The 43,456-nt window shown below is 73.9% G+C and carries 36 protein-coding genes, 1 tRNA gene and 1 pseudogene; 20 read left to right on the plus strand and 18 right to left on the minus strand.

The window, feature by feature from the left end; all coding sequences use genetic code 11:
* Positions 1–53 precede the first annotated feature (53 nt).
* A complete protein-coding gene (locus IE217_RS33415; RefSeq protein WP_229865834.1) occupies positions 54–1,718 on the minus strand; it encodes a hypothetical protein in 1,665 nt (554 codons plus the stop codon).
* 218 nt (positions 1,719–1,936) lie between these two features.
* Here IE217_RS33415 and IE217_RS33420 point away from each other — a divergent pair, with 218 nt between their 5' ends.
* Positions 1,937–2,416 (plus strand): MSMEG_6728 family protein, encoded by a 480-nt coding sequence (locus tag IE217_RS33420; RefSeq protein WP_190181711.1) that lies wholly within the window; start codon positions 1,937–1,939, stop codon positions 2,414–2,416.
* 121 nt (positions 2,417–2,537) lie between these two features.
* Here the strand turns inward: IE217_RS33420 and IE217_RS33425 are convergent, their stop codons facing one another.
* Positions 2,538–3,347, minus strand: coding sequence for an SDR family NAD(P)-dependent oxidoreductase (locus tag IE217_RS33425; protein ID WP_190181742.1), 810 nt, complete (start codon positions 3,345–3,347; stop codon positions 2,538–2,540).
* A gap of 214 nt (positions 3,348–3,561) precedes the next feature.
* Here IE217_RS33425 and IE217_RS33430 point away from each other — a divergent pair, with 214 nt between their 5' ends.
* From IE217_RS33430 to IE217_RS33440, 3 genes are all read left to right on the plus strand, one after another.
* Positions 3,562–4,542: a YihY/virulence factor BrkB family protein gene (locus tag IE217_RS33430; RefSeq protein ID WP_229865838.1), complete on the plus strand. Its 981-nt coding sequence runs from the start codon at positions 3,562–3,564 to the stop codon at positions 4,540–4,542.
* A gap of 94 nt (positions 4,543–4,636) precedes the next feature.
* Complete coding sequence (locus tag IE217_RS33435) at positions 4,637–6,328, plus strand: RecQ family ATP-dependent DNA helicase (protein ID WP_190181713.1); 1,692 nt, start codon at positions 4,637–4,639, stop codon at positions 6,326–6,328.
* A 245-nt stretch (positions 6,329–6,573) separates the two neighbouring features.
* Positions 6,574–6,855, plus strand: coding sequence for a hypothetical protein (locus tag IE217_RS33440; RefSeq protein ID WP_190181714.1), 282 nt, complete (start codon positions 6,574–6,576; stop codon positions 6,853–6,855).
* Positions 6,856–6,972: 117 nt separating this feature from the next.
* Here IE217_RS33440 and IE217_RS33445 read toward each other — a convergent pair whose 3' ends face one another.
* Entirely contained in the window at positions 6,973–8,187 is a 1,215-nt protein-coding gene (locus IE217_RS33445; RefSeq protein WP_190181715.1) for a chitinase, read from the minus strand.
* 190 nt (positions 8,188–8,377) lie between these two features.
* On the opposite strand from IE217_RS33445, the gene IE217_RS33450 reads away from it, so the two are divergent.
* Positions 8,378–9,397, plus strand: coding sequence for a sigma-70 family RNA polymerase sigma factor (locus tag IE217_RS33450; RefSeq protein ID WP_190181716.1), 1,020 nt, complete (start codon positions 8,378–8,380; stop codon positions 9,395–9,397).
* A 57-nt stretch (positions 9,398–9,454) separates the two neighbouring features.
* On the opposite strand, the gene IE217_RS33455 is transcribed toward IE217_RS33450, so the two are convergent.
* Complete coding sequence (locus IE217_RS33455) at positions 9,455–9,625, minus strand: DUF5670 family protein (RefSeq protein ID WP_055490792.1); 171 nt, start codon at positions 9,623–9,625, stop codon at positions 9,455–9,457.
* A 217-nt stretch (positions 9,626–9,842) separates the two neighbouring features.
* On the opposite strand from IE217_RS33455, the gene IE217_RS33460 reads away from it, so the two are divergent.
* From IE217_RS33460 to IE217_RS33475, 4 genes are all read left to right on the plus strand, one after another.
* Positions 9,843–10,916 carry an NAD(+)/NADH kinase gene (locus IE217_RS33460; RefSeq protein ID WP_190181717.1) on the plus strand — a complete coding sequence of 358 codons (1,074 nt, stop codon included), beginning with the start codon at positions 9,843–9,845 and terminating at the stop codon, positions 10,914–10,916.
* 257 nt (positions 10,917–11,173) lie between these two features.
* The gene (locus tag IE217_RS33465; RefSeq protein ID WP_190181718.1) at positions 11,174–11,704 is read left to right on the plus strand and encodes an SRPBCC family protein; all 531 of its coding nucleotides are present in this window, start codon (positions 11,174–11,176) and stop codon (positions 11,702–11,704) included.
* Positions 11,697–13,337 carry a phytoene desaturase family protein gene (locus tag IE217_RS33470; RefSeq protein ID WP_190181719.1) on the plus strand — a complete coding sequence of 547 codons (1,641 nt, stop codon included), beginning with the start codon at positions 11,697–11,699 and terminating at the stop codon, positions 13,335–13,337. Before IE217_RS33465 ends, IE217_RS33470 begins: the two co-directional genes overlap by 8 nt.
* A 1-nt stretch (position 13,338) precedes the next feature.
* Positions 13,339–14,229, plus strand: coding sequence for an SDR family oxidoreductase (locus IE217_RS33475; protein WP_190181720.1), 891 nt, complete (start codon positions 13,339–13,341; stop codon positions 14,227–14,229).
* Between the two features lie 73 nt (positions 14,230–14,302).
* Here IE217_RS33475 and IE217_RS33480 read toward each other — a convergent pair whose 3' ends face one another.
* The 6 genes from IE217_RS33480 to IE217_RS33505 all read right to left on the minus strand — a co-directional run bounded on the left by IE217_RS33480 (position 14,303) and on the right by IE217_RS33505 (position 21,635).
* Positions 14,303–15,472: a PP2C family protein-serine/threonine phosphatase gene (locus tag IE217_RS33480; RefSeq protein ID WP_229865839.1), complete on the minus strand. Its 1,170-nt coding sequence runs from the start codon at positions 15,470–15,472 to the stop codon at positions 14,303–14,305.
* Positions 15,473–15,704: 232 nt separating this feature from the next.
* A complete protein-coding gene (locus IE217_RS33485) occupies positions 15,705–16,601 on the minus strand; it encodes a LysR family transcriptional regulator (protein ID WP_190181721.1) in 897 nt (298 codons plus the stop codon).
* Between the two features lie 5 nt (positions 16,602–16,606).
* Positions 16,607–18,472, minus strand: coding sequence for an FUSC family protein (locus tag IE217_RS33490; protein ID WP_190181722.1), 1,866 nt, complete (start codon positions 18,470–18,472; stop codon positions 16,607–16,609).
* A gap of 131 nt (positions 18,473–18,603) precedes the next feature.
* Positions 18,604–19,428 carry a cytochrome c oxidase assembly protein gene (locus IE217_RS33495; RefSeq protein ID WP_190181723.1) on the minus strand — a complete coding sequence of 275 codons (825 nt, stop codon included), beginning with the start codon at positions 19,426–19,428 and terminating at the stop codon, positions 18,604–18,606.
* Positions 19,428–19,958: a DUF2243 domain-containing protein gene (locus IE217_RS33500; RefSeq protein ID WP_190181724.1), complete on the minus strand. Its 531-nt coding sequence runs from the start codon at positions 19,956–19,958 to the stop codon at positions 19,428–19,430. Before IE217_RS33500 ends, IE217_RS33495 begins: the two co-directional genes overlap by 1 nt.
* Positions 19,959–20,621: 663 nt before the next feature.
* Complete coding sequence (locus tag IE217_RS33505; protein WP_190181725.1) at positions 20,622–21,635, minus strand: zinc-binding dehydrogenase; 1,014 nt, start codon at positions 21,633–21,635, stop codon at positions 20,622–20,624.
* A gap of 210 nt (positions 21,636–21,845) precedes the next feature.
* Here IE217_RS33505 and IE217_RS33510 point away from each other — a divergent pair.
* Positions 21,846–21,916 (plus strand) — tRNA-Gly (locus tag IE217_RS33510).
* Between the two features lie 70 nt (positions 21,917–21,986).
* On the opposite strand, the gene mgrA is transcribed toward IE217_RS33510, so the two are convergent.
* On the minus strand, positions 21,987–23,027 hold the full coding sequence (mgrA, locus tag IE217_RS33515; RefSeq protein WP_190181726.1) for an L-glyceraldehyde 3-phosphate reductase: 1,041 nt from the start codon (positions 23,025–23,027) through the stop codon (positions 21,987–21,989).
* Positions 23,028–23,300: 273 nt separating this feature from the next.
* Between mgrA and IE217_RS33520 the strand changes: the two are divergent.
* From IE217_RS33520 to IE217_RS33535, 4 genes and pseudogenes are all read left to right on the plus strand, one after another.
* Positions 23,301–23,411 (plus strand): annotated as a pseudogene (locus IE217_RS33520) (beta-glucanase); the annotation flags it as partial.
* A 217-nt stretch (positions 23,412–23,628) separates the two neighbouring features.
* Positions 23,629–24,828 (plus strand): EfeM/EfeO family lipoprotein, encoded by a 1,200-nt coding sequence (locus tag IE217_RS33525; protein WP_190181727.1) that lies wholly within the window; start codon positions 23,629–23,631, stop codon positions 24,826–24,828.
* Positions 24,825–26,045: an iron uptake transporter deferrochelatase/peroxidase subunit gene (gene efeB / locus IE217_RS33530; protein WP_190181728.1), complete on the plus strand. Its 1,221-nt coding sequence runs from the start codon at positions 24,825–24,827 to the stop codon at positions 26,043–26,045. The genes IE217_RS33525 and efeB overlap by 4 nt, the downstream gene beginning before the upstream one ends.
* 246 nt (positions 26,046–26,291) lie before the next feature.
* On the plus strand, positions 26,292–28,145 hold the full coding sequence (locus tag IE217_RS33535; protein ID WP_190181729.1) for a phospholipase C: 1,854 nt from the start codon (positions 26,292–26,294) through the stop codon (positions 28,143–28,145).
* Positions 28,146–28,176: 31 nt separating this feature from the next.
* Here the strand turns inward: IE217_RS33535 and IE217_RS33540 are convergent, their stop codons facing one another.
* Complete coding sequence (locus IE217_RS33540; protein WP_190181730.1) at positions 28,177–29,511, minus strand: lipase family protein; 1,335 nt, start codon at positions 29,509–29,511, stop codon at positions 28,177–28,179.
* 268 nt (positions 29,512–29,779) lie between these two features.
* Complete coding sequence (locus IE217_RS33545) at positions 29,780–32,617, minus strand: SpoIIE family protein phosphatase (protein WP_190181731.1); 2,838 nt, start codon at positions 32,615–32,617, stop codon at positions 29,780–29,782.
* A gap of 176 nt (positions 32,618–32,793) precedes the next feature.
* On the opposite strand from IE217_RS33545, the gene rpmG reads away from it, so the two are divergent.
* Positions 32,794–32,958, plus strand: coding sequence for a 50S ribosomal protein L33 (gene rpmG / locus IE217_RS33550; RefSeq protein WP_190181732.1), 165 nt, complete (start codon positions 32,794–32,796; stop codon positions 32,956–32,958).
* Between the two features lie 31 nt (positions 32,959–32,989).
* Here rpmG and IE217_RS33555 read toward each other — a convergent pair whose 3' ends face one another.
* The 3 genes from IE217_RS33555 to IE217_RS33565 all read right to left on the minus strand — a co-directional run bounded on the left by IE217_RS33555 (position 32,990) and on the right by IE217_RS33565 (position 37,679).
* Positions 32,990–35,512, minus strand: coding sequence for an ATP-binding SpoIIE family protein phosphatase (locus IE217_RS33555; RefSeq protein WP_308432799.1), 2,523 nt, complete (start codon positions 35,510–35,512; stop codon positions 32,990–32,992).
* Positions 35,513–35,625: 113 nt separating this feature from the next.
* Complete coding sequence (locus IE217_RS33560; protein WP_190181733.1) at positions 35,626–36,114, minus strand: GNAT family N-acetyltransferase; 489 nt, start codon at positions 36,112–36,114, stop codon at positions 35,626–35,628.
* 119 nt (positions 36,115–36,233) lie between these two features.
* Positions 36,234–37,679, minus strand: coding sequence for a glyceraldehyde-3-phosphate dehydrogenase (locus IE217_RS33565; RefSeq protein WP_190181734.1), 1,446 nt, complete (start codon positions 37,677–37,679; stop codon positions 36,234–36,236).
* A 382-nt stretch (positions 37,680–38,061) separates the two neighbouring features.
* Between IE217_RS33565 and IE217_RS33570 the strand changes: the two genes are divergently transcribed.
* Complete coding sequence (locus tag IE217_RS33570; RefSeq protein WP_190181735.1) at positions 38,062–39,123, plus strand: PucR family transcriptional regulator; 1,062 nt, start codon at positions 38,062–38,064, stop codon at positions 39,121–39,123.
* 30 nt (positions 39,124–39,153) lie between these two features.
* Here the strand turns inward: IE217_RS33570 and IE217_RS33575 are convergent, their stop codons facing one another.
* Positions 39,154–39,399 carry a hypothetical protein gene (locus IE217_RS33575; RefSeq protein ID WP_190181736.1) on the minus strand — a complete coding sequence of 82 codons (246 nt, stop codon included), beginning with the start codon at positions 39,397–39,399 and terminating at the stop codon, positions 39,154–39,156.
* 75 nt (positions 39,400–39,474) lie between these two features.
* Here IE217_RS33575 and IE217_RS33580 point away from each other — a divergent pair, with 75 nt between their 5' ends.
* A complete protein-coding gene (locus IE217_RS33580) occupies positions 39,475–40,314 on the plus strand; it encodes a SigB/SigF/SigG family RNA polymerase sigma factor (RefSeq protein ID WP_229865842.1) in 840 nt (279 codons plus the stop codon).
* 64 nt (positions 40,315–40,378) lie between these two features.
* Here IE217_RS33580 and IE217_RS33585 read toward each other — a convergent pair whose 3' ends face one another.
* Positions 40,379–40,801 (minus strand): phage holin family protein, encoded by a 423-nt coding sequence (locus tag IE217_RS33585; protein WP_190181737.1) that lies wholly within the window; start codon positions 40,799–40,801, stop codon positions 40,379–40,381.
* Positions 40,802–40,998: 197 nt separating this feature from the next.
* Here IE217_RS33585 and IE217_RS33590 point away from each other — a divergent pair, with 197 nt between their 5' ends.
* The 3 genes from IE217_RS33590 to IE217_RS33600 all read left to right on the plus strand — a co-directional run bounded on the left by IE217_RS33590 (position 40,999) and on the right by IE217_RS33600 (position 43,377).
* Positions 40,999–41,559, plus strand: a complete 561-nt coding sequence (locus tag IE217_RS33590) for a hemerythrin domain-containing protein (protein WP_190181738.1) — start codon at positions 40,999–41,001, stop codon at positions 41,557–41,559.
* Positions 41,560–41,746: 187 nt separating this feature from the next.
* Positions 41,747–42,292 carry a hemerythrin domain-containing protein gene (locus IE217_RS33595; protein ID WP_190181739.1) on the plus strand — a complete coding sequence of 182 codons (546 nt, stop codon included), beginning with the start codon at positions 41,747–41,749 and terminating at the stop codon, positions 42,290–42,292.
* A complete protein-coding gene (locus IE217_RS33600) occupies positions 42,289–43,377 on the plus strand; it encodes an NADH-quinone oxidoreductase subunit B family protein (RefSeq protein WP_190181740.1) in 1,089 nt (362 codons plus the stop codon). Before IE217_RS33595 ends, IE217_RS33600 begins: the two co-directional genes overlap by 4 nt.
* Positions 43,378–43,456: the final 79 nt, after the last annotated feature.

Genomic DNA, 43,456 nt, shown 5'->3' on the forward strand with positions numbered 1-43,456 from the left:
CATGTCCACCAGTTGCGCGGGTCTGCGCCCCGCCGAACGGGACTCCGTAGCCGTCATGTCGGTTGCTGCCCCTCGCTGTGAGTGTCCGATGGTTCGGTGCGGGCCGGACCCGTGGAGTCCGGGAGTGGCTGGAGCTCGTCGGGCCGGAAGTAGTGGAAACGGCCGTACCAGAAGTGCAGTTCGGCGGCGGGGTCGTCCTCGAGGGTGACCGCGATGTGCACGCTGCCGTCGACGTCGTGGAAGACGCCGGCGACCTCGGCGGTCCGCCCTTCGAGGAACATGTCCTGGACGTCCGCGCCCCGGCCGCGCGGCCGCAGCCGGACCCGGCTGCCGCGGCCCACGCGCACGCCGTCGACGAGTACCGTGTCGGTCGACGGGGACAGCCCGTCGTCGGCGCCCTCCCGCCACCACGCGGGCCGCTCGGCGGCCTCCGCACCGCGATCGGCCCCCGGACCGCGATCGGCCTCCGGGATCGGAGCGGCGGCCCGCGAGTCCGCACCAGCGTCATGGTCTCCCCGGCCGGCCGGAGCGTCGTGGCCGTCCCGGCCGACCGGAGCGTCTTGCCCGCCACGGTCGGCGGGGGAGAGTGAGCGGATCGCGCCGTGCAGGCGTGCGAAGACCTCGTCCGGCATGTTGTCGACCCGGTCGAGGATCCGGGCCGCGCGCGGATCGGTGGCGCGCGCCTCGCGCTTCTCCTCGTCGGTCAGCAGCATCGTGCGCAGCGTCAGGATCTCGTCGATCTCCGCCGCGTCGTGCAGGTCGCCCGGGCTCTCGGGCGCGATCTGCGGATGGTCGGGAAGGATGATCGGCGAGGACAGCAGCACTTCACCGGTGGCTCCGTCGCCCTGCCGGGCTTCCCGCGCCCCGGGCGGATCGCCGCCGAGCACCGGGAAGGTGAACTCGTTGCGGCACGCGCGCACATGCTCCGCCAGTCCGGCGGGCGGGTCGATCGCCGAGGCGAACTCCAGTCCCTCACCGCCGATCAGCGTGTGCGTGGCGATGAGCGCCTCGCGCAGCGCCCGCTCGCGCGTGGCTGCCGCGTCCGCCGCACGCCCGGTGTTCTCGGTCCGCACCCGTAGCCGGACCAGGTCCGGTGCGAGCCGCTCAGCCGTCAGCGTGGTGACCGCGTGGACCTCCGCTCGCCGCCGCACCACGCGTCCGGTGCCCCCGGGCAGCGTCTCGGTCCGGTCGTCCGCCGCCGCGCCGACCGGGAAGGTGCGCTCGGCGCCGATCAACTCCCGCAGCGGTACGGTGACCTCGGTCTCGCAGGGCACCGCCTCGTCGAAGGTCAGATGCGTGGCGCCGTCCGCCGTACGCAGCGACTCGACGGCACGGTGCCGGCCGTCCGGGCCGGCCTCCTCGACCTGCTTGTGCTGCATCTGGAGGCCGCGCACCCTCACCCGCACGACGGCATCGGGCCCCGGCGTCCGCAGCACGCACTCGGTCCGCTGGTACCAGGAGTCGGCGGAGCCGGACACACCCGCCGGCACGGGCCCGTCGCGCTCCACCCAGTCGCGGGGCAGCAGGACCCCGAACTGCCACCTGACCCGGTTCTTCACCGACGAACGGCGGTACGGATACAGCAGATACCCCTCGTAGAGCACGGCGTCGGCCACCGCCCCCAGCCGCTCGAAGGCCCGCCCGGGACGCGCGGCGCGGTCGCCGCCGGCCGCCACGGCGGTGCTGGACGGGCCACGCTCGGCCACGGCATCGGGCATCGGGCCTCCTCGGAGTCGTGCGTGCGCCATCCCTTCCACCGCGCACCCGCCCCGCACGCCCCGCTCACGCCCCTGCGCTCCTAAGGCCCAGCGAGGTTCGTCCGTCCAGCGGAACGCGCGCGGCGCGGTGCGGACGAGCCGTACCGGGGCACGGGCCGCACACTCGGTGAAGGGCCGCCCGCATCGAGGGGCCGGCCGCCCGACCCTCGGACGGTGCCATGCAGACCTTCCTGCCGTACCCCGGCTTCACCGAGTCCGCCCTGACGCTCGACCGCCGCCGGCTCGGCAAACAGCGGGTCGAGGCGTTGCAGGTGCTGCGCGGCCTGACGGTCCCGGGCTACGGATGGCGCAGGCACCCGGCGGTGCGCATGTGGGCGGGGTACGAGGAGGCCCTGGTGCGCTACGGCCTGGACGTGTGCCGCGTCTGGCGGGACCACGGCCACCAGGACAGCTGTGCGGCCACCCTCGTCTCCGACCTGGCCGCCGTCCGGCCCGGCGCCCCCGTGCGCGAGCAGCCCGAACTGGCCGCCGCGGGTGAGCTGCCGCCCTGGCTCGGCGACGAGGCCCTGCACCGCAGCCACCGCTCGGCGCTGGTGCGCAAGGACCCGGAGCACTACGGCCCGCTGTTCCCCGGGGTGCCGGACGACCTGCCGTACGTCTGGCCCTCCTCGGACCGCGAGGCGGAGCCCTCCCCGTAGGCCCTGACCCGTCGCTACGACCGCCATGAGCTACGAGCTAGAGCCACGAGCGGCTATGAGCCACGAGCGGCTATGAGCCACGAGCGGCTATGAGCCACGAGCGGCCACGAGCCGCAAGGGGTTACGAGCCGCCGGTGGCGGTGTCCTCGTCCCCCGTGCCCGGCTCGGCCATCCTGCGGTGCGCGGCGGCTTTGGCACTGTCCGGCAGCACCTTGTTGGCGGCCCCCTGGAGCTTGGTCTTCAGCGAGCCCGTCACCACCTTCTTGCGCCCCTTCATCACCGCCTCGAAGGCCTGCTCGGCGACCTGCGCCGGGTCGTCCTTGTCGCCGGTGCCGATCTTGGTGTCGCCCATGTCGGCCCGCCGGAAGAAGTCCGTGTCGGTCGGCCCGGGCATGAACGCCGTGACCGAGACGCCGCTGTCCTTCACCTCGTCCTGGAGCGCCTGCGCGAAGGACTGCACGAAGGACTTCGAGGCGTTGTAGACCGACTGGAAGGGACCCGGCATGGTCGCCGCGATGGAGGAGGTGAACACCAGGCTGCCCTCGCCGCGCTCCGCCATGTCCCGCAGCAGCGGCTTGGCGAGCCGGACCGTGGAGACCACGTTCAGGTCGATCACCGACAGGTCGTCGGCGAGGTCGGTGTCCACGAAGGCGCCGCCCCGCCCCACGCCGGCGTTGAGCGCGGCCACGTCCACGCGCAGGCCCGTCGTGGCGGCGACCAGGTGGTCCACGCCCGAGGGGTCCCTGAGGTCGGCGCGCACGGCGCGCACCTCGGCGCCCGTCTCCCGCAGCCGCTGCGCCGCGTGGTCGAGCCGGTCGTCCTCGGCGTTGACGATCAGGTCGTAGCCGTGCTCCGCGAACTGCCGGGCGAGTTCGTATCCGATTCCGCTGGAAGCCCCGGTCACCAGTGCGAGGGGCTTTTCGTCGTCCATGTCGTCCATGGGGACGGAGTAACCGCGCGCGCCCCGGGCAACCCTCCGCCCCGGTCCCGGGGCGCCGCCCCGCGGCCCCGCCCCCGTGCATGAAACCGCCTGGCCAGGGCACCGGGAAGGGGTGGCGCCCGACACGAGCACACGCCCGCACGAGCGTGCGGGAAAGCGCGGAGTGCTGGCCCGGCTGGATGGTTACCAACGACGCCACCGCTGGGTGGGTCTGCCGCTTGCCGTGCTGTACAAGTTCTACGACGACCAGGCCGCCTACCTGGCCGCGCTGATCACGTACTACGGCTTCCTGGCGCTCTTCCCCCTGCTGCTCCTGCTCGTCGCCCTGCTCAGCTCCTTCCTCAGCGGCAGCCCCCGTCTTCAGCACCAGGTGCTGAACTCGGCACTGAGCGAGTTCCCGGTCATCGGCGACCAGATCGGCCAGAACATCCGCTCCTTCCACGGCAGCAGCGTCGCCGTCGCGATCGGCGTGGCCGGCAGCGTCTACGGGGCGCTCAACGTCGCCCAGGCCGTCCAGCACGCGTTGAACAAGATCTTCGCTGTGCCCCGGCACACCCGGCCCGACCCCTTCCGCTCCCGTCTGAAGGGGGTCAAGTTCCTGTTCCTGCTGGCGTTCGGGCTGTGCGTCACCACGCTGTTGTCCACCGCGACCGAGTGGGCCTCAGGACTGTTCGGCGCCCGGCTGGAGACCGGCGTCCGCGTCCTCGCCGACCTCCTGTCCGTCCTGCTGTACGCCGCCCTGGTGATGGGCAGCTTCCGCCTGCTGTCCAGACGGCAGCTGCCCCTGCGCCTGATGTACGGCCCGGCGCTGGGCGCGGGCTGCGCATGGCAGCTGCTGCTGTGGGGCGGCACCTACTACGTCGGGCACGTGCTGCGCGGGACCACGGCGACCTACGGCCTGTTCGGCATCGTGCTCGGCCTGTTCGCGTGGATCTACCTCGGCGCGCTGGTGTACGTCTTCACGGCGGAGATCTGCGCGGTGCGCTGCATGCGGCTGTGGCCCCGGAGCCTGCTGAGCCCCTTCACCGACCGCGTCCACCTCAGCGCGGGCGACCGCCGGGCCTACCGCTCCTACGCGGCCACGGAGTCCTTCAAGGGCTTCCAGAAGATCAGCGTCCACTTCGACCCGCCCCCGCACGCGGACGAGGACGGCGAACACGGGCCCGGCGGCGAACACGGTCCCTAGTGGCAGCCGGGTGGTGACTTGTGCGGTCGCCACGGGGGTACCCGGGGATGCCGCGCGGACCGCCCCGGATCCGCGCCGAGCGCGAGGAGCAGCAATGGGCAGCGGGCGAGCGGAACGGCACGACGACGGGGCCGCGCGCCTGCGCCGGGCCGCCGCCGACGTGTTCGGCTGGGAGACGCTGCGCCCTGAGCAGCTGACGGCGATGGAGTGGGTCCTCGAGGGCCGCGACACGCTGGTCGTCATGCCGACCGGCTCGGGCAAGTCCGCCGTCTACCAGGTGCCCGGGGTGCTCCTGGACGGCCCCGTCGTGGTGGTCTCCCCGCTGCTGGCCCTCCAGCGCGACCAGATCGCCGGGCTGCCCGGAGGGGAGGGGGCGCCGGGGGCCGTCGCACTGAACTCCGGGCTCACCGCGGCCGAGGAGAGGGACGCCTGGCGGGCCGTGGACGAGGGCGCCGCCCGCTTCGTCCACCTGGCACCGGAACAGCTCGCCAAGGACGAGGTCATCACCCGGCTGGCCGAGGCCCGCCCGGCGCTGGTCGTGGTGGACGAGGCGCAGTGCGTCTCCTCCTGGGGCCACGACTTCCGGCCCGACTACCTGCGCCTGGAGCAGGCCGTACGGCGGCTGGGCAGGCCCGCGGTGCTGGCGCTGACGGCCACCGCGGCCCCGCCCGTGCGCGAGGAGATCGCCGCGCGGCTCGGCATGGACCGGCCGCGAATCCTCGTGACCGGCTTCGACCGCCCCAACATCAGACTCGAGGTGCGCCGCTTCCCGGACGAGGACGCACGCCGCCTGGCCGTGACGGAGCGGGCCGCCGCCGAGCCGAAACCGGGCCTGGTCTACGCGGCGACCCGCAAGGAGACCGAGTACTACGCCGGGGAACTGGCCGCGCTGGGGCTGGCCGCCGAGGCCTACCACGCCGGTCTGCGGGCCGCCGAGCGCGACCGGATCCACGAGGCGTTCCGGTCGGGCACCGCCGATGTCGTCGTGGCGACCTCGGCCTTCGGGATGGGCATCGACAAGGAGGACGTGCGGTTCGTGCTGCACGCCGCGCTGCCCGGTTCGCTGGACGCCTACTACCAGGAGATCGGCCGCTGCGGCAGGGACGGTGAGCCGGCCCTGGCGGTGCTGCACTACCGGCCGGAGGACACCGGCATGCAGACGTACTTCGCCGTCCGCACGGCGGGCCGGGACGCGCTGGGCGAGGTCGCCGGCGCCGTGCACGATCACCGGCACGACCCCGCGGGCGTGGACGAACTGCGCCGGGAGACGGGCATGTCCCGCAACCGGGTGACGGCCGCGGTGAACCTCCTGGAGGAGGCCGGCACCGTCACCACCGGCGAGGAGGGCGAGGTGCGTCCCGTCTCCGGCACACCGCCCGCGAAGGCGGCGGACGAGGCCGCGCGCGCGGCCGACGCGCACCGGCGCACCGACCGGACCCGGGTGGAGATGGCACGGGCGTACGCCGAGACGACCGGCTGCCGGCGGCACTTCCTGCTCGGCTACTTCGGCCAGGCCTACGAGGCGCCCTGCGGCGCCTGCGACACGTGCGAGGCCGCCGAGGCGGGGGAGACGCCGGCCACGGCCCGACCCGCGCACCCCGACGCGGCCCGCTATCCCGTCGGCGCGCGCGTGCGGCACGGCCAGTGGGGCGAGGGCTCGGTGCTGAGCGAGGACGGCGACCGCATCACCGTCCTGTTCGACGAGGCCGGTTACCGCACCTTGGCCCTTCGGGCCCTGGCGGACCACGACGGCCTGCTGGCCGTGGTGAGCCGCCCGGGCGGGTGAGTGCGCCCGGTGCGCAGTCCTCCGGCCGTAGTGCGGAGTCTCCCGGCCGGGGGTGCCGAGTCCTCCGGCCGGGGTCCCGAGTCCTCCGGCCGCGGTGCGGGGCCGTTCGGCCCTGTGCGCGGCCGGACCGACGGGCCCACGATCGAAGCAGGGCCGGATGCGAGAGGCGCCGCCGCCCGGCCGCTCCCGTTCGCTCCGCGCAGTTCCGCGTCGACACCTGGAGGCAGGAAAGGAGGCTGGTGACCATGGTCTGGGCGTCATGGACGACGACAGGGGTCTTCACCGGACAGGGAGGCGCCCGTACCGAGGAGGCGGGGACCGTCTCGGGCGACCTGACCGTGCACACCACATGGGACGGGCAGCAGGCCGACGTGGCGGTGCAGTACAGCGGGACCTCGCAGTGGTTCACGCTGAGCGGCAGCCCGGTGCCCTGCCACACCGAGCGGGACAGCAGGCAGCTGCACCAGGTGGTGGTGGAGGCGGTGCGGGCCGGAGGGGCGACGGTTCCCCACGGCGCGCACCCGTGAACCGCCGTACACCGCGGGCGCGCCGGTGACGGACGTACACGGCGGGCGCGCCGGTGACGGCTGTGCGCGGCCCGCGAAGCGGCTTCGCGGACCGCGCACGTCATGGACGCCGGGCCGTCAGCAGGCGCCCTCGTCCTCCCACGGGCCCCACTGGGCCGCACCGGGGACCTCGTTCTGGGTCCACCACTTGGCCTTCCAGTTGTGCTTGCCGTACGAGACCTCGTTGCCCTGGGTGTAGACGGCGCTCGAGCTCCAGGCCGCCTTGCACCCGGTGCCCGGGGGCGTCGGGGTCGGGGTCGGCGTCGGGGTGGTGCTCGGCGGGGTCGCCCCGGCGAACTTCACCGAGTACTTGGCGAAGTCCCAGGAGTTCTGCGCCACGCTGGAGCAGGTGCCCGAGGTGCGGCCGCCGTTGTCGGGCGGGGAGCACTGGCGGTCGCGGTTGAGGGACCAGAAGGTGAAGCGGTCCATGTTGTGGCTGGTGGCGTAGTCCAGCACGGTCTGGAAGTCGGACTGGCTGAAGATCTCGCCGGTGTCGCTGCGGCCGTTCATGCCGGAGAAGCCCTCGTGGGCGTAGGCGGTCGCCTGGTCCCAGCCGAAGGTGGACTGGAGGATCTGGTTGAAGTTCGTCAGCGCGGAGGTCTGGGAGGCCGCGCCGTTGAAGCCGCCGTCGAACGGCATGATGGAGAAGTTGTTGGGGGTGAACCCCTGCGACTTGGCCTCCAGGAGCATCTGCTTGCCGAACCAGCCGGTGCCGTCCGCCGTGCCCGCGGTGGTCACGGAGACATAGAGGCCGGGGTTGTTCTGCTGGAGGATCTTCGCGGCGCCGATCTCGTTCTTGATCGCGGCCGTGTTCTCGTACTCCGGCTCCTCGAGGTCGAAGTCGATGGCGTGCAGGCCGTACTTGGTGATCACCTGCTGGTACGCCGCCGCCGTGGACGCCGCGTCCGAGCAGGTCTGGCCGAGCTTGGTGCCGCCGTAGCCGCCGATGGACACCGAGACGTCGCCGCCCTTGGCGCGGATGGTGCTGATCACCGACTGGACGGCGGTGTCGGAGGAGACCGGGGCCGTGCCGCCCCAGGTGGGGGAGCAGCCGCCGCCGTTGGGGGCGAGGACGAAGGCGAGCTGGAACGCCTTCAGGCCGGTGGCGTCCATGATGGCGCCCGCGTCCGGCGGGTCGTTGTCGAGCGGCATGAGGTAGGGAGCCGCGGCGTACCAGCGGTTGCTCAGCGCGGTCGTCGCGCCCGAGGCGCTGCCCGCGACCAGGGCGGTGGTGCCGGCGGCGGCGATGCCTACGGCGGCCGCCGCGCCCAGACATGCGCGAAGACGTCTCACTGCGTGCCTCCAGTGGGGTGGGGAGAGGCCCCAGCTTCCTGACGCTGTTGCGAGCACGTCAATAGATTGGTCTGGACCAGATAAGTCTTTGGACTAGACCATACGATCGCTTTACCTTCTGCCGCGATCCCCGCCCGACCCCCTCGGGTACCCGGCCGCTCCGGTACGCGAGGAGATGAGGAGCACCGCGATGGCTCCCGCGACACGGCGGACGCAGGCGTCCGCGCAGGACGGCCGCCGGACCCGGGTGAGCGCCGCCGGGCGCTACAACCCGGTCCCCGAGCGCGACGACGGACCGGACCTGCTCGGCCAGTACCTGAGGCAGATCGCCGCCACACCGCTGCTCGACGCGGAGGGGGAGGTGTGGCTCGCCCGGCGCATCGAGGCCGGGCTGCGCGCGAAGCGGGAACTGGGCGAGGCCGGCGAACGGCGCAGCGGGCTCGCGCCGGAGCGCGTGCGGGAACTCGAGGACGCCGTGCGCGACGGCCAGGAGGCCAAGGACCACATGGTGCGGGCCAACCTCCGCCTGGTGGTGTCCATGGCCAAGCGGCACGCGCATCGCGGGCTGCCGCTGCTGGACGTCATCCAGGAGGGCAACCTGGGTCTGATCAGGGCGGTGGAGAAGTTCGACCACACCAAGGGCTTCAAGTTCTCCACGTACGCCACGTGGTGGATCCGTCAGGCCATCGAACGGGGCCTGGCCACCCACGCCCGCGCGGTGCGCCTGCCCATGCACGTCGTCGAACAGCTGCACAAGATCGCCAAGGTCGAGCGCAAGCTCCAGCTGCGGCTCGGGCGCGAGCCGGACGCCGAGGAGGTCGCCCGGGAGGGCGGCCTCACCGAGGAGCGGGTGCTGTGGCTGCGGCGCGTGGGCCGGCAGGTGATCAGCCTCGACACGCCGGTGGACGACACCGGCGAGACGGTCGTCGGCGACCTCATCCCGGACAGCGAGGTGCTCCGGGCCCCCGAGGTCGCCGAGTACCAGGCCCTCGCGGAGGAGCTGCGCGAGGCCGTCGACACACTGGCCCCGCGCGAGGCGCTGATCCTCAGCCTGCGCTACGGCCTGCACGACGGGCATCCGCGCAGCCTCAAGGAGATCGCCGAGCGCGTCGGCCTGACCCGCGAGCGCGTGCGCCAGCTGGAGAAGCAGTCACTGGCGCTGCTGCGCGAACGGGAGCCGGGCGAACGGCTCATGGCGTGGGCGGGCTGACCCGGTCCGCACGCCAATGCGCCCGGCGCGAACGCCGGGCGCATCTGGACGGGCAGGTCACCAGCGGTACCAGCGGCCCCTGCGTCCGCCGCTGCCCGCGGGGCGGACGACGAAGCCGAGCAGCCACAGCACCAGGACGATGACCGCGATCCACCACAGGGCCTTGAGGGCGAACCCGGCGCCGAAGAGGATCAGGGCGAGCAGAAGAACCAGCAGCAAAGGAACCATAGTTATCAACCTCCGAACCACCGTCTGCCCGGCATTCGCAGGTTAACTCGTCGCAATTACCAAGGTTTCCACGGTGAAACCGCGGGAATATGGATTGCTTGCACCCTGCCCGGACAAGGCGGCGCCACCGGCGGGCCCCGGGCGGCGTGGCGGTGCCCTCCCGGTCCCCGTCCGCGGAGAAGATGGCCCGTGGCGTCGAGTTGACGGGGAGCCGGAAGTGACAGTGCGCCGTATCGGACTGGTCGTGCACGGAGGACGGGCCGAGGCCGCCCTGACCGCGGAGGCGGTGCGCTCCTGGTGCGGCGCGCGCGACGTGCAGTGCACGGACATCGACGTCTGGCACGACGGCGGACGCCGCAGCGCCCGCGAGGAGGTCGAGGCCGCGGGCGACCCCGACCTGATCGTCACCCTCGGCGGCGACGGCACCTTCCTGCGCGGCGCCCGGCTGGCCGCCGAGAACGACGCCCTGGTCCTTGGCGTCGACCTCGGCCGGGTCGGCTTCCTCACCGAGGTGCCCGCGCCCGCCGTGCGCGCCGCCCTGGACGCCGTGGCCGAAGGGCGCAGCACCGTCGAGAGCCGCATGCTCCTCACCATGCGCGCCTCCCGCCGCCTGGAAGTCCCCGCCGGCATCGAGGAACTCATGCGCTACGGCCGCGGCCCCCTGCTGCCCCCGCCGCGCGTGCGCACCGACTGCGAGGCCGGCGGCGACTGGGGCATCGCCCTCGACGTCACCGCGCTCAACGACGTGGTCCTGGAGAAGCTCGCCCGCGACCGCCAGGTCTCCGTCGGCGTCTACCTCGCCGGACGGCTCCTCGCCTCCTACTCCGCCGACGCGCTGCTCATCGCCACCCCCACCGGCTCCACCGCCTACAGCTTCGCCGCCGGCGGCCCGGTCGTCTCGCCCCGCGCGGACGCGCTCGTCTTCACCCCCGTCGCCCCGCACATGGCGTTCGACCGCTCGGTCGTGGCCGCGCCCGACGAACCCGTCGCGCTGCGCGTGCTCGAACGCTCCGGCCAGGCCGCCGTCAGCATCGACGGCCAGCTGCGCGGCGTACTCGACCCGGGCGACTGGATCGGCGTCTACGCGTCCCCCCGCCGCCTGCGGGCCGTACGCCTCGGCCCCATGGACTTCTACGGCCGGCTGCGCGACCGCATGAACCTCACCGACGCGCCCGCCGCGGTCGCCGACGGCACCCCGGCCCCGCTGTGGCCGGTGACGACCGCGCCGCCCGGGGACCTGGCGCACCTGGCCATGCCCCGCGCGCCGGGCGACTCCCCGGACCCCGTGTGAGCCACGCGCGACCGGCCCCGTGTGAGCGACGCGGGACCGGGCCCCATGTGAGCGACGCGCGACCGGACCCCGTGTGAGCGACGCCCGACCGGAGCCCATGGTGCGAGCGCCCGAATTGCGGCCGTACCGCCCGCCACCGAACCTGGTAACGCCCCGTCCGCACCCGCCGCCCCCGCGCCGCACTCGGCCGGTTGGCCCGGGAGGCTCGGGGCACCCGGCGGTGACAGACCCGCCGACCGCTACCTTCGGAGGCCCGCGTGGCAGTGCGTCACCGTCTGATCAAGACCAGTCCCGGGACGGTGTGGAACGTCCTGGCGGACGGCAACCGCTACGCCGAATGGGTGGTGGGCACCGCGAACTCGAAACCCGTGCGCGGCCAGTGGCCCCAGGTCGACTCGGCCATCGCCTACGAGGTCAGGATCGGGCCGCTGCGGCTGCACAACGAGACCGTCGTACGGCACTGCGAGGAGGGCTCCCTGCTCGAACTGGAGGCCCACGCGGGCTTCCTGGGCACCGCCAGGATCTCCGTCGAAGTGCGCCCCTGGGGCGAGGACTGCCTGGTGATCGTGGACGAGCACCCGCTCCAGGGAGCCGGCAGCATCGTGCACAACGTCGGCACCGAGACGCTGATCCAGCTGCGCCACCGCGCCATGCTCGCCCGTCTCGCCAAGGTGTGCGAGGCCGACGGCGCGGCCGCGAAGCGACGCGGCGAGGACCGCGGCGGGAACCGGCGGCCCGGTTTCGCGGCGGACGCCGGGCGTCGCGCGCCGGGAGGCGGCCGTGCCTGACGCCGTGGTGATCGGGGCCGGCCCCAACGGACTGGTGGCCGCCAACCTCCTCGCGGACGCGGGCTGGAGCGTGGAGGTCCTCGAGGAGCAGCCCGAACCCGGCGGCGGCGTCCGCCACGACCGGGGCGTGGACCCCGACTTCGTCAACGACCTGTTCAGCTCGTTCTACCCGCTCGCCGCCGCCTCGCCGGTCCTTTCCGCCCTGCGCCTTCAGGACCACGGGCTGCGCTGGAGCCACGCTCCCCACGTGCTCGCCCACCCGCTCACCGACGGCCGGTGCGCGGTGCTCGACCGCAGCGTCGACGTCACCGCCGGCTCCCTCGACACCTTCGCCGACGGGGACGGCGCCGCCTGGCGCCGCCTGCACACGGCGTGGGAACGCGTCGGCCCGGACATCCTGGACGCCCTGTTCACGCCGTTCCCGCCGGTCAAGGCCACGCTCCGGCTCGCCGCCCGGCTGCGCGCCGCCGGCGGGCTGCGCATGGCCCGCACGATGGTCCTGCCCGTGCGCCGGCTGGGCGAGGAGGAGTTCCGGGGCGAGGGCGGCAGGCTGCTGCTGGCCGGCAACGCGCTCCACGCCGACCTCGCGCCCGAGTCCGCCGGCAGCGGCGGGTTCGGCTGGCTGATGTCCATGCTCGGGCAGACCTACGGCTTCCCCGTGCCCGCGGGCGGCTCCAGCGCCCTGGTCGCCGCCCTGGTCCAGCGGCTGCGCGCCCAGGGCGGCACCCTGCGCTGCGGCGAGCGGGTCGATCGCGTCGTAATCCGCGACGGCCGCGCGGTGGGCGTGCGCACCGCCGGCGGCGAGACCGTGGCCGCGGCCCGCGCCGTACTCGCCGACGTCTCCGTGCCCGCCCTGTACCGGCAGCTCGTCGGCCCCGAGCACCTGCCCGCCCAGATGCTGGCCGACCTCGAGCGGTTCCAATGGGACTTCTCCACCTTCAAGGTGGACTGGGCGCTCGACGGGCCCGTGCCCTGGCAGACCGAGGGGGCGGTGGGCGCGGGCACCGTCCACCTCGCCGACGGCGTGGACGAACTCACCCGGTTCGCCGCGCAGATCGCCATGCGGCAAGTACCCGACCGCCCCTTCGCCCTGTTCGGCCAGATGACCACGTCGGACGCCTCCCGCTCACCGCGGGGCACCGAGTCCGCCTGGGCCTACACCCACGTCCCGCGCGAGATCGCCGGGGACGCCGGGGACGAGGGGATCACCGGGAGTTGGGACAGCAGGGATCAGGAACTCATGGCCGACCGGGTGGAGCGGCAGGTCGAGCGGTTCGCGCCGGGCTTCCGCGCCCTGATCCGCGCCCGCCGCATCCTCGCCCCGCCGACCCTCCAGGCGCTCAACCGCAACCTCGACCGCGGCGCCATCAACGGCGGTACGACAGCGATGCACCAGCAGCTCGTGTTCCGCCCGGTGCCCGGCAGCGGGCGGCCCGAGACACCGGTGGCCGGCCTGTTCCTCGCCTCAGCGGGTGCCCACCCGGGCGGCGGCGTGCACGGCGCGCCGGGCGCCAACGCCGCCCGCGCCGCGCTCCGCCGGCGCCTGCCCCCGGGACTGCACCGGGCACAGCGTGCCCTGTCGAGCCGCAACCGCGCGGGCGAACGGTCCTCCACAGTGGCGCGGACCTACTGACGTGGCGCGCGACGCACGGCTGGCCGGCCGCACCGTGGTGGTCACGGGAGCCGCGCGCGGGCTCGGCGCGGAACTCGCCCGCGAACTCGCCCGCCGCGGGGCCGGGCTGGCGCTGCTCGGGCACGAGCGGCCCCGGCTCGAGGCCCTCGCGGCCTCGCTCCCCACGCCGTCGCTGGCCCTCGCCGTCGACATCACCGACGACGAGGCGCTGGCACGCGCCGCCCACGAGGTCCGTGAACGGCTCGGCCGCCCCTCCGTCGTCGTGGCCAACGCGGGGGTGGCCGAGGGCGGCCCGTTCGCCTCGTCCGACCCCGCCTCCTGGCGCCGCGTGATCGACGTGAACCTCGTCGGCAGCGCCGGCACCGCCCGGGCCTTCCTGCCCGACCTGACGGCCACCGCCGGCTACTTCCTCCAGATCGCCTCGCTCGCCTCGTTCGGCGCCGCCCCCATGATGAGCGCCTACTGCGCCTCCAAGGCGGGCGTCGAGGCCTTCGCCCACTGCCTGCGCGCCGAGGTCGCCCACCGGGGCGTCGCCGTGGGCATCGCCTACCTGAACTGGACCGAGACGGACATGATCCGCGACGCCGACCGGTACGCGGTCCTGCGCGAACTGCGCGCCCACATGCCGCTCCCCGCGCGCAAGGTGCGCCCGGCGGAGGAGGTCGCCGCCCAGGTCGCGCGGGCCGTGGCCGGCCGCCGTACCGCCGTCTACGTTCCCCGCTGGCTGGCCCTGGTGCAGCTCGGCCGGGCCGCGCTGCCGCCCGTCGTGCTGCGGGCGGCCCGCCGCTCGCTGCCGCGGCTGGAGGCCGAGGGCGGGCTCGCCGCCACCGGTATGCTCGGCGCCGGCGGCGAGGCGGACGACCGCAGCCGCGCCGGCCGCGCCGGGCGGTGAGCCGACCGCGCCGGGCGGTGTAGCGGACGCGGCCCGGCGGACGCGGCCCGGGAAGGCCCGTGCCCGGCGGCTCTCAGGCGCGGGGCACGCCCGGCAGCCGGTACGCGGCCAGGGCGGCGATGTCGTCGTCGAGGTGGCCGTCGCTGTAGGCGACGAGGTCCTCGTGCAGGTGGTCGAGGAGCTCGCGCGGCGGCAGGCCGGCCCACTGCCGGATCCGCTCGGGCAGGGGGTAGAAGACGCCGTCGCGGTCACGGGTCTCGGTGACGCCGTCGGTGTAGAGCAGCAACTGGTCACCGGGGCGGAAGGGTTCGGTGTCCACCCGGTAGCCGTTGCCGGCCAGCGCGGCCAGGTTGACCGGCGGTGAGGGCGACGTGGCGTGCAGTTCGACGACCCGGTCGGGCCCCAGCAGCAGCGGGGGCGGATGTCCGCAGTTCACCAGGCGCACCACGTGTTCGCCGTCCGGGATCTCGGCGAACACCGCCGTGACGAAGCGCTCCGACGCCTCGCCGCCCGGAAGCTGCGCGGCGTGGCGGCTCATGCTGCGCTCCATGCGGTGCGCCACGCCGACCAGGTCGGGCTCGTCGTGGGCGGCCTCGCGGAAGGCGCCCAGTATGGTCGCGGCCGTCTCCACGGCCACCAGCCCCTTGCCCCGCACGTCGCCCACGAGCAGCCGCACACCGTACGCCGTGGGCACCGCCTCGTACAGATCGCCCCCGATACGGGCCTCGGCGGCCGCCGAGAGGTACAGGGTCTCCACACAGACCGCGCCCAGGCGCCGGGGGACCGGGCGCAGTAGGACCCGCTGCGCGGTCTCGGCCACCGAACGCACCGTGGCCAGCGTGCGCTCGCGGCGGATGCGGTGCACCGCGAGGATCGTGCCGAGCACCCCGACCAGGCTGGTGCACACGTAGTTGGCCACGTAGTGCCGGTCCCAGAGATAGCCCACCGAGCGGCCGGCGCAGCACGGGGTGCCGGCCAGGACGCCCTCGAAGACGATCGCGAACACGGCCACGCCGGCGACGACGACGGGTCCGTGGGCGTAGGCGGCGACCACGGGCAGCGCGATGAGCAGGAAGCTCACCGGCCAGTCCACCGGGGTCACCGGTTCCAGGGCCAGCACCGCCGCCACGTAGAACACGGGCAGCCAGCGCAGCCACAGGGGTGGCGCGGGAACCTGCGGGCGGGTGCCGTCCCCGCTCGCCGGACGGCCGTCCCCGGCCTCCCGGCCGCCGCGCCGCCTCACCGGTCACCCCATCGGCCCCCGTGCGGCGGGCGGGGCGGGGGAGGGCAGAACGCGCGCACGCAGGCGCGGCCCGGCTCGGTACGGCGGTTCTCGGCGAAACACTCAGGCGGCCTGTTCACAGGAGCTCCCCGCGGGCTTGATCACGATCACCAGCGTGCTGCCGACGGGCCCCTCCACCCGATCATTGCTCCAGGCAAGGGCATGTCAGCGCCGAAGCGGGCCCGCACGCCGCTCAGGGCCGCGCCGTCGCCGTCTCCTGAAGGGCGTGGTCGATGAAACGCCGTGGCGCGGGCGGCAGACCGCGGCCCGACAGCCACGCGATGCCGATGTCGCGGGCGCCGTGCACATCGGTGATCTCCAGGTAGCGGATCGGGAAGGCGGGCGTCGCCGCCGCGTCCGGCGACGACGGGATCAGCGACACGCCCAGCCCGGCCGCGACCAGCCCGCGCAGCGTGTGGACCTCCTCGCCCTCGAAGCCGACGAGTGGGTCGAAGCCAGCCTGACGGCACAGGTCCTCGGTGACGCTGCGCAGCCCGTAGCCGGGCTTGAGCAGGATGAATGGCTCCTCGGCGACCTCGGCCAGTCGCACCCGGCCGCGCCCGGCCAGCCGGTGCCCGGTGGGTACGGCGAGCCAGAGCGGCTCGACCAGCAGCCGCCGCCAGGTGATCAGCGGATGACCGGGGTCACCGCTGGTGATCATCAGGTCGGCGGTGGCCGCCAGGAGGTGCTGGACCAGGCCGTTCTCCTCGTGCTGGTGCAGTTCGAAGCGGACCTGCGGATGGGCCTCGCGGAAGCCGGTGACGAGCTTGGGCACCAGCCAGGTGCCCAGCGTGTGCAGGAAGGCCAGCGACACCACGCCCGCCTCCGGGTCGACCACCTCGGCGACCGCCCGCCGCCCCCGGTCGTAACTGTCCAGGGTCGCATCGACGTACTCCTTGAAGACCCGCCCGGCCGGGGTGAGGCGCAGCACGCGGCCCACGCGCCGCAGGAGTTCCGCGCCCACCTCCTGCTCCAGCCGGTGCAGGGCCCGTGACAGGGCGGGCTGGGTGATACGGGCCTCGGCGGCGGCCTCGGTGACGGTGAGACCGTCCGCCACCGCCTGGAAGGAGCGCAGTACCTGAAGATCCATCCCGCTCAGTCTCGCACCGGGCCGAGCGCGCCGCACAGAGCGGGCGGGCGCTGTGCCCGGTGCCCGGGGGGACGCTCCAGGGGCACGGGTCCGGGCCGGCCGGACAGGTTGCGGGCGCTCACGGCGTCGCAGAGGCGCTCGGCCGTGCCGATGGCCCGCTGCCAGTCGGGCAGCCGCCGGCCGGGACGGCCGGGCTCGTCATGGGCGTGCGCGGCGGCGCGGCGGGCCTCGGCGAGCCGGTGGTAGGCGGTCCGGCGCAGCGCGTGCCGCTGGGCCGGGCCCGCCTGTGGCGCGAGGTCCCGGTAGCGCAGGGCGGCCGCCAGCGCGGCCCCGGTCTGCGCGGCGGCCCGCCCGGCCGCGGACCGCGGCCACAGCGCGAAGTGCGCGACGAGGACGATCGCGGCGGCCAGCGCGGTGTCGAGGATGCGCGCCCCGTACAGCGGGCGGTGGTCGCCGAGCAGGTCGAGGAGGACGAAGACGACCGCCGTCAGGCCCGTGGTGGCCAGCGCGTAGTGGCGGCGCACGCCCACGGCCATCAGCGCGCCGAAGGCGGCCACGGCCGCGATCAGCGCGTATGTGCCGGTGGTCAGCAGGACCACCGAGCCGATCGCGGCGACCCCGGCGACCGTGCCGGCGCAGCGGTGCAGGGCCCGCCGGAAGACGGGACCGAAGTCGGGCTTGTAGACGAAGGCCACCGTCATCGGCAGCCAGTACCCGCGCGGGCCGTGCAGCGCCTCGGCGCACAGCTGCGCCACCAGCACGCAGACCGCCAGCAGCACGGCGTACCGCACCCGGTCCGCCCGCCCCTGCATCGCCGCGCCGGCCAGCCGGGAGGTGACCTCGTCGGCCCGCACCCGGCCACTTCCGGCATCGAGCGCGAAGAGCGCCCGCAGCCCTGGCGTGCCGGCGTCCAGCCCCGGGATCTCGGCGGGCCGGCCGACGGGGCCGGGGCCGGGGCGGCGCGTGGCGTCCGGGCGCGGGCCGCCGACGGCATTCGCGCCGGGCAGTCCGGCCGCGTCCGGACCCCGGCCGCCGGCCGCGTCCGCACGCGGCCCGGTGGGCCGGTCGTACTCGGCAGCCCGGTCGGCCAGGAGCAGGCGCCGGGCCATGCGGAGGGGTACGTCCGTCACGGACGCCGGCAGCGGGCGGCCCTCCCAGACCAGCGCCGATGTCACCTCGCCCAGCCGGACGGCGACGTGGAAGGCGGCCAGCAGTGAGGCCGGTTCCGCCCCGGGGGTGGGCCGGGTCAGGTGGTGGCCCATGACCTGGTGGGCCTGGTCGAGGGCCGCGGTCAGGCGCCGGCGCGCGTCCTCGGCACCGGGGGAGCCCGCCGCGGCCAGCGCGGCCGAGGAGGCCCGGTACACGGCGAGGACGGCGTCCCGCTCGATGTCGTGCCGCCGCCACAGCCACGGCGTCGCGGAGAGCACGATGACGAGCCCCACCCCGGCGAGCAGCGCGAGCGGCGCCTCCCACCAGGGCCCCGGCACCGGAATACCGCTGCCGATCGTCACCCCGAGCAGAAGGTGCATGCCGGCCACCGAGGCGATGCGGCCCCGCAGGCTGACCGCGCCCGCCGCCAGCGCCGCGACGACAAGACACGCCGTCACCGCCGCCGGGTCTCCCGCGCGCAGCGCGAGCTCGCCGGCGAGCAGCCCGAGGGCGGCGGCCAGGCCCATGCAGCCCAGCCGGCGCACCCTCAGCCGGTAGGGATCCGAACCGTCCTGGCTCACGCCCCACAGCGCGCCGATCCCCGCGATCACGGCCGGTATGACAAGGCCCGTCCACACCCCGACGAGCAGCGGCGCGGCGAGCGCGACGGCGGCCCTCGCGGGCACCGCGACCGCGGCCGGGGCGTTGCGCTGCGTCTTCATGGGCGGATCGACTCCTTGCCGGCGTGAGGGTCCAGGTGCCCTCCAAGGGTCGGCCCGACTGCACGCATGCGTCCAATGCCTGCCGGAAGCGGGAAGCATGCTTCACATGCATACGAGCACTCCATCCCTCCTCACGCGGCCGCCCGCAACGCCTCCCTGCCCGCGCGCGTACGCCGTTCCGGGCGCCAGGTGGCGACCAGCGCGGCGGCGAGGAGCAGTTCGGCGATGTCCCCGCCGTAGTACATGATCTCCGCGCCCTGCTGGACCTGGCCGACCGGAGCGTGGACGTGGACGAAGAAGCCGCCGTACATCGCCTGGGCGATCAGCGCGTGCGCGGCCACCGCGCCGCCGAGGTACACCAGCCGCGCCCGCACGCCCGGCCGGTCCGGAGCGGGGTCCGGACCCGCCATCACGTGGGCGAACAGGCAGCCGGAGAGCAGGAAGTGGACGTGCAGCAGCCAGTGCCCGGCCGGGTGCCGCATGGCCGTGTCGTACAGCGGCGTGAAGTACAGCAGCCCGAGCGTGCCCGTGCTCAGCAGCAGCGCGACGGCCGGATGGACCAGGACCCGCGCGCACCGTCCCCGCACCACCGCGACCAGGCGGCGCGCACCCTGCGCGGGCAGCGTGCGCAGCAGCAGGGTGACCGGCGCGGACAGCACCAGCGTGAGGGGCGCGTACATCCCGACGAGCATGTGCTGGGCCATGTGCGCGCGGAAGTCGGTGTGCGCGGCGGGGGCCAGCGGCGGCAGCAGGGCGAGGGCCAGCAGGGCCAGCCCGGCCAGGAAGGCGGCCGAGCGCGCGCGGCTCCAGCCCAGGGCCGCGTTCCGGCGCAGGGCACGCCGTACGAGCAGCAGGTAGCCCGCGCCCACGGCGGCGAGCACGAGCAGGGTCAGCACCTGCGCGGGCAGGCCGCCGCCGGCCGTGCCGTGGTCGTGCATCGAGTGTCCGCCGCCCATCAGACGGTTTCCCGGACCTGTCCGCCGCCGCTGCCCCGGCACAGCCGTCCGGCGAGCATCAACAGCACCCCGAAGGCGAGGAACGCGGCGTCCCACCACGCCTGGTACGGGCCGCTGCGCACGTGGTGGATGCCCAGGATCTGGTGGTCCAGGAGACCCTCGACCAGGTTGAACAGGCCCCAGCCGGTCAGGATCCAGCCCCACAGCACCCGCGAGGCCCACACCTGCCTGCGGTGGTGCGTGACCCGGCCGTACAGGATGCCGAGGCCCGCGATCACCGCCACCCAGCACACGGCGTGGAAGATGCCGTCCCAGACGGTGTTCATCTCCAGCCCGGAGACGGTGTGGGGGTCGTAGTACTTCACCCCGATGCGGTCGTGGTTGGTGCTGGAGAGCATGTGGTGCCACTGGAGCAGCTGGTGCAGCAGGATGCCGTCGACGAAGCCGCCGAGGCCCACTCCGAGCACGATCCCCGGCAGCCGGATGCTCTGCGCAGTGGGCGGGGCGGGCGCCGCGTCCGTGACCGTCATCGTGTACTCCCTCTCGTCGGTGGTGACCGGAGCATGGGTTCCACGGAGGGTGTCCGGGGTCTCCGGAACCGCCCCCCGGGCCACCCAACCACCGTCCGCCCCGCATCTGCCCGCATGAAAAGAGCCAATTCCGCTTGTGTCCACGGCGGTTGGGGCACCGGGACCTGAGGCGCCGACACGGTGGACCTGGCCGGTGGCGTCACCCGAATGCCGTCACGTCCCCCGTCCGTGGGACTCGGGACGGACACGCCGGTGCGCTGATCAACGTTTCTGCCAGCCTTCCGGTGCCGGGCGCACCGGCTCGGCGCACAGGGAGGTGGGCGTTGTCAGGTCATTTGGGGCGCATCGGGGGCCGGCAGGTGGTTGCGGTACTGGCGCTCGGGGGCGGGCTGCTGCTCGGCCCCGTGCTGCCGGGAGCGCCTGCCGGCCGGGCGGCCGAGGACGGCACCTCGGGCACGGGCGACACCGGTCCCGCGGCCACCGCCCCGGACACGGCCCGAGCCGGCCTCGCAGCGTCCGGCTCGACCGCCCCCGGCCTCGCAGCGTCCGGCTCGACCGCCCCCGGCCTCGCAGCGTCCGGGTCGACCGCCCCCGGCCTCACCGCCCCCGGCCTTGAACCGGTGCGTCACCGGCCCGGTCCGTTCCCCGGCGCGGGCCGCCGGTTCAGGGGCGCAGGATGAGACGGACGGGGTCGCCCACCTTCTTCTCCAGCCGCTCGACCGCCTCGGCGGCTTCCGCCAGGGGCAGCACACCGCTGACGGAGGTGGAGAAGTCCACCCGGCCGCCTTCCATGAGCCGCAGGATCTCGGGGAGTGCCACCGGCATGTCCGAGCCGTAGTGGCCGCGGATCTGCTGCTGGAGATAGCTGAAACGGGTCCCGTCCGCCACCGTGAGCGGCTGGTTCGTCAACCCGACCAGGACCAGCCGCCCCTTGGCGGCGAGCACGGACAGGGCCTGTTCGCGTACCGCAGCGACCCCCGCGAAGTCGAACGCGGTGGCCAGCCCGGCCCCCGCGGTGACCGCGCGGACGCGGGTACGCAGCTCGGGGTCGGCGGAGTCCAGGGCCAGGTCGGCCCCGGCGGCCAGCGCCCGCTCACGGGCGACGGGACTGGGGTCGACCGCCACGACGGGACAGGCCCCCACCGCGCGCAGCAGCCGTACCGCGTGCACGCCCAGGCCGCCCACGCCCCAGACGCCGACCGCCTCGGCGGGCCGGACCTGGCCGGTGGAGGTGATGGCGCCCCAGGGCGTGGACACCGCGTCGGGGATGATGGCGCCCTGCTCGAAGGGGACGGCGTCGGGCAGCGGCGTCAGCGCGTCGGCCCTGGACAGCGCGTACTCGGCCCAGCCGCCGTCGTAGTCCACGCCCCGGGTGAAGACGGCGCCGTCGCGCAGTTCACCCGCGTGCAGCACGACGCGCCGGCCCGGCGGCCAGGCGGTGGCACCGGGGCCGGCCTCGGCCACCGTGCCCGCCACCTCGTGCCCGAGGGTGACCGTGTCCCCCTCGAGCAGCAGCGGGGTGAGGGTGCCGTCGATCAGGTGCACGTCGGACAGGCACACCCCGGCCGCCTCCACCTTCACCAGCACCTCTCCCGGGCCCGGCTGGGGCCGCGGCACCTCCTCCACGCGCAGGGTGCGGCTCGGGACGTGCAGGCGGGCGGCGAGCATCCGCTCCATGACATGTCCTCCTCGGCGGGTCGGTGACCACCCCGGCTTCTCGCGGGTCACCCTGCACGCACCGTATGGCCACGGGCCGTCCGGAGGCCTCGCGAAGAGACGGGGAGCGGCGCCCGCCGGCCACGGACGCGCGGCCCGGAAGGCGCCGCCGCCGGAACTGGGCTACGGTGAATCTCGAGCAGGACGCCGGAACTCCCGGCGGCCGGCCGTGCGTTGGTGGTCCAAGGCGAAGACGCCCCGCTTCCCGCGGGGAGATGCAGGTGCGAGCCCTGCCCGACGCTCGTGGTACGCGAGCCCCCACCCGTCGCTCACCGACCGGGTGGGGGCTTCGCCGTTCGTGCCGCCGGCGGGTCACATGTTGCCGGTGCGGGCCTCCCGCCACAGGTCGACGCCGCCGTCGGTGGCGTACTTGTCGATCTCGGCCAGCTCCTCGGCGCTGAATCCGGGGTTCTCCAGCGCGGCCACGTTCTGCTCCAGCTGCTCCACCCGGGAGGCGCCGACGACCAGCGAGGTGACCCGCTCGTCGCGCAGCGCCCAGGCGAGGGCCATCTGGGCGAGGGTCTGACCGCGGCGGGCCGCGATGTCGTTCAGGGCGCGCAGCCGCCCCAGCATGTCCTCCGACAGCCAGGCCGTGTCGAAGGAGGTGCCCTGCGCGGCGCGCGAGTCCTTCGGGATGCCGTCGAGGTAACGGCCGGTCAGCAGCCCCTGCGCCAGCGCGGTGAAGCCGATGACGCCGAAGCCCTCCTCCTCGGCCGCCTCCAGCAGCCCCTCCGTCTCGATCCAGCGGTTGACCATGCTGTACGACGGCTGGTGGATCAGCAGCGGGGTGCCCAGCTCGCGCAGGATCGCGGCGGCCTGCCGGGTGCGCTCGGCGTCGTAGGAGGAGATGCCCACGTACAGGGCCTTGCCCTGGCGGACGGCGGTGTCCAGGGCGCCCATCGTCTCCTCGAGCGGGGTGCTCGCGTCCAGCCGGTGGGAGTAGAAGATGTCGACGTAGTCGAGCCCCATGCGGGTGAGCGACTGGTCGAGCGAGGCCAGCATGTACTTGCGGGAGCCGCCGCCCTGGCCGTAGGGGCCCGGCCACATGTCCCAGCCGGCCTTGGTGGAGATCACCAGCTCGTCCCGGTACGGCGCCAGGTCCCGCTTCATCAGCCGGCCGAAGTTGATCTCGGCGGAGCCGTAGGGCGGGCCGTAGTTGTTCGCCAGGTCGTGGTGGGTGATGCCGAGGTCGAAGGCGCGCAGGGCGATCTCGCGCTGGGTCTCGAAGGACCGGTCGTCGCCGAAGTTGTGCCAGTAGCCCAGCGACAGCACGGGCAGGTCGAGCCCCGAGCGGCCGGTGCGGCGGTAGCGCATGGTGCCGTGGTAGCGCTCGGGGTCTGCGACGTAGGTCATCGGGTGAATCTCCGGGTGGTGCGGTACGGGGGGTCGCGCCGGGTTCGGCGGGACGGACGCACTCCACCTTGCTCCTGCCTGATCGACAAGTCCAATCGCTGCCCCGCATCGGATTGAGCTGCGCCGCTTCTGAATGCGCCCGCGCCCCCGCGATTCACCCGGACGGGTCGACTTGCGCCGCTCCGGGCCGCACCGCCGCATCACGCGGGACGCGGCGGGCAGAACAGCAGCGCGTGGGCGGACCCCGCGCGGGAGGTGACCGGCGTGCCCCACATCGTCCTCGAGGCCGACTTCTCCTCACCCCGGCAGTGGATCGCGGGGCGCTCGTGGGCCTATCCCGACGGCGGCCCCGTCAACCCAGGCGACGACAAACTCGACCACCTCTCGGTGCGCGCGGGCCGTCACCACCCGCCGCCGGACCCGGGGACGACCCGGATGTCCTACGAGGTGGCCCACCTGGTCGTGGAACGCCCCGGCGGCTGAGCCAGGTTACGTACAGAAGAACTTAAGGCCATCGATCTTCCACGGCTCTGTGTTCGCGCCCCGCGTGTTGCCTAGCATGAGGCGATCAACGTCAGGCACGACCCGTGGGAGGCGCGGAATGCGGTTGGCGGGCCCGGGCGTGCGGTCGCTGCGCCTCTGGGGCGTTTGCGCGCCGGCCGTCGTGCTCGTGATCGTCGTCGCGCTGCTCGTCCTCGGCCGCACCTCGCACTCCTCGCGGAACACCGCGGCCGGCCCGCCGCACACCCTGGTCGAGGTGTCGCCGGGCCGCTGCGGCCGGGGCTGGGACGATCCGCGCCCGGGGGTACAGGTCTTCGACCTGCGCAACACCTCCGACCAGGCCGCCGACGTCTACCTTGAGGACCCCGGCAGCCGTGCCGTGTACGGCGAGGCCGAGGGCATCGGTCCCGGCACCACGCGGGCGCTGACCGTCCGCCTCGGCAAGGGCGCGTACGCCTTGCGGTGCGTGCCGGAGGACGCCGACGCGGTCATGGGACCCACCGTCCGCGTCGACCGGGGCGTGAGGGGCCCGGCCGCCGTCGCGGTCACCGTGCACGACCTGATCCCCCCGGCGATCGCCTACCAGAAGTGGGTGGCCGGGGGACTGGACGAGACCGTGCGGCTGACCGGCGCGCTGCGGGCCGCCGTCGACCGCGGCGACCTGGCGGCGGCCCGCAGGGCCTGGCTGCCGGCGCACCTCCAGTACGAGCGGCTCGGCGCCGCGTACGACGCCTTCGGCGCCGCGGACCGGCGGATCAACGGCACCGACGCCGGGCTGCCGCGGGGAGTGCACGACCCGTCCTTCACGGGCTTCCACCGCGTCGAGTACGGGCTGTGGCACGGCGAGGCCGCGCGCACGCTGCGCGCCCCGGCGGCCGGTCTCGTCAAGGCCGTCACCACCCTGCGCGACGACTGGGCGCAAAACCGCATGGACCCAGCCCAACTCGGTCTGCGCGCCCACGAGATCCTGGAGAACACCGTGCAGTTCGAGCTGACGGGACGCACCGACTACGGCAGCGGAAGCAGCCTGGCGACCGCCCGGGCCAACCTGGACGGCACCCGGGAGGTCCTGACCCGCCTGCGTCCGCTGCTGGCCACGAGGTATGCGCAACTTCCCGGTCTCGAGCGTGAGATGAACGGCGCCCAGTCCCTGCTCGACGGATTCCGCCACGGCGGCCGGTGGACCCGGCCGGCCGAACTGTCCCGCGCGGACCGCGAGAAGACCGACGCCGTCCTGGGCGACCTGGTGGAACGCCTCGCCTCGGTGGCCACCCTGTGCGACCCCCGGAGGACCTCATGACCCTGCCGGACCGCCGGAGGTTTCTGCGGGGTGCGGCGCTCGCCGGCGCCGGTCTGGCCACCGGCGGGGCGGCCGCCACGGGCGGTCACCCTGGCGGGCAAGGTGCCCCCGCGACCGGTCTCCCGCCGTTCCACGGCGATCGGCAGCTCTCCGTGCCGGCCGCCCCGCGCCGGGCGAGCGCCTTCGTCGCCTTCGACGTCACCGTCGACAGGCGTGCCGAACTCGCCGGGCTGCTGCGTACGCTGACCGCCCGCGCCCGTTTCCTCACCTCGGGTGGCACCCCGGACCCGGTCGGCATCACCGGGCCGCCCCCCGACTCCGGCGTGCTCGGGGGCCGGCTGCCCGCCGGGGCGCTCGCCGTGACCGTCTCGGTCGGCGCCTCCCTCTTCGACGAGCGCTTCGGACTCGCCGCGCTGCGCCCGCGCCGGCTGAGACCCATGCCGGCCTTCCCCGACGACGACCTGCGGCCCGACTGGTGCCACGGCGACCTGAGCGTCCACCTGCACGCCGACGACCCGGACACCGTGCTGCACGCGCTGCGCGACATCACCCGGCACACGCGCGGCGGCATGCAGGCGCGCTGGCGCCTGGACGGCTTCTCCTCGCCGCCCCGCCCGTCCGGCACCCCGCGCAACCTCATGGGGTTCAAGGACGGCACGGCCAACCCGGACGTGACCGACGCCCGGCTCATGGACCGCCTGGTGTGGGTGGGCCGGGGGAGCGGCGAGCCAGGCTGGGCGGCCGGGGGCACCTATCAGGTGGTCCGGCTGATCCGCATGCTGGTGGAGTTCTGGGACCGGGTCTCCCTCACCGAGCAGGAGCGGATATTCGGCCGGCAGCGGGAGTCGGGCGCCCCCCTGGACGGCGACGACGAGCACGACACCCCGGACTACGCCGGCGATCCCAAGGGCGACGTGATCCCGCTGGACGCCCACATCCGCCGGGCCAACCCGCGCACCGCCGCCACCGAGAGCGGGCGGATCCTGCGCCGCGCGTACAACTACGACCGGGGCATGGACTCCAACGGCAACCTCGACATGGGCCTGCTGTTCTGCTGCTACCAGCAGGACCCCGTCCGGCAGTTCGAGGCCATCCAGCACCGCCTCGCGGGCGAGCCGCTCACCGACTACGTCACGCCGTTCGGCGGCGGCTACTTCTTCACCCTGCCCGGCGTCCGGGACGCGGCGGACTGGTACGGCCGGGGCCTGCTCGGCTGAGCGGGCCGACGATCGGGCCGGTGATGGCCCGGTGATCGATCCGGTGATCGATCCGGTGATCCTTCTCGGTGATCGTGCCCGGCCGATTGGCTCGTCCATTTGGTCAATACACGGTCAAGAATTCGCCGTGCTTCCCTGACCCGGTGTTCATCCCGGGGCCATCATGGCTCCGCCACCGCGCCGCCCGTCCGGCGGAGCATCCAGGCCGTACCGCAGCAGATACGATCCTGCCCGAAGGGAAACCGCATGGCCAGCAGGGGAAGACGAGCAACGATACGGAGCCTGGGGGCGCTCGCGGGAGCCGCCGCCCTCACGGTCCTCGGGGGCAACGCCCCCAGCTGGGCCGCCGTTTCGGCGGGCGGGCACGGCCACCACGGCGGCCCGACCACTGCGACCCCGATCAAGCACGTGGTCGTCCTGTTCGACGAGAACATCTCCTTCGACCACTACTTCGCCACCTACCCCAAGGCCGCCAACACCGACGGCACGAAGTTCACGGCGTCGAAGCGGACCCCGAAGGACGTCGACACCCTCGCCCACGCCGGGCTGCTGGTGAAGAACCCCAACCAGTACGCCCCCAAGCGGCTTTCCCCGGCCCAGGCCATGACCTGCGACCAGAACCACTCCTACGGCCCCGAGCAGTACGCGGCCAACGGCGGCAGGGCCGACCAGTACGTGCAGAACACCGAGGTCGACAAGTGCAGCGGCGGCCTGTTCGGCGAGCCGGGCCTGGTGATGGACTACTACGACGGCAACACCGTCACGGGGCTGTGGAACTACGCCCAGCACTACGCCCTGAGCGACCGCTCCTTCAGCTCCACCTACGGCCCTTCGAGCCCGGGCGCGGTCAACCTGGTCTCCGGCCAGACCCACGGCGTCATCTCCGTGGACCCGGCTTCCGGCACGGAGAACCCGAAGCAGACGGCGACACCCGACCCGTACACCGTCAAGTCGCCCGGCGCGAACGGCGTCGGCACGATGATCAACGACCCGGACCCGGCGTTCGACGACTGCTCGGGCAAGGACCACACCAGCTCCAACGCCCTTGCCGTGATGAAGGGCCGCAACATCGGCGACCTGCTGAACGCGAAGGAGGTCAGCTGGGGCTGGTTCCAGGGCGGCTTCCGGCCCTCCACCGCGTGGAGCGGCGAGCAGGGCGCGTACGCCAAGTGCGACACCGCCCACGCCAACGTCGGCGGGGCCCGGGTCGTGGACTACAGCCCGCACCACAACCCGTTCGCCTACTACAAGTCGACGGCCAACCCGCACCACCTGCCGCCGCGCAGCGTCGCCGAGATCGGCCACGCCGGCCAGGCCAACCACAACTACGACCTGACGGACTTCTCCGCCGCGCTCAAGGCGGGCAGGCTCCCGGCCGTCAGCTTCGTCAAGGCCTCCTCGTACCAGGACGGTCACGCCGGTTACTCCGACCCGATCGACGAGCAGCACTTCCTGGTCGACCAGATCAACGCGATCCAGAGCTCGCCGCAGTGGAGTTCCACGGCGGTCGTCATCGCCTACGACGACTCCGACGGCTGGTACGACCACGTCTTCGCCCCGGTGCGCAACGGCTCCACCGACACCTCGGCCGGCTCCAACGGCAAGGCCACCGACAGCCCCGCCTGCCAGTCCGGGCCCGCCGCGGCCGGCGGCTACCAGGACCGGTGCGGTCCCGGCCCCCGCCAGCCGCTTCTCGTGGTGTCGCCGTACAGCAAGGTCAACAAGGTCGACCACACGCCGACCGACCAGGCGTCCGTCATCCGCTTCATCGAGGACAACTGGCGCACCGGACGCATCGGCGACCACTCCTTCGACGCCGGCGCGGGCCCGCTCACGGGCATGTTCGACTTCCGCCACCCCAACGGCAGGCGGGTCCTGCTGAACAGTGACGGCTCCGTCAGGTCGGTGGGCCCGATCCGTCCCGTGGCGCCGGTCGCCACGAGCATCACACCGGGGCCCGCCCTGGAGAACACCGCCGCCGTGGTCCGCACGTCCTCCTTCCCGGTCCTCGGGGTGGGAACCGGCGCCGGTGTCCTGCTCGCGGCGGGCGCCACGGGCACCTGGCTCGCCCTGCGCCGCCGGGCACGGAGCGGCGCCTGACCCAGCCGCGCGGGCGAGGGGTCCGGGACGGTCAGGGCTGCGCGGGAAGTGTCGCGCAGTTGTCCTGGGCCGCCTTGCCCGCGAGGCGGTCGGCCAGCCAGTCCACGGCCGGTCCCTGGTCGGCGAGGAGCGGGGTGACGTGGTTGAGCAGGGCGCTGTCGAGGCCCGGCAGGACCACCGGCTTGTAGACCACGTCGGCGCCCTTGCGGCACCAGTCCACGGCGAGCTGCCGTGCCTGGCCGTGCGGTACGAGGTTGTCGCTGGTGCCGGTCGCCAGCCGCACCGGCCCGGCCGGCTCGAGCCTGCCGATGCGCTGGCTGTCGAGGAAGGCCCGGAGCGCCGGGGTGGAGCCGATGATGTCGCTGACGGACCGTCCGTCGGTCGTCCACGCGGTGCTCTTGGAGTAGGCGTAGCGGAACAGGGCGTCGCCGACGCACATGGTCGACAGGTCGTTCAGCGCGGCCTTGCCGGCGGCGTTCAGGTGCTCGTCGGCGATGGGCCGCAGCGCCGGGTCGCTCTGCAGGAAGCCGTTGAGCGACCAGCCGAGGGCGCCCGCGAGTTCGCTGCCGTCGATGGCCTTGGTGACCGCGGTGAGGTCGGCCGGTGGCGCTCCGGCGTAGGTGCCGGACAGGTGGACGTCGGGGGCGTAGGACGGCTGGAGTTCGGCGGCGGACGCGGTGGCGCCGCCGCCCTGGCTGTAGCCGTAGAGTCCGACGCGGGAGTTGGCGGTGACGGAGGCTCCGGCCACGGAGCGGGCGGCGCGGGCCGCGTCGAGCACGGCGTGCCCCTCGTCCACGCGGTTGACGTAGGTGTGCAGCCGGTCGGTCGCGCCGAGTCCGGCGTAGTCGGTGACGACCACCGCGACGCCCTTGGCCAGCAGCCGGTAGATCGCCAGATCCTCGTAACCGACGGACATCGTGCGGCCGTTGAAGGTGAGCGGGTGCTCCAGGCCCATGGAGGCCGCGCACTGGTCGCCCTGTCCCAGTGTGCCGGGCGCGACGACGACCAGGGGGCGCGCGCCGGCGCCGCTCCAGCGGGCCGTCGGCTCGATGTAGGCGCCGGTGACGGCCACCGGACCGCCGCCCGAGTCCGTCGACTTGTACATCAGGCGGGTCGCGGTGCCCGGCAGCGGCCCGTTCGGGGTGGGCAGACCGATGGCGAGGGGCAGCGGCTCACTGCGGATCAACGTGCCGTCGGCCGACGGGAGTTCGGCGGGCGGGTTGTAGAACACCGGGATCTTCACGCCCCGGGAGACCACTTGCGTGTCGTCGGCGGAGCCGGTGGCGGCGCCGGCCGGCACGGCCTGGACGCCGAGGCAGGCCGCGGCGGCTGCGGCCGAGGCGAGGAGAACTCTGCGGGAAGGCATGGGGAACCTCCTGAAGATGCGGCCGAACAGGAGTGACACCCCCGTCCCGGGGCCGGCGTCCGCGCGGCCGGCCCGGTGGCGGGGCATGACGTCTCGGCGAGGCGGCGCGGTCGTCCACCGGCCTCCTCGCACTCATGGGGAGTGGGTTGACGAGACCGTACCGACGAGTAGTTACCGCCGGTAGCACGCGGGAGGTTACGGTTGAGTAATTTGACTCAGCGTCTAATAGGGGGTGGCCTTCAGTCACCCGGCGCGCACCTCGCGCCGCTCACCAGGCCATCTCGTCCAGCAGCAGCGCCGGGTCCGGCTCCGGGGTCTCTCCTGGTGTCAGCTCCGCCCAGATGACCTTGCCGTGTTCCGCGTAGCGGGTGCCCCACCGGTCGGCGAACTGCGAGACCAGGAACAGGCCGCGGCCGCCCTCGTCGGTGGTGGCCGCGCGCCGCAGCCTGGGGGAGGTGTTGCTGCCGTCCGACACCTCGCACACCACGGTCCGGCCCAGCAGGAGCCTGACCCGCACCGGCGGGGCGCCGTAGCGGATCGCGTTGGTCAGCAGCTCGCTGAGGACCAGCTCCATCGCGAACGACGAATCCTCCAGCCCCCACTCGTGCAGCCGGCGGCTCACGTCGCCGCGCACCCGTGACACCGCCATCACGTCGAAGGGCACGTCCCAGACCGCCACCCGCGAGGGATCGAGCAGCCGGGTGCGGGCGACCAGCAGTGCCACGTCGTCGCTCGGGTGCTCCGGGAGCATCGTCTCCATCAGGGTGCGGCAGGTCTCCTCGGGCGTCCGGTCCGCACCGGCGACGGCCGAGCCCAGCAGCCGCAGCCCCTCGTCGATGTCCCGCCTGCGGTCCTCGATCAGGCCGTCGGTGAACAGCACCAGCCGGCTGCCCTCCGCCAGGTCCAGCTCGCCCGACTCGAAGGGATGCCCGCCCACGCCGAGCGGCGGGGAGAGCGGCAGGTCCGGGAAGGTCACCCGCCCGGCCGGGTCCACCACCGCGGGCACCACATGGCCCGCACGCGAAAGCGCGCAGCGCCCGCCCACCGGGTCGTAGATCGCGTACAGGCAGGTGGCCCCGGTGACCGGTGACGCCTCGCCGTCGGCGCCCGCCGTGGGCGAGTCCAGGCGCATCACCATCTCGTCGAGATGGCCGAGCAGTTCGTCCGGCGGCAGGTCCAGGGAGGAGAAGTTCAGCACCGCCGTGCGCAGCCGGCCCATGGTCACCGCCGCGTGCAGCCCGTGCCCCACGACGTCGCCCACCACCAGGGCCACGCGGAAGCCGGGCAGGGGTATGACGTCGAACCAGTCGCCGCCCACTCCGGACTGCGCGGGCAGGTACCGCGAGGCCACGTCCAGCGCGTCCTGCTCGGGCAGGTCCCGGGGCAGCAGGCTGCGCTGAAGCGTCACGGCCATGGCGTGCTCGCGGGAGTACCGGCGGGCGTTGTCGATCGCCACGGCCGCCCGCGCCACCAGCTCCTCGGCGACCGCCACGTCCTCCTCCTCGAACCGCGGCGAGCCTGCCCCCCGCCAGAAGTTGACCATGCCGAGCACCACGCCGCGCGCCCTGAGCGGCACCGTGATCAACGAGTGGATACCGTGTTCGAGCACCCGCCGCGCGCCCTCCGGGTCCTGGGCCCGCCAGTCCTCGGCGGCGTGCAGGTCGGGCACCAGCGCGGCCTTGCCGCGCCGCAGCGCCGCCACCATCGGGGTGTCCGCCACCACGAACTGGATCAGGTCGCCCACCGGCTGGAGCGGCTGGCCGGAGTCCGGCCCGCGCAGCGCGGTACGGCGCATCCGGTTCACCGCGCCCGTGGGCTCCTCGCCGTGCAGCACCGCGTCGAGCAGCTCCACGGTGACGACGTCCGCCATGCGGGGCACGGCCACCTCGGCGAGCTCCTCGGCGGTGCGCCGCACGTCGAGCGTGGAACCGATGCGCACCCCGGCCTCGTACAGCAGCGTCAGACGCTCGCGCGCCACCTCCGCGCGGCCGGTCAGGGCCCGCAGCTCGGTGGTGTCGCGCAGGCTGGCCACCAGGCCCGGCGCGCCGCCGTACGGCGCGGTGCGGCGGGTGTTGACGGCGAGCAGCCGGTCCCCGGCCGGGAACACCTCGTCGGAGGCCACCTCACCCGACTCCAGCAGCCGGGTCAGCTCCGGCGTCAGGCCCAGCTCCGTGACGTGCCGCCGGTCGGCGTCCTCGGGCAGGTCCAGCAGCCGGCGTGCCTCGTCGTTGGCGAGCAGGACGCATCCGTCGGCGCCGACGATCAGCACGCCCTCGCGCACCGCGTGCAGCACCGCGTCGTGGTGTTCGTACATCCGGGTCATCTCGGCCGGTCCGAGCCCGCGGGTCTGGCGGCGCAGGCGGCGGCTGACGAGCGCCGTCCCCGCGGTCGCCAGGGCGAGGGCGAGGGCCGCCGAGCCCAGGACCATCGGCAGCTGCTTGTTCAGCAGGTGCCCGAGCGTCTCGATCTTGACGCCCGCCGTGACCATGCCGACCACGCGCCGGCTCGCGTCCATCACGGGCACCACCGCCCGCACGGCGTCACCGGCGGCGCCGCGGTAGGTGGTCACGTACGTCTCGCCCGTGATGGCCGGTCCGACGGCCCGGTCCTTGGTGCCGACCAGGCGCGCGTCGGGCGTGACCAGCCGCACGCCCTCCTTGTTCAGCACGGAGACGAAGTCCAGGCCGGCGCCCACCTGCGTCTCCTGGGCCGGCACCCGGAGCAGGGCCGCCGGGTCGGGCGACTCCAGCGCGGGTACGGTGCCGGGGGCGTGCGCGAACGCCTCGGCGGCGGCGAGGGAGCGTTGCTTGGCGCTGTCCTCGCCGTCGTAGCGGCCCTGGAGGACGAGGGCCGCCGCTGCCGCCAGGACCAGCACCAGGACCACGATGACCTGGAGCAGGAAGACCTGAGCCGCCAGCGTGCCGACGCCCCAGAACCGGGCCAGGCGCGCCCCTGCGGCGCGCCGCAGGCCGGGGCGGCGGGAGGAGCCCCCGTGCGGACCCGGGTGGCCGGACGCGCCCGGCCGGCCGTGCGAGGGACCGGGTGACCGGCGGCCGCCCGACGGCGGGGCCGCGCCTGTCCGAGACCGGCGGGAACGTCCGATCATGTCCTAGTTCTAGCACTGTGCTTCCGGGACCGGCGACCGCTGCGCACGGTGGGGAACGCCCCCGGGACTCCCGGCCCCGCCGCACCGGCGGGAATGCCGCCGCCGGTCCCGCTGTTGACCCACGTGGCTGACATGCCCGGGTCACCCCCGGGACGGCCGGAAGGAGAAGCAGGCACATGGCACGAAGCACCGCGCGTCCCGTCGTCCGGCTCAAGTCGACGGCAGGCACCGGCGTCACCTACGTGACGCGCAAGAACCGGCTCAACGACCCCGACCGGCTCGTGCTGCGCAAGTACGACCCGGTGGCGGGCGGGCACGTCGACTTCCGCGAGGAGCGCTGAACGCACCGCTGAACACCAGAACGCCGGGCCGCTACGCGCGGCCCGGCAGCTGCTGCTCCGCCCAGATCGTCTTGCCCGAACTCGTGTAACGGGTCCCCCAGCGCTGCGCGACCTGGGCGACCAGGAACAGGCCCCGGCCGCCCTCGTCCGTGCCGAGGGCGCGCCTGAGGCGCGGGGAGGTGTTGCTGGCGTCCGACACCTCGCAGATCAGGGCACGTTCGAGGATGAGACGCAGATGGATCGGCCCGCAGGCGTGCCGGATGGCGTTGGTCAGCAGCTCGCTGACGATCAGCTCGGTGGTGAACGCGGCCTCCTGGAGTCCCCACCGCGCCAGCTGCGCGCTCACGTCGTCCCGGGCCACGTGCACGGCCGAGGGGTCGGCGGGCACCTCCCAGGAGGCCACGCGGTCCGAGCTCATCACATGGGTGCGGGCGATGAGGAAGGCCACGTCGTCGCGCGGACGGTCCGGCAGCAATGTGCGGACCATGACGTCGCAGATCTCCTCCAGCGGCCGGTCGGGATGGGCCAGGGTGAAGCACAGCCGCTCCATGCCGACGTCGACGTCCCGGTCGGAGGCCTCGATCAGCCCGTCCGTGTAGAGCGCGATGACGCTGCCCTCCTCGACCGCGATCTCCGCCGACTCGAACGGCAGGCCGCCCAGCCCGAGCGGCGGCCCCGCGGGGATGTCCGGGAACTCCACCGGCTCCGTCAGATGCGCGATCGCGGGACTCGGGTGCCCGGCGCGGGCCACGACGATCTTCCGCGCGATCGGGTCGTACACGGCGTACACGCAGGTCGCGCCCACCACCGTCGGCCCCTCGGCCGACGCCTCCGCCTCGTCCGACAGCCGTACGACCAGGTCGTCGACGTGGGCCAGCAACTCGTCCGGGGGCAGGTCGAGGTCGGCCAGCGTCTGCACGGCCGCGCGCACCCGGCCCATGCTGGCCGCCGCGTGCAGCCCGTGCCCGATCACGTCTCCCACCACCAGGGCGACCCGCGCACCGGACAGCGGGATGACGTCGAACCAGTCCCCGCCCACCCCCGACTCGGCGTCCGCCGGCAGATAGCGGTGGGCGACCTCGACGGCGCTGTGCTCGGGCAGCTTCGGCGGCAGCAGGCTCGTCTGGAGGGTGAGCGCCGCCTGGTGCTCGCGGGCGAAGCGCCGGGCGTTGTCCACGCACACCGCCGCCCGCGCCAGCAGCTCCTCGACCAGCAGCAGATCGTCGTCGTCGAAGGGGTCGGGGTTCTTCCAGCGCAGCAGCGTCACCACGCCCATGGTGATCCCGCGCGCCCGCAGCGGCACGACCAGGTGCGCATGCACCCCGAGCTTGATCATCTTCTGCCAGCGCTGCGGGTCGTCGGCGAGCCAGGGCGTCGACGGCCCGACCGGCTCGCCGTGCGGTCTGCCGGTGGCCAGGCAGCGCCGCTGCGGTGACCGGGCCGGATAGCGGGTGGGCTCGCCGACGGCGACGATCACCTCGGGCTGGTCCCCCTGGACCGACAGGTGCGCCGCCCGCCGCAGGGCGGCCCCGTCGTACGGCGCGCCGGCCGGGCGGGCCTTCATGACCTGCACGGCGTCCAGCAGGTCGACGGCGACGAAGTCGGCGACCTGCGGTACCAGCACCTCCGCGAGCTCCTGGACCGTACGGTCGAGGTCCAGCGTGGTACCGATGTGCTCACCGGCTGCGTTCAGCAGGGCCAGCCGCTCGCGCGCCGGGTCCTGGCCGGTCACGTCGAGGACTGCGTAACAGATCCCCAGCGTGCGGCCCGACCCGTCCCGCAGCGGGAAGAAGGAACGCAGCCTGGAGTGGCCCCGGCTGCGGCGGCCGGGCGTGCCGTGCCGGGGCGGCACGTGCTCCAGGGTGACCTGGCACTGCCCGGAGACCAGCACCTGCCGCGCGTGCCGGCTCACCACGGAGGCGGTCCGCCGCGCCTCGGCGCCTGCCCGGTCCCCGCCGAAGGCGCCCCCGCCGGCGGTGTCCTCCCCGGCAGTTCCGGGGGTGTCCTCCCCGGCGGTGTCCTCGCCGGGAGGCACGGTCGCCGCCGGAAGCCCTTCGAGCGTGGTCAGCTCGCTGTTGACCCAACGGCAGCGCAGCCGCGTGTCCAGCACCGCCACCCCGATGGGGGACTCCCGCAGCAGGCCGCGGGCCACGCTGTCGTACACCTCGCGCCGGCGCCGGGCCGCCGCGTCGCACGCGACGACCAGCCAGTCGTGGTCCCCGCGCGCGCCGGACAGCGGGCACACCCGCACCGCGAGCCGGACCGTGTGGCCCGCGCGGTGCCGTACGCTCACCACCCCGTCCCAGCCCCGGTCGATGCGCCGCAGCCGGGAGGCCAGGGTCGCCGGGTCGCGCCCCGCCCACAGTGATCCCACGGGCCGGCCCAGCACGTCGGAGGCCGGGTGCCCGAGCAGCTCCTCGGCCCCCGCGCTCCAGTGGACGACCAGCCCGCCGGCGCCGACGATCGCCACGGCCGCCGTCATGATGTCGAACGGCTCCCCCGGATCCGCCCTGCTCGCCGTACCGCTGACGCCCATGCCATCACCCTCATCCACGGGCAGGATCCCCACGGGCTCCGACCGGATCATTTTCCCATCGGGCGCCACGTGCCGCCGCCCGGACCCGGCCGCTGTGTCGAGCGTGGCGCGGACCGGGCGGCGGCACAACCTCACGAGTGCGGCCGCGCCCCGGCCGCGAGTCCTTCGAGCGCCTCGTCGGTGAGCCGGTACACCGTCCACTCGTCCTGCGGGCGGGCGCCCAGCGACTCGTAGAAGCCGATCGCCGGGCGGTTCCAGTCGAGGACCGACCACTCCAGCCGCTCGAGGCCGCGGGCGACGCAGATCCGGGCCAGCTCGGTCAGCAGCGCCCGGCCGTGACCGCCGCCGCGGGCCTCGGGGCGTACGTAGAGGTCCTCCAGGTGGATGCCGTGCACGCCCCGCCAGGTGGAGAAGCTCAGGAACCACAGGGCGAAGCCCACCACCTCGCCCCGCTCGTCCTCGGCGACGTGCGCGAAGACGGCCGGGCGGGCCCCGAACAGCGCCTCGGTGAGCTGCTCCTGGGTGGCCCGGGCCTCGTGGGGCGCCTTCTCGTAGGCGGCGAGGTCGCGGATCAGCGCGTGGATGACGGGGACGTCGGCGGGGGCAGCGGTGCGGATCATGGGCGCAGTGTCACACGCGGCGCGCGGGGCGGCGGACGCGGGGTGGCGGGTACGCGTGCGGCGGCCGGCTCCCCCGGGGGAACCGGCCGCCGCACGCCCGGACGACACGGACGGCCGGATCAGACCGCCGGGGCCGGGTACGTCGGGTACTCCACCCCGGAGACGTACTGGACGACGCGGATGACCTGGCAGGAGTAGCCGAACTCGTTGTCGTACCAGAGGTAGAGGATCGCGTTGTCGCCCTCGGCCTTGGTGGCGCCGGCGTCGACGATCGAGGCGTGGCGCGAGCCGATGAAGTCGCTGGAGACCGCGTCGGGCGCGCTGATGAAGTCGATCTGGCGCTTGAGCGGCGAGGTCAGCGAGACGTTGCGCAGGTACTCCAGGACCTCCTCGCGGGTGGTCTCGCGGGCGAGCTGGAGGTTGAGGATCGCGATCGAGACGTCCGGCACCGGCACGCGGATCGAACTGCCGGTGATGCGCGCCTTCAGGTCGGGCAGCGCCTTGGCCACGGCGGAGGCGGCGCCGGTCTCGGTGATGACCATGTTGAGCGGCGCGGAGCGGCCGCGGCGCTCGGACTTGTGGTAGTTGTCCAGCAGGTTCTGGTCGTTGGTGAACGAGTGGACGGTCTCCACGTGGCCGCGCAGCACGCCGTACTCGTCGTCCATCGCCTTCAGCGGCGGGACGATCGCGTTGGTGGTGCAGGAGGCGCAGGACAGGATCTGCTCGTCCGGCTTGATCGTGTCGTGGTTGACGCCGTGCACGATGTTGGGCACGTCGCCCTTGCCGGGCGCGGTCAGCACGACCTTGGCGATGCCCGGCCGCAGGTGCTTGGAGAGCCCCTCGCGGTCGCGCCACTTGCCGGTGTTGTCGATGAGGATGGCGTCCTTGATGCCGTACGCCGTGTAGTCCACCGCGCTCGGGTCGTCGGCGTAGATCACCTTGATCTCGTTGCCGTTGGCGAGGATCGTGCTGTTCTCCTCGTCCACGGTGATCGTGCCCTGGAACTGGCCGTGGATGGAGTCGCGGCGCAGCAGCGAGGCCCGCTTGACGATGTCCTGGTCACCGCCGCCGCGCACCACGATCGCGCGCAGCCGCAGGCCGTTGCCGGAGCCGGCCTTCTCGATGAGCAGGCGCGCGACCAGCCGGCCGATGCGGCCGAAGCCGTACAGCACGACGTCGCGTCCCTCGCCGCCCTCGATCTTGTTGGCGCCCGTGGCGCCGGCGACGGCCTCCGCGGTGAACTCCGCGACCGACAGGCCCCGGTCGTCGCCGCGGTACGTCGCGGCCAGCATGCCGATGTCGATCTGTGACGGGCCGAGGTCGAGGGCGGTGAGCGCCTGGAGGAACGGCAGCGTGTCGGTGACCGAGAGCTCCTCGCCGGCGATCTGGCGGGCGAACCGGTGGGTCTTGAGGATGCTCACCACCGACTTGTTCACCAGGGAGCGGCTGTGCAGCAGGACGGTGACGTCCCGTTCCCGGTGCAGCTTCCCGATCATCGGGATCATCGACTCCGCGATCTCCTCGCGGTTCTTCCAGTTGGTGAACGAGTCGTCGTTGACAGTCACAGATCTATCTTTCGAGCTAGGAGGCGCTCATATGCTAACCCCACAGGGGTGTCGATCATCCCAGGGGTGCCGTCCGGGCTCGGAGGGGCAGTTCGAAGGGGGCGGGGGAGAGGAGCGGAGGAGGGCCCGGCGGGGGCCCTGGCGAGGGCGGCGGCGGAGGCGGAGACCCGGTGCCGGAACTTCCGTAGCACGGCACCGGGTTGTTTCCCCCGTTCCTGCCGGGACCCATCGTGGCAGCGGGCGGGGCGTTCGCACACTGCCGGATTCCGGCAGTGTCCGCGCGGCCTTGCTGCCGGACCCGCTCACCCGCCCTGGTTTGTCACCGGCGCGCGGCGTGCGTTAAGAAAACGCCAACGGCACGTCAGGAGCGGGGGGAGAGCAAGTGACACGGCCAGAGGTGCCCGACGACTATCTGACGGGGTACGCCCGGATCCTGGCCGACGTCTGCGGGAGCGGCCGCCGGCTGACCCGGGAGGAACTGGAGTCGCTGCGCGCCCAGGGGGAGCGGGCCGCGGAGGCCGGCCACGGGCTGCGCACCCTCGTGCGCCGCCATCTTTCCCAGACCCGCGCCTCCTCGCCGGCCCTGGCGGCCGCCGGCCTCGACCGTGTCCTGGCGGTGGTCGAGCAGGCCGTGGACGCCTTCGCGGAGGGGCATGAGCGGGCCCAGCGGCTCGCGATGCGTCAAGAGGAGGCGGGCCGCCGCGAGTTCGTCGACGACCTGCTCTACGGGCGCAGCGACCTCGGCCGGCTCGCCGAACGCGCCGAGCGCTACGGGCTGCTCCTCTCCGGCTCCCACGCGGTCGCGGTCGCCGAGGGCGGCCGGCCCGTCGACGACACGCACCCGGCCACCCGGCAGGTGGAGACCGCGCTGGTCACGCGCTTCGGGGAGCGCCGCATACTCGTCGCCACGAAGGAAGGGCGGCTGGTCTGCGTCGCCCCCGGCGACCAGGACGAGGTCCTGTCGTTCTTCGCCAAGCAGGCCTACGCGGCCACCGGCGGCGGCCGCGTCGCCATCGGCCGCCCGCACCCGGGCGCCGGGGGAGTGGTCCACTCCTACGAGGAGGCGCTCAACGCCCTCGACCTCGCCGAGCGCCTGGAGTTGCCCGAGCCCGTACTGCGGGCCGTGGACCTGCTGGTGTATCCGGTGCTGACCCGGGACCGGCAGGCCATGGCCGACCTGGTCCGCGACACGCTGGGCCCGCTGCGCGCCGCGCGCGGCGGCGCCCAGCCGCTCCTGGACACGCTGACCGTGTACTTCGACGCCGGCTGCACGGCGGCGGAGGCGGCCCGCCGGCTGAGTCTGAGCGTGCGCGCCTTCACCTACCGGCTGGAGCGCATCCACAAGCTGACCGGCGCCGACCCGGCCGACCCCGTGCACCGCTACACGCTCCAGACGGCGGTGATCGGCGCGCGCCTCCTCGGCTGGCCGGAGCGGGATCTGTGACGTCCGCCGGCGCTCTTGGGCGGTCCCCGCTCAGGCCGTGTAGGACCGCACCGAGCTGACCAGCCCGGACCGCAGGATCCGGATGGTGTCGCCGCGGCACACCCGGCAGGTGTTGGCGGTCAGCGGTGAGGGCACCTTCACGCACCCCACGTAGTAGTCGGTACGGGTGCGGCCCTGGGCGTCCCGGGAGTGCCGGATCTCGTACGCGCCCTCCCAGGCGTGACCGCAGCGCAGGCAGACGAACGAGTAGGCCTCCTGTGCGCATGGAACCGTCATGCCGCCATTAAACATTGCACTGTGCAATGGTCGCAACCATTGCATGAGGCAAAGGACAGTGGGCACTCGTCGGCCGTGAACGCACGCATGGTCGACATCCAGCAGCCCGGCACCACGCCCGGCACCACGGCAGGGCCGGCCGGCCCGGACGGTGAACTGAGGCCGGACGGCCTGTCGGACGAGGAGGAACTCGTGCACCGGATGGCCGCCTGCCGCCCCGGGCCACGGCGGGATCGGCTGCGCGAGGCGGCCATCGTCGCCTTCCTGCCCGTCGCCCGCCGCATCGCCCGCCGGTACGGCTCACCCGTGGACAGCAGGGAGGACCTCTACCAGGCCGCCTGCGTCGGCCTGGTGAAGGCGGTCGACCGCTTCGACCCGGGACGGGGGCACGCCTTCCTCTCCTACGCCGTGCCGACCATCGACGGGGAGGTCAAGCGCCATCTGCGCGACCACACCTGGGAGCTCCACGTGCCGCGCCGCCTCCAGGACCGCCATCGGCGGGTCCGGCTCGCCCAGGAGGAACTGCGCCGCCGCGGGGACGGCCGGGGCGGCACGGTCGGGGACATCCAGCGGCTCACCGGCATCAGCGAGGAGGAGGTCCGCCAGGCGCTGGCCGCCGACCGCGCCCGCAACCCGCTCTCGATCGACGAGCAGTACGGCGCCGAACGCCGCCTCTCGCTGGCGGAGACCCTCGGCGGCGACGACCCCGCGCTCGACCGCGCGACCGACCTGATCGCCCTGCGCCCGGTGATCCGCTCCCTGCCCGACCGGGAGCGCCGGATCCTCCAGCTGTACTTCTTCGGCTCCATGACCCAGCGGGAGATCGCCGACGTGATCGGCGTCTCCCAGATGCACGTCTCGCGCCTTCTCACCCGGACCTGCACCCACATCCGCCAACGGCTCCTGGCGGGCTGACCCGGCCCGGAGGCCGGGCGCGCCCGGTGGTCGGCTCAGGCGCCCGGCATGCGGTACCAGGTGCTCAGGCGCCGGTGGTGCCGTCCGGGGCGGCCGTGGTGGCGTCCAGCGTGTCCGCCTGCTTGTCGAGCGCGTCGGCGGCCGCCTCGGTGGCGGCGCTCACACGGTCGCGGGCCGCCAGGGCGAGTACGGCGGCCCCGGTGCCGTAGACGCAGGTGAGGACGGCGGCCGCGCGGCCCCGGGGCATCACCGTCTCCAGCGCGCGCAGCGCGGTCTCGTGCGCCGCCCACAGGGCCAGGAGCCCGCACACGCCCGCCCCGCCGAGCAGCGCCCCGCCCGCCCCGAACTCGCGTAGCCCGGCGACCAGATCGCCCTGCATCGCCCTGACCTCGCGGCGCGCCAGCTCCGCGGCGTCCTGGCCCAGGCGGGCCGCGGCGTCGCCCACCCGGCCCGCACCCGATGACGTGCCGTCGCCCGGTGTACGCATCGTCTCCTCCTGACCTCGGGTTGTTCCGGGTGCCACCGGCGGGCAGGGGGAAACACGCGTGTGCCACGCCCCGGCAGGGGGTACTTCGTCCGCTCGGACCTTCCAGGGAGCCGCCGCGCGGACGACCGCGCGCCGCCGATCCCCGAGGACGGCCGGCGGCTCCCCGGGCACCGAACCGGTGAGACGGAGGCAGAACCATGACTCTCGCGCTGATGAAACACGACGCGGTCGACATCCTGACGCGCCAGCACGCCCAGATCCGGCGCGGCTTCTACCGCGCCGCGCTGCCCGGACCCGGCAGGCGCCGGGCCTTCGAGCGGCTGATGCGGCTGCTCGCGGTGCACGAGGCCGCCGAAGAGGCGCACGTCCACCCGGTGGCCCGCCGCGTCCTCGCCTCCGGAGCGGCCCTCGCGGCCCGCCGCCGGCAGGAGGAGAAGGAGGCGAAGAAGCTCCTCGTCGCCCTGCTGCACACCGGGCCCGACGGCAAGGGGTACCTGCGCCGTCTGGGCGAGGCCCGCCGTGCGGTGCTCGCCCACGCGGCCCGCGAGGAGCGCGAGGAGTTCGCGGCGCTGCGCCGGGCGGTCAGCGGCCGGCGGCTGCGCCTACTCGGCGCCGAGGTGCGCCTCACCCAGGCCTACGCGCCGACCCGCCCGCACCGCTGGGTCAACAACGAGGTGGCCAACAAACTGGCGGCCCCCCTGCTCGGCCCGTTCGACCGCGCCCGCGACATGCTCCAGCACGCCGTGCACCGCACCTGACCCCGCGGCCCCCGCGCGCCCGCCTCACTCCACCGGCCCTCCACGGCGGGCGGCGGGCGGTGCGCGGGGGCAGCCTGGTGGACGGACGGACAGCCTTCCCGCCCGGGCGGCGTCCGTGCCCGGCCGCGGAACCCGGCCACGGAACCGAAGCGGCCGCAGGTCGCCGCCTGGCCCGAGGAAAGGTGCGATGGACGCGATCGAGTTGTTGAAGCACGACCACCGCATGGTGGAACAGCTGTTCCGCGACTATCACGCCGCGGCCTCCGACACCCAGCGGCGCGGGGTGGCCGAGCTGGCGATCCGCGAGCTGTCCAAGCACGCGGCCCTCGAGGAGATGATGGTCTACCCCATGGCCAGGAAGGTGCTGCCGGACGGCGCGGAAGAGATCGACGAGCACCTCGCCGAGCACATGGCGGTCAAGAAGCTGCTGCTGGCCCTCGACAAGCTCCCCGCCGGCGACGAGCGCGAGCCCGAGCTCATGGCCCAGCTCAGGCGCGAGGTCGAGGAGCACATCCGCGAGGAAGAGGGCGAGATGATGCCCCAGCTGCGCGAGCACGTCTCCCAGCAGGACCTCGACGAACTGGGCCGGCTGCTGGACCAGGCCAAGCAGGGCGCCCCCACCCGCCCGCACCCCGGCGCCCCCGACCACCCGCCGGCGCTCACCGCGCTCGGACCGGTGGCCGCCGCCTACGACCGATTCCGCGACCGTCTCCAGGGGAGGCCCAGGACATGACCACCGAAAGCGGCACCACTCAGGTCAGCGGGCAGCCCGCGAGCGCCCAGGACCGGAACGGCTTCGACGAGATCAGCATCCTGTGGATCTCGGAGGGCATGAGCTGCGACGGCGACACCGTGTCGATGACCGCGTCCGGGCAGCCGGCGATCGAGGACGTCGTACTCGGGCTCATCCCCGGGCTGCCGAAGGTGAACCTCTACAACAAGGTGCTCTCGCCCAGCCTCGGCGGGGAGGACTTCCTCGCGCCCTTCCGCGCGGCGGCCCGCGGCGAACTCACCCCGTTCATCCTCGTCATCGAGGGCTCGATCCCGAACCAGAACATCATCGAGGGCGACGGCTACTGGACCTCCTTCGGCAACGACCTGGAGACCGGCGAGCCCCTCACCCTCAACTGGTGGATCGACCAACTCGCCCCCAAGGCGTGGGCGGTGGTCGCGGCCGGCACCTGCGCCACGTACGGCGGCATCCACGCGATGGCCGGCAACCCCACCGGTTCCATGGGCCTCGCCGACTACCTGGGCTGGGACTTCAAGTCCGCGGGCGCCCTGCCGGTGGTCAACGTGCCCGGCTGCCCCATCCAGCCCGAGAACTTCATGGAGACCCTCACCTGGGTGCTCTACCACGCGGCCGGTTCGGCGCCGCCCCCGCCGCTGGACGAGATGCTGCGCCCGCAGTGGCTGTTCGGCAAGACCGTCCACGAGGGCTGCGACCGGGGCTCGTACTACGAGCAGGCGAGCTTCGCCCGGGACTACAACTCGCCCAAGTGCCTGGTGAAGACCGGCTGTTGGGGCCCGGTGGTCAACTGCAACGTGCCCAAGCGGGGCTGGATGGCCGGCATCGGCGGCTGCCCCAACGTGGGCGGCATCTGCATCGGCTGCACCATGCCCGGCTTCCCGGACGCCTTCATGCCCTTCATGGACGAGCCCACCGGCGGCAGCCTGTCGTCCGTCCTGATCAAGCCCTACGGGGCCTTCATCCGCCGGATGCGCGGCATCACCAGCATGGCCCTCAACAAGGAACCGCGGTGGCGGCACAACGAGCCCGCGCTGACCAGCGGCTACGACCCGCACTGGCGCCCCTGAGAAAGATGAGGTGCACACGGACATGACGGCTACGGAGTCCCGTTCGGCGGGGCGCAGACCCGCGCAACTGGTGGACATG

The sequence above is a fragment of the Streptomyces naganishii JCM 4654 genome (assembly GCF_014650575.1).
GTDB classification, from domain to species: domain Bacteria; phylum Actinomycetota; class Actinomycetes; order Streptomycetales; family Streptomycetaceae; genus Streptomyces; species Streptomyces naganishii.

Bases quoted from the DNA above. Each gene is read 5' to 3' on its own strand.
- IE217_RS33495 (WP_190181723.1), bottom strand. From the start codon at position 19,428: ATGGGCGGCGGACACTCGATGCACGACCACGGCACGGCCGGCGGCGGC.
- IE217_RS33590 (WP_190181738.1), top strand. From the start codon at position 40,999: ATGACTCTCGCGCTGATGAAACACGACGCGGTCGACATCCTGACGCGC.
- IE217_RS33420 (WP_190181711.1), top strand. From the start codon at position 1,937: ATGCAGACCTTCCTGCCGTACCCCGGCTTCACCGAGTCCGCCCTGACG.
- IE217_RS33455 (WP_055490792.1), bottom strand. From the start codon at position 9,625: ATGGTTCCTTTGCTGCTGGTTCTTCTGCTCGCCCTGATCCTCTTCGGC.
- mgrA (WP_190181726.1), bottom strand. From the start codon at position 23,027: ATGACCTACGTCGCAGACCCCGAGCGCTACCACGGCACCATGCGCTAC.
- IE217_RS33485 (WP_190181721.1), bottom strand. From the start codon at position 16,601: ATGGATCTTCAGGTACTGCGCTCCTTCCAGGCGGTGGCGGACGGTCTC.
- IE217_RS33535 (WP_190181729.1), top strand. From the start codon at position 26,292: ATGGCCAGCAGGGGAAGACGAGCAACGATACGGAGCCTGGGGGCGCTC.
- IE217_RS33525 (WP_190181727.1), top strand. From the start codon at position 23,629: ATGCGGTTGGCGGGCCCGGGCGTGCGGTCGCTGCGCCTCTGGGGCGTT.
- IE217_RS33490 (WP_190181722.1), bottom strand. From the start codon at position 18,472: ATGAAGACGCAGCGCAACGCCCCGGCCGCGGTCGCGGTGCCCGCGAGG.
- IE217_RS33595 (WP_190181739.1), top strand. From the start codon at position 41,747: ATGGACGCGATCGAGTTGTTGAAGCACGACCACCGCATGGTGGAACAG.
- IE217_RS33560 (WP_190181733.1), bottom strand. From the start codon at position 36,114: ATGATCCGCACCGCTGCCCCCGCCGACGTCCCCGTCATCCACGCGCTG.
- IE217_RS33500 (WP_190181724.1), bottom strand. From the start codon at position 19,958: ATGACGGTCACGGACGCGGCGCCCGCCCCGCCCACTGCGCAGAGCATC.
- IE217_RS33440 (WP_190181714.1), top strand. From the start codon at position 6,574: ATGGTCTGGGCGTCATGGACGACGACAGGGGTCTTCACCGGACAGGGA.
- IE217_RS33425 (WP_190181742.1), bottom strand. From the start codon at position 3,347: ATGGACGACGAAAAGCCCCTCGCACTGGTGACCGGGGCTTCCAGCGGA.
- IE217_RS33545 (WP_190181731.1), bottom strand. From the start codon at position 32,617: ATGATCGGACGTTCCCGCCGGTCTCGGACAGGCGCGGCCCCGCCGTCG.
- IE217_RS33585 (WP_190181737.1), bottom strand. From the start codon at position 40,801: ATGCGTACACCGGGCGACGGCACGTCATCGGGTGCGGGCCGGGTGGGC.
- IE217_RS33540 (WP_190181730.1), bottom strand. From the start codon at position 29,511: ATGCCTTCCCGCAGAGTTCTCCTCGCCTCGGCCGCAGCCGCCGCGGCC.
- IE217_RS33505 (WP_190181725.1), bottom strand. From the start codon at position 21,635: ATGGAGCGGATGCTCGCCGCCCGCCTGCACGTCCCGAGCCGCACCCTG.
- IE217_RS33575 (WP_190181736.1), bottom strand. From the start codon at position 39,399: ATGACGGTTCCATGCGCACAGGAGGCCTACTCGTTCGTCTGCCTGCGC.
- IE217_RS33435 (WP_190181713.1), top strand. From the start codon at position 4,637: ATGGGCAGCGGGCGAGCGGAACGGCACGACGACGGGGCCGCGCGCCTG.
- rpmG (WP_190181732.1), top strand. From the start codon at position 32,794: ATGGCACGAAGCACCGCGCGTCCCGTCGTCCGGCTCAAGTCGACGGCA.
- IE217_RS33600 (WP_190181740.1), top strand. From the start codon at position 42,289: ATGACCACCGAAAGCGGCACCACTCAGGTCAGCGGGCAGCCCGCGAGC.
- IE217_RS33450 (WP_190181716.1), top strand. From the start codon at position 8,378: ATGGCTCCCGCGACACGGCGGACGCAGGCGTCCGCGCAGGACGGCCGC.
- IE217_RS33415 (WP_229865834.1), bottom strand. From the start codon at position 1,718: ATGCCCGATGCCGTGGCCGAGCGTGGCCCGTCCAGCACCGCCGTGGCG.
- efeB (WP_190181728.1), top strand. From the start codon at position 24,825: ATGACCCTGCCGGACCGCCGGAGGTTTCTGCGGGGTGCGGCGCTCGCC.